Origin of the sequence: Microbacterium sp. Leaf161, from assembly GCF_001423645.1 — a bacterium.
In the GTDB taxonomy this organism is placed as follows: Bacteria; Actinomycetota; Actinomycetes; order Actinomycetales; family Microbacteriaceae; genus Microbacterium; species Microbacterium forte.
The window spans coordinates 225,818-281,379 of record NZ_LMOW01000003.1 but is presented as its reverse complement, the minus strand read 5'-3'; the positions used below and the strand labels follow the sequence as shown (position 1 = coordinate 281,379).

At 67.3% G+C, this 55,562-nt stretch carries 60 protein-coding genes and 1 tRNA gene (2 of these 61 running past the window's edge); 29 read left to right on the top strand and 32 right to left on the bottom strand.

The annotated features are described in order from the left end of the window. A protein-coding gene (gene yczR / locus ASF87_RS16610; RefSeq protein ID WP_056377445.1) for a MocR-like transcription factor YczR crosses the window boundary here: on the top strand, positions 1 to 1,028 show its 3' portion. The gene continues 376 nt to the left of window position 1, outside the view; only the last 1,028 of its 1,404 coding nucleotides appear in the window; its start codon lies off the left edge, out of view; the stop codon is at positions 1,026 to 1,028. A gap of 136 nt (positions 1,029 to 1,164) precedes the next feature. Here the strand turns inward: yczR and ASF87_RS16605 are convergent, their stop codons facing one another. Together ASF87_RS16605 and ASF87_RS16600 are read right to left on the bottom strand one after the other, a co-directional pair. After that, a complete protein-coding gene (locus ASF87_RS16605) occupies positions 1,165 to 1,668 on the bottom strand; it encodes a DUF3145 domain-containing protein (RefSeq protein ID WP_042537526.1) in 504 nt (167 codons plus the stop codon). Between the two features lie 190 nt (positions 1,669 to 1,858). After that, positions 1,859 to 2,632, bottom strand: a complete 774-nt coding sequence (locus ASF87_RS16600) for a hypothetical protein (RefSeq protein WP_042537528.1) — start codon at positions 2,630 to 2,632, stop codon at positions 1,859 to 1,861. A 176-nt stretch (positions 2,633 to 2,808) separates the two neighbouring features. Between ASF87_RS16600 and ASF87_RS16595 the strand changes: the two genes are divergently transcribed. From ASF87_RS16595 to ASF87_RS16585, 3 genes are all read left to right on the top strand, one after another. Continuing rightward, positions 2,809 to 4,812 (top strand): DUF262 domain-containing protein, encoded by a 2,004-nt coding sequence (locus ASF87_RS16595; protein WP_056377443.1) that lies wholly within the window; start codon positions 2,809 to 2,811, stop codon positions 4,810 to 4,812. Between the two features lies 1 nt (position 4,813). Next, positions 4,814 to 6,061, top strand: a complete 1,248-nt coding sequence (locus ASF87_RS16590) for an alpha/beta fold hydrolase (RefSeq protein WP_056377441.1) — start codon at positions 4,814 to 4,816, stop codon at positions 6,059 to 6,061. A gap of 65 nt (positions 6,062 to 6,126) precedes the next feature. After that, positions 6,127 to 6,408: a hypothetical protein gene (locus ASF87_RS16585; protein WP_056377439.1), complete on the top strand. Its 282-nt coding sequence runs from the start codon at positions 6,127 to 6,129 to the stop codon at positions 6,406 to 6,408. A gap of 75 nt (positions 6,409 to 6,483) precedes the next feature. Here ASF87_RS16585 and ASF87_RS16580 read toward each other — a convergent pair whose 3' ends face one another. The 3 genes from ASF87_RS16580 to glgA form a co-directional block, all read right to left on the bottom strand. After that, complete coding sequence (locus ASF87_RS16580) at positions 6,484 to 6,741, bottom strand: type B 50S ribosomal protein L31 (protein WP_042537536.1); 258 nt, start codon at positions 6,739 to 6,741, stop codon at positions 6,484 to 6,486. 91 nt (positions 6,742 to 6,832) lie between these two features. After that, positions 6,833 to 7,618, bottom strand: a complete 786-nt coding sequence (locus ASF87_RS16575; RefSeq protein ID WP_042537538.1) for an ABC transporter ATP-binding protein — start codon at positions 7,616 to 7,618, stop codon at positions 6,833 to 6,835. A gap of 17 nt (positions 7,619 to 7,635) precedes the next feature. Then, on the bottom strand, positions 7,636 to 8,820 hold the full coding sequence (gene glgA / locus ASF87_RS16570) for a glycogen synthase (protein WP_042537541.1): 1,185 nt from the start codon (positions 8,818 to 8,820) through the stop codon (positions 7,636 to 7,638). 69 nt (positions 8,821 to 8,889) lie between these two features. On the opposite strand from glgA, the gene glgC reads away from it, so the two are divergent. The 3 genes from glgC to ASF87_RS16555 all read left to right on the top strand — a co-directional run bounded on the left by glgC (position 8,890) and on the right by ASF87_RS16555 (position 11,560). Then, positions 8,890 to 10,131, top strand: a complete 1,242-nt coding sequence (glgC, locus tag ASF87_RS16565) for a glucose-1-phosphate adenylyltransferase (RefSeq protein WP_056377438.1) — start codon at positions 8,890 to 8,892, stop codon at positions 10,129 to 10,131. A 61-nt stretch (positions 10,132 to 10,192) separates the two neighbouring features. Further along, positions 10,193 to 10,828, top strand: coding sequence for a phosphoserine phosphatase SerB (serB, locus tag ASF87_RS16560; protein WP_056377436.1), 636 nt, complete (start codon positions 10,193 to 10,195; stop codon positions 10,826 to 10,828). 33 nt (positions 10,829 to 10,861) lie between these two features. Beyond that, entirely contained in the window at positions 10,862 to 11,560 is a 699-nt protein-coding gene (locus ASF87_RS16555; RefSeq protein ID WP_042537547.1) for an alpha/beta fold hydrolase, read from the top strand. A gap of 21 nt (positions 11,561 to 11,581) precedes the next feature. Here ASF87_RS16555 and ASF87_RS16550 read toward each other — a convergent pair whose 3' ends face one another. Continuing rightward, positions 11,582 to 12,289 (bottom strand): beta-ketoacyl-ACP reductase, encoded by a 708-nt coding sequence (locus ASF87_RS16550; protein ID WP_056377434.1) that lies wholly within the window; start codon positions 12,287 to 12,289, stop codon positions 11,582 to 11,584. Positions 12,290 to 12,392: 103 nt separating this feature from the next. Between ASF87_RS16550 and ASF87_RS16545 the strand changes: the two genes are divergently transcribed. Genes ASF87_RS16545 through ASF87_RS16530 form a run of 4 tightly spaced genes read left to right on the top strand, consistent with a single transcriptional unit; the run spans position 12,393 to position 14,450 of the window. Beyond that, entirely contained in the window at positions 12,393 to 13,043 is a 651-nt protein-coding gene (locus tag ASF87_RS16545; RefSeq protein WP_056377432.1) for a DUF4190 domain-containing protein, read from the top strand. A 50-nt stretch (positions 13,044 to 13,093) separates the two neighbouring features. Next, positions 13,094 to 13,450, top strand: coding sequence for a DUF3099 domain-containing protein (locus ASF87_RS16540; RefSeq protein WP_079112931.1), 357 nt, complete (start codon positions 13,094 to 13,096; stop codon positions 13,448 to 13,450). Beyond that, positions 13,447 to 13,641 (top strand): hypothetical protein, encoded by a 195-nt coding sequence (locus ASF87_RS16535; RefSeq protein ID WP_042537550.1) that lies wholly within the window; start codon positions 13,447 to 13,449, stop codon positions 13,639 to 13,641. Before ASF87_RS16540 ends, ASF87_RS16535 begins: the two co-directional genes overlap by 4 nt. Before the next feature lie 8 nt (positions 13,642 to 13,649). Beyond that, positions 13,650 to 14,450, top strand: coding sequence for an SURF1 family cytochrome oxidase biogenesis protein (locus tag ASF87_RS16530; protein WP_056377429.1), 801 nt, complete (start codon positions 13,650 to 13,652; stop codon positions 14,448 to 14,450). A gap of 5 nt (positions 14,451 to 14,455) precedes the next feature. On the opposite strand, the gene ASF87_RS16525 is transcribed toward ASF87_RS16530, so the two are convergent. The 5 genes from ASF87_RS16525 to ASF87_RS16505 form a co-directional block, all read right to left on the bottom strand. Continuing rightward, entirely contained in the window at positions 14,456 to 15,223 is a 768-nt protein-coding gene (locus ASF87_RS16525) for a hypothetical protein (RefSeq protein ID WP_235558980.1), read from the bottom strand. A gap of 3 nt (positions 15,224 to 15,226) precedes the next feature. Next, a complete protein-coding gene (locus ASF87_RS16520; RefSeq protein ID WP_056377427.1) occupies positions 15,227 to 15,661 on the bottom strand; it encodes a cupin domain-containing protein in 435 nt (144 codons plus the stop codon). Beyond that, complete coding sequence (locus ASF87_RS16515; protein ID WP_056377425.1) at positions 15,658 to 16,275, bottom strand: pyridoxamine 5'-phosphate oxidase family protein; 618 nt, start codon at positions 16,273 to 16,275, stop codon at positions 15,658 to 15,660. Before ASF87_RS16515 ends, ASF87_RS16520 begins: the two co-directional genes overlap by 4 nt. A 30-nt stretch (positions 16,276 to 16,305) precedes the next feature. Then, positions 16,306 to 17,904, bottom strand: a complete 1,599-nt coding sequence (locus ASF87_RS16510; RefSeq protein WP_042537558.1) for an ABC-F family ATP-binding cassette domain-containing protein — start codon at positions 17,902 to 17,904, stop codon at positions 16,306 to 16,308. Between the two features lie 75 nt (positions 17,905 to 17,979). Next, complete coding sequence (locus ASF87_RS16505; protein ID WP_235558979.1) at positions 17,980 to 18,366, bottom strand: CHY zinc finger protein; 387 nt, start codon at positions 18,364 to 18,366, stop codon at positions 17,980 to 17,982. Between the two features lie 27 nt (positions 18,367 to 18,393). Here ASF87_RS16505 and ASF87_RS16500 point away from each other — a divergent pair, with 27 nt between their 5' ends. The 4 genes from ASF87_RS16500 to ASF87_RS16485 all read left to right on the top strand — a co-directional run bounded on the left by ASF87_RS16500 (position 18,394) and on the right by ASF87_RS16485 (position 22,372). Beyond that, entirely contained in the window at positions 18,394 to 19,014 is a 621-nt protein-coding gene (locus tag ASF87_RS16500) for a DedA family protein (protein ID WP_056377423.1), read from the top strand. 5 nt (positions 19,015 to 19,019) lie between these two features. Next, complete coding sequence (locus tag ASF87_RS16495; RefSeq protein WP_056377421.1) at positions 19,020 to 20,276, top strand: sensor histidine kinase; 1,257 nt, start codon at positions 19,020 to 19,022, stop codon at positions 20,274 to 20,276. Further along, entirely contained in the window at positions 20,273 to 20,944 is a 672-nt protein-coding gene (locus tag ASF87_RS16490; protein WP_056377418.1) for a response regulator, read from the top strand. Before ASF87_RS16495 ends, ASF87_RS16490 begins: the two co-directional genes overlap by 4 nt. A gap of 111 nt (positions 20,945 to 21,055) precedes the next feature. Further along, positions 21,056 to 22,372 (top strand): acyltransferase family protein, encoded by a 1,317-nt coding sequence (locus ASF87_RS16485; protein WP_056377416.1) that lies wholly within the window; start codon positions 21,056 to 21,058, stop codon positions 22,370 to 22,372. Here ASF87_RS16485 and ASF87_RS16480 read toward each other — a convergent pair. The 3 genes from ASF87_RS16480 to ASF87_RS16470 are packed head-to-tail and all read right to left on the bottom strand — an operon-like array spanning position 22,319 to position 24,178. Next, positions 22,319 to 22,912: an energy-coupling factor transporter transmembrane component T family protein gene (locus ASF87_RS16480; protein ID WP_056377414.1), complete on the bottom strand. Its 594-nt coding sequence runs from the start codon at positions 22,910 to 22,912 to the stop codon at positions 22,319 to 22,321. The two genes, ASF87_RS16485 and ASF87_RS16480, sit on opposite strands and share 54 nt — an antisense overlap. Beyond that, positions 22,909 to 23,601 carry an energy-coupling factor ABC transporter ATP-binding protein gene (locus ASF87_RS16475; protein ID WP_082508964.1) on the bottom strand — a complete coding sequence of 231 codons (693 nt, stop codon included), beginning with the start codon at positions 23,599 to 23,601 and terminating at the stop codon, positions 22,909 to 22,911. Before ASF87_RS16475 ends, ASF87_RS16480 begins: the two co-directional genes overlap by 4 nt. Next, entirely contained in the window at positions 23,591 to 24,178 is a 588-nt protein-coding gene (locus ASF87_RS16470) for a biotin transporter BioY (protein WP_056377412.1), read from the bottom strand. The genes ASF87_RS16475 and ASF87_RS16470 overlap by 11 nt, the downstream gene beginning before the upstream one ends. A 56-nt stretch (positions 24,179 to 24,234) precedes the next feature. On the opposite strand from ASF87_RS16470, the gene ASF87_RS16465 reads away from it, so the two are divergent. Continuing rightward, a complete protein-coding gene (locus ASF87_RS16465; RefSeq protein ID WP_042537574.1) occupies positions 24,235 to 24,834 on the top strand; it encodes a TetR family transcriptional regulator in 600 nt (199 codons plus the stop codon). Here ASF87_RS16465 and ASF87_RS16460 read toward each other — a convergent pair. Genes ASF87_RS16460 through sufB form a run of 7 tightly spaced genes read right to left on the bottom strand, consistent with a single transcriptional unit; the run spans position 24,797 to position 31,382 of the window. Next, positions 24,797 to 26,170 (bottom strand): MFS transporter, encoded by a 1,374-nt coding sequence (locus ASF87_RS16460; protein WP_056377409.1) that lies wholly within the window; start codon positions 26,168 to 26,170, stop codon positions 24,797 to 24,799. The two genes, ASF87_RS16465 and ASF87_RS16460, sit on opposite strands and share 38 nt — an antisense overlap. After that, positions 26,167 to 27,321 (bottom strand): MalY/PatB family protein, encoded by a 1,155-nt coding sequence (locus ASF87_RS16455; protein WP_056377407.1) that lies wholly within the window; start codon positions 27,319 to 27,321, stop codon positions 26,167 to 26,169. The genes ASF87_RS16460 and ASF87_RS16455 overlap by 4 nt, the downstream gene beginning before the upstream one ends. Before the next feature lie 2 nt (positions 27,322 to 27,323). After that, the gene (locus ASF87_RS16450) at positions 27,324 to 27,653 is read right to left on the bottom strand and encodes a metal-sulfur cluster assembly factor (RefSeq protein ID WP_042537580.1); all 330 of its coding nucleotides are present in this window, start codon (positions 27,651 to 27,653) and stop codon (positions 27,324 to 27,326) included. A 10-nt stretch (positions 27,654 to 27,663) separates the two neighbouring features. Then, entirely contained in the window at positions 27,664 to 28,434 is a 771-nt protein-coding gene (gene sufC, locus ASF87_RS16445) for a Fe-S cluster assembly ATPase SufC (protein ID WP_042537582.1), read from the bottom strand. Then, positions 28,435 to 28,761 (bottom strand): non-heme iron oxygenase ferredoxin subunit, encoded by a 327-nt coding sequence (locus tag ASF87_RS16440; protein WP_042537584.1) that lies wholly within the window; start codon positions 28,759 to 28,761, stop codon positions 28,435 to 28,437. Beyond that, positions 28,758 to 29,963, bottom strand: a complete 1,206-nt coding sequence (gene sufD, locus ASF87_RS16435) for a Fe-S cluster assembly protein SufD (protein ID WP_056377406.1) — start codon at positions 29,961 to 29,963, stop codon at positions 28,758 to 28,760. Before sufD ends, ASF87_RS16440 begins: the two co-directional genes overlap by 4 nt. Then, complete coding sequence (gene sufB, locus ASF87_RS16430; RefSeq protein ID WP_042537589.1) at positions 29,964 to 31,382, bottom strand: Fe-S cluster assembly protein SufB; 1,419 nt, start codon at positions 31,380 to 31,382, stop codon at positions 29,964 to 29,966. A 232-nt stretch (positions 31,383 to 31,614) separates the two neighbouring features. Here sufB and ASF87_RS16425 point away from each other — a divergent pair, with 232 nt between their 5' ends. Then, a complete protein-coding gene (locus tag ASF87_RS16425; RefSeq protein WP_056377403.1) occupies positions 31,615 to 32,718 on the top strand; it encodes a COX15/CtaA family protein in 1,104 nt (367 codons plus the stop codon). Between the two features lie 97 nt (positions 32,719 to 32,815). Continuing rightward, positions 32,816 to 33,259, top strand: a complete 444-nt coding sequence (locus ASF87_RS16420; RefSeq protein WP_200933781.1) for a hypothetical protein — start codon at positions 32,816 to 32,818, stop codon at positions 33,257 to 33,259. Here the strand turns inward: ASF87_RS16420 and ASF87_RS16415 are convergent. Next, positions 33,205 to 34,119, bottom strand: a complete 915-nt coding sequence (locus tag ASF87_RS16415; RefSeq protein ID WP_442922808.1) for a heme o synthase — start codon at positions 34,117 to 34,119, stop codon at positions 33,205 to 33,207. The two genes, ASF87_RS16420 and ASF87_RS16415, sit on opposite strands and share 55 nt — an antisense overlap. A gap of 360 nt (positions 34,120 to 34,479) precedes the next feature. On the opposite strand from ASF87_RS16415, the gene tkt reads away from it, so the two are divergent. The 6 genes from tkt to pgl are packed head-to-tail and all read left to right on the top strand — an operon-like array spanning position 34,480 to position 42,579. Beyond that, positions 34,480 to 36,576 (top strand): transketolase, encoded by a 2,097-nt coding sequence (tkt, locus tag ASF87_RS16410; protein WP_056377703.1) that lies wholly within the window; start codon positions 34,480 to 34,482, stop codon positions 36,574 to 36,576. Continuing rightward, a complete protein-coding gene (gene tal / locus ASF87_RS16405; RefSeq protein ID WP_056377402.1) occupies positions 36,573 to 37,685 on the top strand; it encodes a transaldolase in 1,113 nt (370 codons plus the stop codon). Before tkt ends, tal begins: the two co-directional genes overlap by 4 nt. Next, positions 37,682 to 39,289 carry a glucose-6-phosphate isomerase gene (locus tag ASF87_RS16400; RefSeq protein ID WP_056377400.1) on the top strand — a complete coding sequence of 536 codons (1,608 nt, stop codon included), beginning with the start codon at positions 37,682 to 37,684 and terminating at the stop codon, positions 39,287 to 39,289. The genes tal and ASF87_RS16400 overlap by 4 nt, the downstream gene beginning before the upstream one ends. Before the next feature lie 22 nt (positions 39,290 to 39,311). Beyond that, complete coding sequence (gene zwf, locus ASF87_RS16395) at positions 39,312 to 40,862, top strand: glucose-6-phosphate dehydrogenase (protein WP_056377398.1); 1,551 nt, start codon at positions 39,312 to 39,314, stop codon at positions 40,860 to 40,862. Further along, positions 40,859 to 41,794 (top strand): glucose-6-phosphate dehydrogenase assembly protein OpcA, encoded by a 936-nt coding sequence (locus tag ASF87_RS16390; protein ID WP_056377396.1) that lies wholly within the window; start codon positions 40,859 to 40,861, stop codon positions 41,792 to 41,794. The genes zwf and ASF87_RS16390 overlap by 4 nt, the downstream gene beginning before the upstream one ends. Next, complete coding sequence (pgl, locus tag ASF87_RS16385; RefSeq protein WP_164481692.1) at positions 41,794 to 42,579, top strand: 6-phosphogluconolactonase; 786 nt, start codon at positions 41,794 to 41,796, stop codon at positions 42,577 to 42,579. The genes ASF87_RS16390 and pgl overlap by 1 nt, the downstream gene beginning before the upstream one ends. 23 nt (positions 42,580 to 42,602) lie before the next feature. On the opposite strand, the gene ASF87_RS16380 is transcribed toward pgl, so the two are convergent. Beyond that, complete coding sequence (locus tag ASF87_RS16380) at positions 42,603 to 43,604, bottom strand: DMT family transporter (protein ID WP_153302303.1); 1,002 nt, start codon at positions 43,602 to 43,604, stop codon at positions 42,603 to 42,605. A 49-nt stretch (positions 43,605 to 43,653) separates the two neighbouring features. On the opposite strand from ASF87_RS16380, the gene def reads away from it, so the two are divergent. Continuing rightward, positions 43,654 to 44,220 carry a peptide deformylase gene (gene def, locus ASF87_RS16375; RefSeq protein WP_082508963.1) on the top strand — a complete coding sequence of 189 codons (567 nt, stop codon included), beginning with the start codon at positions 43,654 to 43,656 and terminating at the stop codon, positions 44,218 to 44,220. Between the two features lie 121 nt (positions 44,221 to 44,341). Then, positions 44,342 to 44,854 (top strand): septum formation family protein, encoded by a 513-nt coding sequence (locus ASF87_RS16370; RefSeq protein ID WP_235558978.1) that lies wholly within the window; start codon positions 44,342 to 44,344, stop codon positions 44,852 to 44,854. 146 nt (positions 44,855 to 45,000) lie between these two features. Here ASF87_RS16370 and ASF87_RS16365 read toward each other — a convergent pair. From ASF87_RS16365 to dusB, 5 genes are all read right to left on the bottom strand, one after another. Further along, a tRNA-Asn gene (locus ASF87_RS16365) sits at positions 45,001 to 45,076 on the bottom strand. Positions 45,077 to 45,172: 96 nt separating this feature from the next. Further along, complete coding sequence (locus tag ASF87_RS16360; RefSeq protein WP_056377388.1) at positions 45,173 to 45,946, bottom strand: ATP-binding cassette domain-containing protein; 774 nt, start codon at positions 45,944 to 45,946, stop codon at positions 45,173 to 45,175. Positions 45,947 to 45,982: 36 nt separating this feature from the next. Further along, entirely contained in the window at positions 45,983 to 47,848 is a 1,866-nt protein-coding gene (dnaG, locus tag ASF87_RS16355; protein ID WP_042537609.1) for a DNA primase, read from the bottom strand. Next, positions 47,848 to 49,242, bottom strand: a complete 1,395-nt coding sequence (locus tag ASF87_RS16350; RefSeq protein WP_042537611.1) for a deoxyguanosinetriphosphate triphosphohydrolase — start codon at positions 49,240 to 49,242, stop codon at positions 47,848 to 47,850. Before ASF87_RS16350 ends, dnaG begins: the two co-directional genes overlap by 1 nt. After that, the gene (gene dusB / locus ASF87_RS16345) at positions 49,232 to 50,386 is read right to left on the bottom strand and encodes a tRNA dihydrouridine synthase DusB (RefSeq protein ID WP_042537612.1); all 1,155 of its coding nucleotides are present in this window, start codon (positions 50,384 to 50,386) and stop codon (positions 49,232 to 49,234) included. Before dusB ends, ASF87_RS16350 begins: the two co-directional genes overlap by 11 nt. Before the next feature lie 59 nt (positions 50,387 to 50,445). Here dusB and ASF87_RS16340 point away from each other — a divergent pair, with 59 nt between their 5' ends. After that, positions 50,446 to 50,940, top strand: coding sequence for a glutathione peroxidase (locus ASF87_RS16340; protein ID WP_042537613.1), 495 nt, complete (start codon positions 50,446 to 50,448; stop codon positions 50,938 to 50,940). Here the strand turns inward: ASF87_RS16340 and ASF87_RS16335 are convergent. After that, on the bottom strand, positions 50,937 to 51,629 hold the full coding sequence (locus ASF87_RS16335; protein ID WP_056377386.1) for a DsbA family oxidoreductase: 693 nt from the start codon (positions 51,627 to 51,629) through the stop codon (positions 50,937 to 50,939). The genes ASF87_RS16340 and ASF87_RS16335 overlap by 4 nt on opposite strands. A gap of 53 nt (positions 51,630 to 51,682) precedes the next feature. Here ASF87_RS16335 and ASF87_RS16330 point away from each other — a divergent pair, with 53 nt between their 5' ends. Next, the gene (locus ASF87_RS16330) at positions 51,683 to 52,297 is read left to right on the top strand and encodes an AAA family ATPase (RefSeq protein WP_056377384.1); all 615 of its coding nucleotides are present in this window, start codon (positions 51,683 to 51,685) and stop codon (positions 52,295 to 52,297) included. On the opposite strand, the gene ASF87_RS16325 is transcribed toward ASF87_RS16330, so the two are convergent. Both ASF87_RS16325 and recO read right to left on the bottom strand, forming a co-directional pair. Continuing rightward, positions 52,237 to 53,040, bottom strand: coding sequence for an isoprenyl transferase (locus tag ASF87_RS16325; RefSeq protein ID WP_042537618.1), 804 nt, complete (start codon positions 53,038 to 53,040; stop codon positions 52,237 to 52,239). The genes ASF87_RS16330 and ASF87_RS16325 overlap by 61 nt on opposite strands. Continuing rightward, a complete protein-coding gene (recO, locus tag ASF87_RS16320) occupies positions 53,037 to 53,783 on the bottom strand; it encodes a DNA repair protein RecO (protein ID WP_042537620.1) in 747 nt (248 codons plus the stop codon). Before recO ends, ASF87_RS16325 begins: the two co-directional genes overlap by 4 nt. 34 nt (positions 53,784 to 53,817) lie before the next feature. Between recO and ASF87_RS16315 the strand changes: the two genes are divergently transcribed. Then, positions 53,818 to 54,513: a trimeric intracellular cation channel family protein gene (locus ASF87_RS16315; protein ID WP_042537622.1), complete on the top strand. Its 696-nt coding sequence runs from the start codon at positions 53,818 to 53,820 to the stop codon at positions 54,511 to 54,513. A gap of 147 nt (positions 54,514 to 54,660) precedes the next feature. On the opposite strand, the gene leuA is transcribed toward ASF87_RS16315, so the two are convergent. After that, on the bottom strand, positions 54,661 to 55,562 hold the 3' portion of the coding sequence (gene leuA, locus ASF87_RS16310; RefSeq protein WP_042537624.1) for a 2-isopropylmalate synthase. Its footprint extends 853 nt past the window's final position; the window shows 902 of its 1,755 coding nt (coding positions 854-1,755); its start codon lies beyond the right edge, outside the window; its stop codon occupies positions 54,661 to 54,663.

Genomic DNA, 55,562 nt, shown 5'->3' with positions numbered 1-55,562 from the left:
TGCGCGGCACCAGCGGCTATTCACTGCAAGGGCTCCCCGAGCTGCGGGAGGCTGTCGCGCAGCGCTTCATCGAGCGGGGAGTGCCGACCGATGCGGACGAGATCATGATCACGTCCGGCGCGCTCAACGCGTTCAATTTGGTGCTCGCCTCGATCGGCCGGCGGGGCGAGCGTGCGCTCGTCGAGCAGCCCACCTTCCCGCATGCGCTCGAGGCGCTCCACCGCCACGGGTACCGGCTGCTGCCGACGCCGGTCGATGTGACGGGATGGGACGAGGGCCATCTCACCGACACCCTGCTGCGCGGACGCCCCCACCTCGCGTACCTGATCCCCGACTTCCACAATCCCACGGGGGCCACGCTCTCCGACGCCGAGCGGACACGCATCGCGGCCACGGCTCGGAGCGTCGGCACACACCTGATCGTCGATGAGACGACCGCCGAGCTCGACATCGATCGCAACTGGACCCCGCTTCCCTTCTCCGCCTTCAGCCCGCATGTGATCACCGTCGGCTCGATGTCGAAGATCGCCTGGGGAGGCATGCGCATCGGCTGGATCCGGGCGGACCGCTCGGTCATGGCCCGTCTGCTCGCCACCCGTCCCTCGTTCGAGCTCGGCACCGCGCTGCTCGAACAGTGCATCGCCGTCGAGCTGCTGCAGGAGATGCCGGCGCTCACCGCGCATGTCGCGACACGCCTGTATGCCGGCCGCGAAGCCGTGGCGGCAGGACTCGGCTCCTTCGAGACCATCTCCATGCCGCCCACGAGAGGCGGACTCTCCGCATGGCTCGACCTCGGCGCCCCCGTGTCGACCGCCCTGTCGCTGGCCGCGCGTGCTCACGGACTGATCCTTCCGCCGGGGCCGCGGTTCTCGACGGGCGGCGTGCTCGAGAGGCGCCTGCGGCTTCCGATCACCCTGCCGCCTGAGCGCACTGCCGAGGCGATGGGGCGACTGAGACTCGCGTGGGAGGACGTCATGACGGGGGGCCGCGCGGCGGGGGCCGAGATGCCCCGCTCGGCCGTGATCTGACAGACGAAGACCCCGTCCCGGATGTTCGGGACGGGGTCTTCGTCATCTGTGGAACGGGGATTCGCCTTCTCAGCGTCCGGGATCGCGCACCGGCATCCGATACTCGCGCCTTCCCGTTCCAGGTCTGTGGGTCCGCCTAGCCGACCTTGTGCAGCCACACCACGCGGGCGTCGTCGCTCGCGTGACGGAACGGCTCCAGCTCCTCGTCCCAGGCGGAGCCCAGCGCGATGTCGAGCTCACGCTGCAGCTCGGTCGCGCTGCCTGCGGCGATCTCCATCGCGTAGCGGATGCGGTCCTCGCCCACGACGATGTTTCCCGCGGCATCCGTCTGCGCATAGTGGATGCCGAGGTCGGGCGTGTGCAGCCAGCGTCCGCCGTCGCTGCGAGGTGTGGGATCCTCGGTGACCTCGAAGCGGAGATGCTCCCACCCGCGGATCGCGGTTGCAAGAGCGGCACCCGTGCCGACCGGTCCGTCCCAGTAGAACTCGGCGCGTCGAGCGCCGTCGAGCACCGGCTGGTCGCTCCAGTCGAAGTTCACTGCGCGACCGATAGCGCGACCGACCGCCCATTCCAGGTGCGGGCAGAGCGCGCGAGGTGCAGAGTGGATGAACACCACTCCGCGTGCGTAAGCCGTCGCCATGATCTCTCCGTTTCATCAGGTGCGTCTTCCCCAACGACCTGAAACAACGAGAACTGGCGTGAATATGCGGTTGTGGGCCTATTCTCGCCCAGACCAGGCGAAATCACAAGCATGTGATTCACACGACGAAGGCCCCGGTCACGCGGGACCGGGGCCTTCAGACCGCGAACAGCGGTTGATCAGACGAGGATCACGCCTCGCTCATGGCCTGCTTGACCTGCTGTCCCTTTGCGGCGTAGTACGCGGCGCGGGCGGCGTCACGGCGGGCCTGCTCGGCGTATCCGGCCTCGAGAACCTCCTGCGGGACCTCGACGTTCGGCACGTCCTGCGTGCCGTGGTACTTCTCGATGTAGGCGTCGAGCTCGGGGCCGGACGTCCACGACGTGATGAGGCAGTAGCGCGGCTCCGTGCCCACGTGGGTCGCGGCGTGCCACAGACGCTGCGTGTCGACGATGAGCTGAGCGCCCGCCGGCAGAGCGATGCGGTACTCGATGCTCGGGTCGGTGCGGTTCTCGCGCAGGACGAAGAAGCTGTCCTTGTCGTCGCTGAGGTTGAAGAACCCGCGGACGACCCAGCCGGTGCCGTCGGGGTTCAGACGGTTGTTGTCGTCCTGGTGGAGGTTGTAGAGGCACTCGCCGTACGGGGTCGGCTGCAGCTCGATGACGCGGCAGCGACCGACGTTGGCACCGGGCTCCTGCGCGCGACGCGTGAGGTTGGGGGCCTTGGCGGTCTGCGAGTCGATCCAGACGCCGTCCTTGTCGGTGCGCGGCGGCTTGTGGTTCCAAAAGCCGTTGCACTCGATCTCGCCCTTGGCGCTGGCGAGAGGGGCGAAGCGGGTGTCACCCGACGACTTCCAGTCGTTGTACTCGATGTCGAGCCACTCCTTGGGGTCGAGCTCCTGGTTGTAGCTGTCGAGAACGACGAAGCCCTTGTCTTCGAGGGCAGCGGACTTGATGTATCCCATGATCTGAACCAGATCCTTTCATCGGGGGCCAGCACGTTTTAACAGGCCCTGATAAGGCAAGCCTAACAGGGCACTTCTGGAGCGCCGCCGAGGGCCGCCGTGAATAAGCGAATAGACTGAATCGGGCGCCTGGCGACTCCTCGGCGCACGGCGTTACGGGAGGACGAGACACCAGCATGAGCACTGCGACCAACGTCGAGGCGACAGCTGTCAACACGATCGAGTGGCTCGCAGAGGACTCCACGACCATCGTCGTGCCGGTGTACCAGCGTCAGTACAGGTGGGACATCGGCGGCTGCGAGCAGCTGCTCTCCGACGTCCGGGCCGTCGCCCGTGAAGACTCGTCGCACCGTCACTTCATCGGGTCGATCCTCTCGGCCGCCGACGACAGCGAGGCCGACACCGACCTCGTGCTGATCGACGGCCAGCAGCGCATCACGACGCTGATGCTGCTGGTCGCAGCGCTCCGGCATGCGGTTCAGGACTCCGATCCCCTGCTCACCGCCGATCTCGACCGGGTGCTCGTGCGCCCGGACGACCCCGATCGCACCAAGCTGCGCCCTCACGACGCGTGGGCCGAGCTGTACGAATCCGTGGTGCTGGAGCGCGATGTTCAGGCAGAGCGCGAATCGCGGTTCGATGACAATTACGCGTTCTTCCGCAGCCAGGTGCACGCCGACGAGGCGCCGCAGATCTGGGCGGGTCTGAAGAAGCTCGAGCACGTCTCGATCACCCTCGGCGCCGACGCGAACGCGCAGCAGATCTTCGAGAGCCTGAACTCCACCGGCGAGCCGCTGCGCGATCACGAGCTCATCCACAACTACATGCTGATGGGGTTGACCCACGCCGAGCAGCTCGACGTCGAGGCGCGGTTCTGGCTCCCGATCGAGCAGCACACCGGTGAGACCATCGGCGCGTTCTGGCGGCACTACCTCGTGATGACGACGGGGCGCGAGGTGGCGGCCAACGGCGAGCACGGTGTCTACAGCGCGTTCCGACAGTCCTTCCCCCGCGTCGACCTCGATCACCTGCAGGCGGATGCCGAGGTCTGGCGCCACTACGCCGAGATCTACGGCATACTGCTCGACCCGTCTCTCGAGCGCGACCCCGAGATCGCTCGGCAGCTGCGATACGTGAACACCTTCGGCCGCGCAGCCTATCCGCTGGTCCTCAGCGTCTACAGCGATCACTCCCGCGGGCTCATCGGCCGCGACGAGCTCGTCGAGACGCTCGAGTGGATCCAGACGATGTATCTGCGGCGCACGCTCGTCAACCTGCCCAACGAGCGACTCGTGGCCCGCCTCTGCCGAGCGCGCGCGAACGGAAGAGAGGCCCTGGCTCGAGCGTTCGCCCGGATCACGCCGTCGGACGAGCGCGTCAGCGCCGTGCTGAAGTACAGCGAGCTGCCGCATCCGGCCTATGTCCTCGGGCGGCTCGAGGGGGTCGACGACTCTGACGAGTTCGATGTGGAGCACATCGTGCCCACCGTGCCCAGCGACAGCTGGTCGGGCGACGGCCTGCGCCCGTGGATCGACTACTCGGACGACGAGCGCAATGCGCATCGCGCGCTCGCCCCGACACTCGGCAACCTCACTCTGCTCGAGCAGTCCCTCGCAGAGCGGGTCTTCGGAGAGTCGTACTCCGTGAAACGCGACGCGGCGTATGCTCGCAGCTCCGTCCCCGAGACCCGTGCACTCGCTGCCACGGAGACGTGGGGAACGGCGGCTATCTCTCAGCGCACGATCCGACTCACCTCCGATCTGCTGAGGATCTGGGCCCGCCCCGCGCTGCCAGAGATCGACGACGACGGGCTCACGCCCATCCTCGACGCCGTCCGCCGACGCGGGTGGCCGGCCGGGTGGGAGCGCGAGTTCGAGTACGTCGAGTACCGCGGAGAGCGCTGGGAGGTCTTCGACGTCAAATACCTCTTCAACCGTGTCTTCCGTCGCGCGTGGACGGACACCCGCGATGCGGCCGTGTCGTACTGCGCCACCCACGGCGGCCCGATCTACGAGTCGATGGCCTGGAAGGGTCAGTGGGATCAGCTCGACGACACCCATCACCTCTACATGGGCTGGGATTCGAACTACATGATGAACGCAGTACAGGGCGTGCTTCACGAGGCGGACATCGCCTCGGAGGTCTTCGTCAAGTACTCCTACATCGGGAATGTGATGTGACATGACGACAACCATCCGCCGCCTCCTCGACCTGACAGTCGAAGAGCACACGCTGACCGTCCCTCTCGTGTGGGGAGATCCGGCAGACACCCGCACGATCGACATCTTCGCGCGAGTCGTCACACGCGAAGGAGGCGAACGCCTCCCCTATCTGGTCTTCCTGCAGGGCGGGCCGGGCCACGAGGCCCCCCGGCCGTTCCACTCGTCGACGTCCCCCGCCTGGCTCGACGAGGCTCTCGCGCACTATCGGGTCGTGATGCTCGACCAGCGAGGCACGGGACTCTCCACGCCGGTCGGCGATGCCGATCTCGACCGCGGCTCCGCTGCGGTCGCCGAGTACCTCACGCATCTGCGCGCGGACTCGATCGTCCGCGACTGCGAGGCGATGCGCGAGCACCTCAGCGCGGAGACGTGGAGTGTGCTCGGTCAGTCCTTCGGAGGATTCACGACCCTGGCCTACCTGTCGTCCGATGCGGACTCGCTCGCCGATGTCTTCATCACGGGCGGACTCAGCACCGTCGACCGGCACCCCGACGATGTCTACGCGCTCTGCTACGACAAGATGCGCGCCGCCTCCGAGCGTTATTACCGCCGGTTCCCCGAGCACCGCGACGTCATGCGCCGCCTGGTCGATCAGGCGGCGGCAGGCGAGATCGTGCTTCCCGACGGCGAAGTGGTCTCGCCGTCACGGCTGCGCTCGGTGGGTTCGGCGCTCGGCACGAACGACGGGTGGCAGACCGTGTGGTCGCTGCTCGAGCGCGATCCCGCGTCGAACGCGTTCCGCCATGATCTGATGCACGCCATGCCGTACGGCGGCCGCAACCCGCTCTACTTCGCGTTCCACGAGTCGAGCTACGCGAGCGGGCACGCGACGCGCTGGTCGGCGGAACGCACAGAGCCGCAGGATTTCCGCGATGACGTCACACTGTTCACGGGCGAGCACATCCGTCGCGAATGGACCGAGACGGTGCCCGCCTTCCAGCCGTGGCGCGACGTCACGCTCGCGCTGGCGGACTTCGAGTGGCCGCGGATCTACAACGAGGTCGCCATCTCCGCCTCCGGTGCGACGGGCGCTGCCGCCGTCTATGTGAACGACGTCTACGTCCCGATGGAGTTCTCACTCGAGACCGCGCGCCTGCTGCCCGGCGTCGAGCTCTGGGTGACCAGCGAGCACGAACACAACGGCGTGCGCTCAGGCCCCGTGCTGACGCACCTCATCGACCTCGCGCACGGACGTCGCATCCGCTGAGCATCTCCGCCGGAATCCTCCTGCAGAGGGATGCCGAGGCGGCGAGAGCCGCATAGCCTGGTCTCATGGCCGACGCACTCGGGATGCTGCTCACGATCGCGATCCTCCTCGTCGTGGTGATCGCGATCGTCGTGGTGATCGTCGCCGTCTACGCGAAGGCGCCGCTCGAGAAGAAGTACGAGAGCGCAGGCGGTGGACTCGGCGGTTCGTTCGACGCGATCTGGATGCCGTCGGCGCACGAGGCCGGGATGGAGCGCGACCGGCAGACCAAGCGCACCGCGCCGGCGCCCGCTCCCGGCGACCCGCCCAGCAGGATCGACGGGGAACGCATCATCATCGACATCTGACCCCGCGATCCACCGGGATGAGACGACGAAGGCCCCGTGTTCCGAGGAACACGGGGCCTTCGAATGCGGTGATCGTTACTTGCTCGATCCGCCGAAGCCCTTGAAGCGCTGGTTGAACTTCTCGACGCGGCCGGCCGAGTCCATGATGCGCTGCTTGCCCGTGTAGAACGGGTGCGATGCCGACGAGATCTCGACGTCGATGACGGGGTACTCGACGCCGTCGAGCTCGATCGTCTTGTCGCTGGAGACAGTCGAACGGGTGAGGAACGTCTCGCCCGAGCCGAGGTCGCGGAACACGACTGCCTTGTACACGGGGTGAATGTCAGTCTTCATGGGATTCCTTAGTTGCTGCCCTGGATTGTGCCAGGGACGAGGGAAGTCTGCGGTGCAGAGAGCACCAAGGGTCGATTCTATCAGATCCGCGTCAGGATGCCGCGCGGGCCGCGTAGCGGCCCTCGTCGCTGCTCAGAACGATCGGCATTCCGAACGTCTCGGTCAGCGTATCGGCGGTCAGGGTCTCGGCGATGGGTCCGGCTGCCACGATGCGCCCCTCGCGCATGAGCAGCACGTGCGTGAACCCGACCGGGATCTCCTCGACGTGATGCGTGACCATCAGCATCGCGGGTGTCGTCGGCGACGAGGCATAGCCGCTCAGGAGCGCGAGCAGCTCCTCGCGCGAGCCGAGGTCGAGGGATGCCGTCGGCTCGTCGAGCAGCAGCAGCTCGGGGTCGGTCATCACGGCGCGGGCGATCTGGACGCGCTTCTGCTCGCCGTCGCTCAGGGTCCCGAAGGTACGATCAGCCAGGTGGTCGAGACGCCAGTCGCCGAGCACCCGCAGCGCACGGCGCTCGTCGATGTCCTCGTAGTTCTCGTTCCAGCGTCCCAGAACGGAGTACGCCGCGGTGAGCACCGTGTTCAGGACGGTCTCGTCGCGCGGCACGCGCTTCGCCATCGCGGACGAGGCGAAGCCGATGCGGGGCCGCAGTTCGAACACGTCGGTTCGCCCGAGGGTCTCCCCCAGCACGGTGACGGCTCCGGAGGTCGGGTGCATCAGCGTGTCCGCCAACTGGAGCAGTGTCGTCTTGCCGGCGCCGTTGGGTCCGAGGATCACCCACCGCTGATCATCGTCGACCTGCCAGGTCACGTGATCGATGATGTCGCGCCCCTCGCGGCGCACGACGACGTCGGTGAATTCCAAGGCGATCGACATGCCTCCAGCCTATCGGCTCAGGCGGTCAGCTCCGCGTACAGCGCGCGCGTGGTGTCGGCGATCGCATCCCAGCTGAACTCGTCGCGCGCGCGCTCCCGACCGGCCGCGCCGTAGGCGCGAGCCTGCTCCGGATCGGACGTCACCTCGGTGAGCACGCTCGCGAGGTCGGCGACATAGCGCTCGGGGTCGACCGGTGTCCCTGTGCCGTCCTGCAGCTGCTCGATCGGCACGAGACGCCCTGTCACACCGTCGTCGACGACCTCGGGGATGCCCCCGGTGGCCGTGCCGACGACAGCGGCACCGCACGCCATGGCCTCGAGGTTCACGATGCCCAGCGGTTCATACACCGACGGGCATACGAACGTCGTGGCCGCCGTGAGGATCGCCGAGAGCTCGTCGCGCGGCAGCATCCGATCGATCCAGATGACCCCCTCACGGGTCTGCTGGAGAAGCCGCACGCCCTCTTGCACCTCCGCCATGATCTCGGGAGTGTCAGGTGCGCCGGCGCAGAGAATCAGCTGAACCTCCGGCGGCAGCAGACGAGCGGCCTGCAGGAGGTACGGCAGACCCTTCTGACGGGTGATCCGACCGACGAAGACGACAGACGGTCGAGTCGGGTCCATGCCGACCGACTCGAGGAACGCGGGGTTCTGCACCGGACGCCACCGCTCGACGTCGATGCCGTTGTGGATCACACGCACCCGGGCGGGGTCGACGGAGGGGTAGCTGCGGAGGATGTCCTCGCGCATGCCGGCGCTGACCGCGATCACCGCCGCCGCGTTCTCGTAGGCGAGCTTCTCGATGCCGCTCGACACCGCGTACCCGCCGCCCAGCTGCTCGGCCTTCCAGGGGCGCAGGGGCTCGAGGCTGTGCGCGGTGAGCACGTGCGGGATGCCGTGCAGCTGCGAAGCGAGGTGTCCGGCGAAGTTCGCGTACCAGGTGTGGCTGTGCACGAGGTCGGCGTCGGAGATCGCCGCCACGATCTCGAGATCAGTGCCCAGCGTCTGCAGAGCGGCGTTGGCCGAGGCGAGTTCTGAAGGCGCCTGGTAAGAGAATGTACCTGCCTCATCCCGCGGGGAACCGAAGGCCCTCACCTGTACATCGATATTCTGCCGCAGGGCTGTGACGAGCTCTGCGACGTGCACACCCGCACCTCCGTAGATCTCCGGCGGGTATTCCTTCGTGATCATCTCGACGCGCATGTCTAGACGGTAGTGACTCACTTGTCCAGATGCTAGTTAGCCGAGCCGAATCACATCTATGGTGGGTGCATGTCCGCACCAAAGAAGATCTTCGGCATCATCCTCGCCGGCGGCGAGGGAAAGCGTCTCATGCCCCTCACGGCCGACCGAGCAAAACCTGCAGTGCCTTTCGGCGGACAGTATCGCTTGATCGATTTCGCGATCTCGAACCTCATCAACTCGGGTCTGCGCCAGATCGTCGTCCTCACGCAGTACAAGTCGCACAGCCTCGACCGCCACATCTCGCAGACGTGGCGCATGTCGGCGCTGCTCGACTCGTACGTCACCTCCGTGCCCGCGCAGCAGCGTCTCGGAAAGCGCTGGTTCTCCGGCTCGGCCGACGCGATCCTGCAGAGCCTCAACCTCATCAACGACGAGAAGCCCGACATCGTCGTCGTGATCGGTGCCGATCACGTCTATCGCATGGACTTCCGGCAGATGCTCGACGCGCACATCGAGTCGGGCGCGAAGGCCACTGTCGCCGGCATCCGCCAGCCGCTCGCGATGGCGTCTCAGTTCGGTGTGATCGACGCCGACACCGAGTCGGGCCGCATCAAGCAGTTCCTCGAGAAGCCGACCGACATCGCGGGCCTCGAGGACTCCCCTCACGAGGTGCTCGCCTCCATGGGCAACTACATCTTCGATGCCGACGCGCTGATCGCCGCGGTGGAGGCAGACGGCGAGTCCCCCACCTCGGGTCATGACATGGGCGGCGACATCGTGCCGTACTTCGTCGATCGAGGCGAGGCCGGCTACTACGACATGAAGCGCAACGACGTCCCGGGGTCCTCCCCACGCGACCGCTCCTACTGGCGTGACGTGGGCACCATCGACTCCTTCTTCGACGCGCACATGGATCTGATCTCCACGCTGCCCATCTTCAACCTCTACAACATGGAGTGGCCCATTCACTCGCAGGCCGTGAACTCGCCGCCCGCGAAGTTCGTGCGAGACTCCGTCGGGCGCATCGGCAACGCGATCGACTCGATCGTGTCCCTCGGATCCGTGCTCTCGGGCACCCATCTCGAGCGCAGCGTCGTCGGCCCGTGGACTCTCGCCGGCGGCGGCTCGACCATCACCGATTCGGTCGTCTTCGACGGAGTGAGAGTCGGCGCCGGTTCCCGGGTGCATCGAGCCATCCTCGACAAGAACGTCGTGCTCGCCGACGGCGCGACTGTCGGCGTCGACCGCGAACGCGATCTCGCGCGAGGCTTCACCGTGACCGAATCCGGCATCACTGTGGTGGGCAAGGGGCTCTTCATCGATCGCTGAGGATGTCGGCCGAAGACCGCCGTGCACCGACCGGCGGCGTGCGGTCGATAGGCTCAGAGGCGTGACCGCCGCTCGATTCCTCGTCGTCCTCGATGCCGATTCCACCCTCATCCGCAATGAGGTGATCGAACTGATCGCCGACGAGGTGGGGCGCGGCGCCGCGGTGCAGGCAGCCACCGAGGCCGCGATGCGCGGCGAGATCGACTTCGCCACGAGCCTGCGCTCACGCGTCGCAGCTCTCGAAGGCGTTCCCGTCTCGGGTTTCGCTCGAGTGCTCGCCCGGATCGAGCCGACTCCGGGCGTGCGTGAGCTCACTGCAGCCGTGCATCAGCGCGGGGGTGTCGTCGGGGTCGTGTCGGGCGGATTCCACGAGATCCTCGACGATGTCGCACCGGGGCTCGGTGTCGACCGTTGGCGCGCCAATCGACTCGAGGTGGTCGACGGTGCTCTGGCTGGCCGGGTCGACGGCGAGATCGTCGATGCCGCCGTGAAGGCCGCCTCGCTGCTGGAGTGGGCGGACGAGCTCCGAGTTCCCCGCCACGCCACGATCGCCATCGGCGACGGAGCCAATGACCTGCAGATGATGGCGGTCGCGGGACTCGGACTGGCGTTCAACGCGAAGCCCGCCGTGCGCGAGGCTGCGAGCCTCGTCATCGGACCGCAGGACCTCTCCGAGGTCATCTCGCTGCTGCCCTAGCGGATGTCCGATGCCCCGTCTAACCTCGGGCGCATGGACATCATCCTCATCCCCGGTCTCTGGCTCGATGCGTCCAGCTGGAGCGAAGTGACCACCGATCTCGAACGCGCAGGGCACACCGTGCATCCGCTGACCATGCCGGGCGTGGGCCTCCCGGCCGCCGAGTCCGCTGACATCGGCATCGCCGACTGGGTCGACGCCGCTGTCGCCGCGGTGGACGCCGTCGCCGCGCCCGTGGTCGTCGTCGGTCACAGCGGCGGCGGCAACGTCGCCTGGGGCGTGGCCGATGCGCGGCCCGACCGCGTCTCGCGGGTGATATTCGTCGACACCGTGCCGCCGCCGTCCGGATTCGGCATCAGCGAGTTCGAGATCGTCGACGGCGTCGTCCCGTTCCCCGGATGGGAGTTCTTCCCGGCGGAAGACGTCGACGACCTCGACGAGGCGACCCGTGCGCGCACCGCACCGCTCACGCACAGCGTGCCAGCGCGCGTGCCCACCGATGAGATCGAGCTCGGCCCCGGTGCGCGGCACCGGGTGCCGGTGACGCTGCTCATGGGAGGTCTCGACCAGGAGACTCTCGAGTCCGAGCTCGAGCAGTGGGGGCCGTATGCCGAAGAGTTCCGTGCGATCGACGATGCCGAGGTCGTGCGCATCGGCTCAGGTCACTGGCCTCAGTTCTCGGTACCGAACAGACTCGCCGCGCTGCTCGATGCGGCGATCACCCGCCGATGACGGTACGTCGACGGTGGAGTCTCAGTGCCCCATGCCGAGGCCGCCGTCGACGGGGATGACAGCACCCGAGATGTACCCGGCGTCATCGCCTGCAAGCCACGTGACGACGCCTGCCACCTCATCGGGCGTCGCGAATCGTCCGGCCGGGATGTTCGCCTTGTACTGCTTCTGAGTCTCTTCGGGAAGCTCAGCGGTCATGTCGGTCTCGATGAATCCGGGGGCGACGACGTTCGCGGTGATACCGCGTCCGCCGAGCTCCCGCGTGAGAGAACGTGCGAAGCCGACGAGCGCGCTCTTCGAGGCAGAATAGTTCACCTGCCCGGCCGAGCCATAGAGGCCCACGACGCTGGAGATGAGGATGACTCGGCCGAATCGAGCCCGCAGCATGCCTTTCGATGCCCGCTTCACGACGCGGAAGGTGCCGCCGAGGTTCGTCGCGACCACGCTGTCGAAGTCGTCCTCGCTCATCCGCAGCAGCAGGGTGTCCTTCGTGATGCCGGCATTCGCCACGACGACTTCGACGGGTCCGAGCTGCTGCTCGACCTCGGTGAAGGCCGCGTCGAGCGCAGCGGCATCCGTGACGTCTGCACGCACCGTGAGAGTGCCCTCGGGGCCTTCGCCGCTGCGAGCCGTGACGGCGACGCGGTAGCCGTCACTGACGAATCGTTCGGCGATCGCGCGGCCGATGCCGCGGTTTCCGCCGGTGACGAGGACGACGCGAGAACTCATTTCCACTCCTGATCTGGCCGGTGCGGGTACGGCGGCCGGGTCGTCATCGATCCTACCGATGATGCTGTGACTCGTTCGGGTCGACGTTTGACAGAACAGCCGCGTGGCTGGAACGCTGAACCCGACGAAAGGCATCACCGTGAGCGACAACAGCATCCCGACCTCGGCGGACGGACAGCAGCCGACTCCCCCGGCGGCGCCTCTCGCACCGGCTCCGCCGGCTCCCGCGGCGCCCTCGGCGCAGCCGTACCAGGCGTATCCCGGTGCGGCGCCGTCGGTCGCTCCTTCGCAGGGGTACGCGACCCCGTCGCCACAACCGCCGCAGTATGCCCCGCAGCAGCCCTACGGCTCTGCGGGGGCTCAGCCGTACGCCGCCGCCCAGCCGCCGTACTACGGGGCGGCGTCCGCACCGGGTCAGCCCGGCGCCGGATATCCGAACTACGGCGCGGTGCCCTACGCCGCTCCTCGCCCCGCCAGCGGACTCGCGATCACGTCGCTGATCTGCGGAATCGCGGGCGTCGTCCTCTTCTGGGCGGTGGTGCCGCTGCTCGCGTCGATCGTGGCCGTGATCACCGGCCACATGGCGCTGCGACAGACGAAGGAGAACCCGGCGATCGGCGGCCGCGGCATGGCCTTCGCTGGCCTCATCATGGGGTACATCATGGTCGCGGTCCTGGTCGTCGGCATCGTCATGACGGTGATCGGCTTCCTCTTCTTCGGCGCCTTCACGCTGCCGTTCCTCTTCTCCGCCTAGCGGCAGACGGGCGAGCCGCGGAGCCCGCGGCGGCGTAGGCTGGACTCATCGTGAAGAGCAAGCCCCTGGTCCCTGCTGTCACCTCGCTTCCGCAGTCGCCGAAAGACGAGGCTGACCACCGCGTGCGCCGATACGCGCTCACGATGACCATCCGCATCGTCTGCTTCGCCCTGATGATGTTCGTGCAGCCCTATGGCTGGTACACCTGGGTGTTCGCGCTGGCCGCCGCGGTGCTCCCCTACATCGCCGTCGTCTTCGCGAACGCGGGCAGCGACAGCACTGAGACCACGGCAGAGTCCCCTGTGCAGCAATTGGAGGCTCCGGCCGCGACTCCGACGCTCCCGGTCGATGAGACCCCAGCTCCTGGCATCATCACCATCCACGAGAGCCGCCAGGATCGCGAGTGAGTGGATTGGAGTGCTCGCGCGCCGGATGCCGGAACGCGGCGACCATGCAGGTGGTGTGGCGCAATCCGCGTATCCACGCGGCCGACCGTGAGAAGATCTGGCTCGCGTGCGATGAGCACGTCGGCTTCCTCCGTGACTACCTGGCGGCCAGGGACTTCCCCGTGACAGTGAGAGATGGTGTGCCCTCGTGAGTGCCCGGATGGGTAGATGGACCGTATACGTGCTGATCGCGATCGGATTCGCGATCGCCTGCGCGTTCCTGTCGAACTGGCAGTTCGAGCGCAATGAGACGCGATCCGAGCAGATCGAGCTCGTGGAGAAGAACTACGACGCCGATCCCGTCCCTCTCGCCGATCTCATCGGCGACGACGGAGTGCTCGATCCCGGTGACGTGTGGCATCCCGTGACGCTGAAGGGCGAATACATCGCCGATGACCAGCTGCTGGTGCGCAACCGCCCGCACGGTGGCACGAGCGCGTTCGAGGTCCTGGTGCCGTTCCGCGACGTCGACGGCCGTGTGTTCATCGTCGATCGCGGATGGGTGCCGCCGGGCGACGGCGACTCCCCGGATTCCGTTCCGGCTCCTCCGACCGGAGAGGTCGAGGTCATCGTGCGCCTGCGCCCGGGTGAGCAGCTCCCGGCCTCGGGGCGAGGTGCTCCCGACGGGCAGGTGCCGACGATCAACCTCCCCTCGATCGCCGAGCTGGTCGACGGAGACGTCATCACGAGCGCGTACGGGCAGATCGTCAGCGAGAACCCCTCCGGAGAAGGAACCCTCGGCGGGTTCGACTCACCCACCGACGACCCGGGACCGCACCTGTCCTACGCGATCCAGTGGATCCTGTTCGCGCTGATGGGCTTCGTCTTCATCGGGTACATCATCCGGACCGAGATCGTGAAGCACCGTGAAGAGGTCGAAGGAATGCCCGCACCGGTGAAGACGACTCGGCGGCGCGACAAGGACGCCGACGTCGAGGACGAACTCCTCGACGCGCGCTGACCCGGTCAGTCCCAGGCTGTCACCTCGCCGATGACTGCGGTCTTGGGATACTCACCCATCGGCCCGCCGATCTCGAAGAGATCGATCATCAGGACCATGGGATAGTCCGGTGCCTGGCCGAGGCGGCGCACCACCCGCCCCTCGCACCCGATGATCGTCTCGTCGTCGCCCCAGATCACGGTCCAGGTGTGCGGCACCCGGGCATCGAACGGCAGGGTCACCTCGGTCATGTCGGTCGTCAACCTCATGTCGTGGTGCGACTTGACACCCGTGCGCGCCTGTGTCGTGCTCCCGATCGCTGAGGCGTCGATCTCGAAGATGCAGATCTCGCCGGCGTCCGTCTCGGAGAGGTGTTCGGTGCCGACCAGCCAGGCCGCGAGCATGCATCCTTCGTCGGCACTCGCGGCGACCGTGAGGTCGATCCGCCCGCGACGCGGCGTGAAGAGCAGTCGCTCCGGCGTATGCGTCTCGACCACGAGTCCGTCGTCGCGGTGGCGATGCGTGCCGGCGGTCGATCCGACCGGACCGGAGTAGGTCGCCGTCTGCAGATTCGAGACCCGCAGCGGCGCGTCGTCCGGGCGCCAGTCGAGCTGATCGTGCTCGATCCGGAGTTGCAGTCCGCCCTCGACGAAAGCGAACCGCGCTGCGGACCGCTCGGGCACCGTCCAGTGCGGCAGATAGTGCGGAACCCACTTCTCCGCGTCGAGCCCCCGCGTGAAGTCATCCGTGAGCGTCGGAGGCGATGACGGACGCGGAGGCAGGAGGTCGGCCACGATTCAGTCCCGCCAGGGCATCGGCTTCTCGGGGAGGCGAGAGCTGTCGTCGGGGAGATGCGGAAGTTGTTCTCCTCCGGCTCGAATGCAGAGCCAGCGCAGCTCTCCCGGGCTGTCGGACCGAGCGCGCCAGGTACGCGCGACGCTCTGTCCCACGCGGATCACCGTTCCCGGGCCCACCTCCACGACCTCGTCGTCGAGTCCCATCTGCCCGCGCCCGTCGAGAAACACGTAGAGCTCCTCGACCTGCGAATGGACGTGCCAGTAGCCAGCTTCCTCCCCCGGTTCGAGGGCGTTCGCGGTGAGGCCGATGTACTGCATCGTCAGCTCATGATCGACGACTCGACGGCCGTCGCGCGAGCGCGCCTGGTCGAACCCGCCATGATGTGTGCGCCACTCGTCGAGAGCACCGATCTCGATCACCTGGTATCCGCTCATGCCCTTCGCCCTTCCGACCTCTGATCTGCCGGGCCGCCCATGATCGAGCGGCTCCATCCGTCGTCGACGGCGTCGAAGATCACCCGCGTGTGACGGCGGTCTCTCGACCCCTGCCAGAACTCGATCCGCGTGGGGATGATGCGCCACAGCACCCAGTCGCCGTCCTCGACCTCCGCCCGCGCGGCCGGTGAGCGCGCCGCGAGATCGGCGGCGCTCTCCTCGGCAGTCGCCTCCTCCACACGTCCGCGCACCCGCACCGCGCGCACCTGCGGCTGCCACCAGAAGTTCAGGGCCGCGGCCGGCGAGGCGGCCAGCTGCGCACCCTTGCGAGACGACCTCGTGCTGGCGAATGCCCACCCTCGATCGTCGATCCGCTTCAGGATGAGCGTGCGTGCATCAGGCAGTCCGTCGGCATCCACCGTCGCGAGGGTCACCGTGTGCGGCTCAGCCACTCCGGCCTCAGCCGCTGCGCGCAGCCACGTGGCGAACAGCGCGGTCGGGCCGTCAGGAAGCGCGCTGAGATCCCAGTCGGGGGCTCGCCCGGTGAGAGCGTGCCGACCCTTCAGCCACTCGTTGAGCTGGGCGGTGTCGAAGTCATGTTCGTCGTGCGTCACGCTCTCGACTATGCCACGAGGGGCGAAGGATCAGGCGAGCTCGATGAGGTCCTGGTACTCCTGGCTCCAGAGGTCTTCGACCCCGTCGGGAAGGATCAGAACGCGCTCGGGGTTGAGCGACTGCACCGCACCCGGGTCGTGCGAGACGAGCACGACTGCTCCCTCGTAGTGCGCGAGCGCGCCGAGGATCTCCTCGCGCGATGCGGGGTCGAGGTTGTTGGTGGGCTCGTCGAGCAGCAGCAGGTTCGCGGACGAGACCACGAGCGTCGCCAGCGAGAGACGCGTCTTCTCGCCGCCGGAGAGCACCCCGGCGGGCTTGAGCACATCATCTCCGGTGAACAGGAACGAGCCGAGCACTCTGCGCGCTTCCATCTCGGTGATGTGCGGAGCAGCCGACACCATGTTCTCGAGCACCGAACGATTCACATCGAGGTTCTCGTGCTCCTGCGCGTAGTACCCGACCTTGAGACCGTGTCCGGGCTCGAGCTGACCGGTGTCGGGCTGGTCGACGCCCGCGAGCATGCGCAGCAGCGTCGTCTTTCCTGCACCGTTGAGTCCGAGCACGACGACCTTGGATCCGCGGTCGATCGCGAGGTCGACGTCGGTGAAGATCTCGAGTGAGCCATAGGACTTCGAGAGTCCGGTCGCCATCATCGGGGTCTTGCCGCACGGTGCGGGCTTCGGGAAGCGCAGCTTGGCGACGCGTTCTTCCTGGCGGACGTCATCGAGTCCGGCGAGCAGCTTGTCGGCACGCGCGATCATCTGATGAGCGGCGGCGGCCTTCGACGCCTTCGCCCCGAAGCGGGCCGCCTGCAGCTGCAGGGTCGTGGCCTTCTTCTCGGCGTTCGCGCGCTCCTTCTTGCGTCGCTCCTCGTCGGCCACCCGCTGACGCAGGTAGTTCTTCCAGTTCATGTTGTAGGTGTCGATGATCTGGCGGTTCGCGTCGAGGTAGAACACCCGGTTGACGGTCTCGCCGACGAGCTCGACGTCGTGACTGATCACGATCAGCCCGCCCTTGTAGTTCTTGAGGAACTCGCGCAGCCACACGACGCTGTCGGCGTCGAGGTGGTTGGTCGGCTCATCGAGGATCATCGTCTCCGCGTCCGAGAAGAGGATGCGGGCCAGCTCGATACGACGGCGCTGACCACCGGACAGCGTCGAGAGCGGCTGGTCGAGGATGCGGTCAGGCAGCGACAGGTTGTTCGCGATGGAGGCTGCCTCAGCCTCGGCCGCGTACCCGCCTTGACCTTCGAACTCCTCGGTGAGACGCGCGTAGCGCTTCATCGCCTTGTCGGCGACCGCGGGGTCGTCCGACCCCATCGCGAGTGCGGCTTCGCTCATCCCGAGGTTGAGCTGGCCGAGTCCGCGGGCGTCGAGGATGCGCGTGCGGGCGAGGTCTTCGGGGTTGCCCGATCGCGGATCCTGCGGCAGATAGCCGAGCTGGCCCGAGCGGGTCACGCTTCCGCCCGACGGCAGAACGTCACCGGCCAGCACCTTGGTGAGCGTGGTCTTGCCTGCACCGTTGCGGCCGACGAGACCGATCTTGTCTCCGTCGCTCACGCGGAACGACACGTTCTCCATCAGGAGGCGTGCGCCCACGCGGATCTCGAGTTCGTGCACGGCAAGCACAGCGGGATGTCCGTTCGTTCAAGGGGATTCAGGCCGAGGGGCCAAACTCCCAGTATAGATCGCCCGGCTGTGTGTTCAGTCGAAGTACAGATCGCGATGCAGCCGGCAGCCCGGGTTGAAGACCGCCGAGCACGTCGGACACTCCGATGTCTCGAGGTAGGCGTCGATGCTCAGCAGCGAACCGCAGACGCCGCAGAGCACCGCCTGCGTCGAACGCTCGTCCGTCGACCACCGGCGCACATCGTGCCGGGCGAGCTCCGCGTGACACAAGTGGCACGGGTACCAGTCGCGGCAGCACGCGAACTTGAGGGCGATGACGTCGAGCGGCCCCTGATAGTGCTCGCACCGGGTCTGGTCGTCGACCAGCAGGCCGTGCACGGTGGTCGCCCCGACCTCGGTCGGGCGGTCGTCGGATCTACCTCTCCAGAGGGACGCGGTCGATACCTCAGGGTGATGCCCCACCAACCACCTGCTTCCTAGCCTTCTGAGGTGGATGTTATCAACGAGCTGATCCTGCAGACCGTCGCCTCTCCCTGGCTATACGCCGTGCTGCTCGCGGTGACGATCATCGACGGCTTCTTCCCGCCGGTGCCGAGCGAGACAGTCCTCGTGGCAGCCGCCGCGGTGCTCGCGTCGACCGGTGAGTTCTGGACGCTGCTGCCCCTCGGCCTCATCGCCGCTGTGGGGGCGACGATCGGCGACAACATCGCGTTCGCCCTCGGCCGCAGGCTGGGCACGACCAGGTGGGCATGGATGCGCCGTCCGCGAATCGCCTCCGCCTTCGCTCATGCAGAGAGAACACTCGCGCTCCGCAGTGCGGCGCTCATTCTGGGCGCCCGGTACATCCCGGTCGGCCGCGTAGCCGTCAACATGTCAGCCGGTGCTCTGCGCTTTCCCTGGCGGAGGTTCCTCCCGTTGAGCATCGTGGGAGGCATCAGCTGGAGCGCTCTGAGCCTCGCCATCGGACTCCTCGCGGGCTCGTGGATCAAGGACCAGCCGCTCGTGAGCGCCGGCATCGGCATCGCCGTGGCTCTCGTCATCGGGCTGGTGATCGACCGCGTCACGGCATCCCGTCGGCGACGCACCCGTGTTCTGCAACTGGCAGGATGACAGACATGGCACGTCGTCGGCCGCGCACCGAGCGCGCTCCCCGCATCAGCCGTCGCACCGCCGCGCTCACGGCGCTCGGCGCTGCGAGCCTCGTGCTGTTCTCGGTGCTCGTGCCGGTGCAGACCGTGCTGTACGGCACCTCGCTGCCGCTCTCGTTCATCCTCGGTGCCGCTCTGTGCGCCGCACCACTGATGTCGCTGCGTCACCCGCGATGGGCGATCGCGCTGTTCTGCGCTGCGGCGTTCACTCTTCCGCTTCTCGTCGTCCCGGCTCTCGCGACGGACGCCCCCTGGCCGTGGTCTGTGCCCGCGCTGCTGACGTTCGTGATCCTGGTCGGCGTCGTGACCTTCGTGCACGGGGCCAGAGCGGGCGTCTTCCCCCTGGCCATCGGCGCGTTGCTCTCCCTCACCGCGCCTCTGCTGCGCCCCGAAGTGGTCGCCACTCCAGAGACGGCCGGCAGCGTCACCGCCGACCTCATCGTCACGACCTCCCTGGCTGCGGCGATGTTCCTCGTGGCCGTCCTCGTCGCCGGGCGGGTCCGCGTGTCTGCCGAGCTCACACGAGAGCGCGAGCACTCCGCTCTCGAAGAATCACGACGAGCTCTCGTCGAGGAGCGCACCCGCATCGCTCGCGAGCTGCACGACGTGATCGCGCACAGCATGTCCGTGATCCAGGTGCAGGCGTCGACCGCACGCTACCGGTTGCCCGAGATCGGGGATGCCGCGTCCGTGGAGTTCGACAGCATCGCGGCCACCGCGCGCACCTCGCTGACCGAGATGCGACGGATGCTCGGGGTTCTGCGCACCGAAGACCAGACGGCCGAGCTCGCACCGCAGCAGGGCATCGACGACATCCCCGCCCTCGTCGACACCATCCGTCGAGCCGGAGTGACCATCGGCCTGGAGATCACGGGTTCCGTGACGGATGCGCCGCAGGCCGTGCAGATCGCGGCGTTCCGCATCGCTCAGGAGGCGTTGAGCAACGCGGTGCGACACGCATCGGGCGCCGCCGTCACGGTGCGCGTGCAGGCCGACGCCGACGCCGTCGGAATCCGCGTCCGCAACGGCCGTGCCCCGGGCTCACCCGTGTCTCCCGGCGGCGGATACGGGCTGCGCGGCATGCGCGAGCGCGTCGAGCTGTTGGGCGGCACGTTCGACGCGGGCACCACGACGGGCGGCGGCTGGGAAGTCATCGCCTCGCTGCCGCTCAGAGACGCATCCCCGCGGGACAACACCCCAGAGCAACCCGAGGAGAACCCGTGACGATCAGCGTCCTCATCGCCGACGACCAGGCCATGGTGCGGGCCGGATTCGCCGCGCTCCTCGACGCTCACGACGGCATCCGTGTCGCCGGGCAGGCGGCCAACGGCGCCGAGGCCGTCGCTCTCGCCGCGCGGCTCGATCCGGACGTCATCCTGATGGACGTGCGGATGCCGGAGGTCGACGGCATCGAAGCGACCCGTCGCATCCTCGGTCCCGGCTACCCCGCAGCCCATGTGCCGCGGATCCTGATGCTCACCACCTTCGACATAGACGACTACGTCTACGACGCGCTCGAGGCCGGCGCGAGCGGGTTCCTGCTGAAAGATGCTCTTCCGGAAGAACTCGTCCACGCCGTGCGAGTGGTCGCCGGCGGCGACGCGCTGCTCGCTCCCAGCGTGACCAGGCGCATGATCGAGCAGTTCGCCGGTCGACGGCCGCGCACCTCGCGAGCCGCGACCTCGCTGGTCGAGCTCACCGACCGCGAGCGTGAGGTGTTGGTGCTCATCGGGCGAGGCAGGTCGAACAGCGAGATCGCGGCCGACCTGTTCATCGCCGAGCAGACCGTGAAGACCCACGTCGGCAAGGTGCTGGCGAAGCTCCGGCTTCGTGACCGCGTGCACGCCGTGATCCTCGCGTACGACGCCGGCCTGGTCGAACCCGCATCCTGAGCCTCGCCAGGATCACACCCCGGTAGGGGTGCGAACCAGCCCTGGGGGTGATCCCCCGCACGGCACCGCGTTCATACGCTCCTCGGACACCCCATCCGAGGAGGACACCCCATGGCCATCGTCGAGGCACCGCCCCTGACCGCTCTCCGAGATCCGTTGCCGTCCGGTCGCGACACCGCGATCGACTTCCTGCGTGCGGTCTGCGTCGCGGGAGTCGTGCTCCTCCACGCCATCATGGTCGGAGTCACCGTCGTCGACGGCAGCCCGGTATTCGCGAACGCCAGCGATGGATCGTGGTGGATCGTGCCCGTCAGCTGGGTGCTCCAGGTGATGCCGCTCTTCTTCATCATCGGCGGGTTCGCCGGCTTCATCTCCTTCCGGCGCACGCAGGCGCGCGGCGGCGCCGCGGCCTCCTTCATCGCCGCCCGGGTGCACCGGCTGCTGCGGCCGGCCCTGTTCGCGATCGGGATCGTGGGCGCGGCGCTCGCGGCGCTGAGCATCGCCGGCGTCCCGGCCGACATCATCGCCGTCGCCGGCTTCCGCTACAGCCAGCCGCTGTGGTTCCTCGCCGTCTTCCTGGGGTGCCAGGCGCTTCTTCCTGCACTCGCGAAGGCTCACGCCCGGAAGCCGCTGATCACGGTGGCCTCACTGGTCGCGGCAGCGCTCGCCGTCGACGCGCTCCGGGCGATCACCGGATTCGAGTGGGTGGGCTTCCTGAATCTCGCATTCGTCTGGCTCGCGCTGCAGCAGATCGGCTTCTTCCTCGCCGATGGCACGATCGACGGACTGAGCCGACGAGCACGCGCGATCGCGGGAGCTTCCGCGTCGATCACACTCATCGGCGCCTTCACCACCGGCGTCTACTCCCCTGACCTCATCGCCAACATCAACCCGCCCACAGGTGCCCTGCTTCTCGTCGGAGTCGTGCACCTGAGCGCCGTCTCGCTTCTCCGCGATCGCATCGATGCGTTCAGCCGCCGCCCAGCCCCGGCCGCACTCGCCGCGTTCGTCAACAGACGCACCATGACGATCTACCTGTGGCACATGCCGACGCTGCTCGCCATGGCCGGGATCTGCGCCATGGCCTCGCTCAGCAGCGGCATCGCGCTGCCGGAGCCGAGCACCCTTGCGTGGTGGGTGTCTCGCCCGCTCTGGCTCGCTGCCGCGCTGACTCTCACCGCGGCGATCGCGGTGGCGTTCACGCGCGTCGAGACGCAGCCGTCACCACCAGCCACTGACTCGACTCGCCGGATCGCGATCGCAGCCGCACTCGGCGTCGCCTCGGTCGTGCTGCTTCTCGTCGCAGGAACGACGGTTCTGACGGCCGCACTCGCCGTCGGCGGAATGCTGCTCTCCCAACGCCTCGCACGCCGATCACACAAGACCGCGGGCGGCGAGAGCGTCGCCGACCTCGTCCGCGTGGCGTAGCGTCCTGACCATCAGCGGCACGGTGGTTCGAAGGCCCGGACGAACGCCGCGAGCACGCTGCGCCTCCCGCACAGCATGGGCGAATCCGGCGACCACCGGAATCATCGTGAGCGTCAGCGAGATCGTCATCGCGACCGCATCGGCATCGACACCCAGCCGACGCAGCGGCCGCAGCATCCGATGCAGAACGGCGAGCAGATCACCCATCCGGGTGGTGATCGTGAGAAGCGCAGCCAGCAGGAGCAGCGACGCGACCCTGCTCGTGCTGATCCACGCGGTCAGCGGCGACACGAAGATCCACAGCGCGGTCGCGAGAACCAGCACGAGCCAGCGCAGCCGCCACATCTCGACGATCAGGACCCTCACCGGAAGCCCGGCGACGAGATAGAGCGTGCACACGACGACGAGCGAGACGGTGACGCTCCATCCGTCATGCGGGTACGCGGACGACACGAGCGCGAGCGCCGCGAAGAGCGCGAGTTTGGGCCCCGCCGACATCCGGTGGACGATGCTGGCCCCTGGCCGGTACGACTGGATCATCCGCACCGCCCGCGGTACTCGGCGATCACCTCGTCCGGGGTGCCCGATGCGATGAGCGAACCCGCGTCGAAGAGCACCGCATGGTCGCATCTCGCCGCGAGGGCGAGGTCGTGGGTGACGATGACGACCTGCGACGGCAGTGCCAGCAGCAGGTCGGAGACCCTTCGGGAGTTGCGCAGATCCAGCAGCGTGGTCGGCTCATCGGCCACGATCACGCGCGGCTCGGTGATCAGAACCGACGCGAGAGCCAGCAGCTGCTTCTGACCGCCGGACAGGTCGGACGCGGGCACGTCCGCCCTGTCGGTCAACCCGTGCTCGGCGAGTGCCCCGGCCACCCGGCTGGCGATCTCCGTGCGGGGCGAACCGCGCAGCGAGAGCGCGAGATCCTCAGCGGGCGTCGGCATCAGGATCTGCGACTGAGGGTCGGTGAAGACGAAACCGACCCTACGTCGAAGAGCCTTCGTGTCCCGCCGCGAGTCGAGATCGTGAACCGTGACTCGCCCTGCATCCGGCAGCACGAGGCCATTCAGGAGACGCGCGAAGGTGGACTTGCCCGACCCGTTCGCGCCGATCACCGCGATCCTCTGCGCCGTGAGATCGACACTCACGTCGCGCAGGATCGCCCGCCCTTCCCGCTCGACGGTGACACCGTCGAGCGAGATCGATCCGACCGCGGTCTCAGATCGCACGGACGGATGCGGGCGCTGCGATGGAACCCGCGGCGAACGCCCGGGGGTACGCGCGTCGCAGCGCGAGAATGAGCGCCGTCGCCGCGGCCGCTTTGAGCAGATCGCCGGGGAGGAACACCAGACTCGCGAGCGCGGTCGGACCGAGTTCGAGCCCGAGAACGAGCGCTGTCACGGGGATCCCACAGAGATACACCACCAGGATGCCTCCGACGACGACGCCGAGGGCGATTCGCCACCAGATGAGCCGACCGCGGCCCACGATGAGACCGATCACGATGACACCTGCCACCCACCCGAGCAGATATCCGGCGGTCGGGCCGACGAAGACGCCGAGGCCGCCGCGCCCACCGGCGAGGACGGGCAATCCGATCGCCGCGAGAGCGAGCACCAGAAGAATCGCCAGCGGAGCCAGTCGGGGTCCGAGCACGGCACCGGCGAGCATGACCCCCAACGTCTGCGCGGTGATCGGCACACCGCCGGGAATCGGAATCGTCACCATGCCGAGAACGATGATGAGCGCGGCGAAGATCGCCACTCTTGCTAGTTCGCGACCGAGGTCATCGCGTTGCTGGGTCATGATCCGACACCTTCCTGAACACTGTTCACCTGAACGGTGTTCACTATAGTGATGACATGAGCCCAGAGCACAACTCCGCCCGTCACGACCGCGACGGCGTCGCACGCGTGGCGCTGGCCCTCCTCGACGAGGTCGGCCTCGCCGACCTGTCGATGCGCCGGATCGCGGGCAGGCTCGATGTTCAGCCGAGCGCTCTCTACTGGCACTTCTCGAGCAAGCAGGAACTGCTGGCAGAGCTCGCCGACCGGATCACCGCGGGGATCCCCCGCGACGATGCCGACGTGCTGACCACCGCGCGCGGCATCCGCGACGCCCTGTTCACCTACCGCGACGGTGCGGAGCTCGTGCTCAGCACCTACGCCCTGCGGCTCGGCTCGTCGTATGCCCAGACCGCGCTCGAGGCCGCGCTCGCGCGCCACGGGCACGCAGAAGCCGCCGATCGCGCAGCGGCGATGCTGCACTTCGTGCTCGGGCACGCGACACTCGTTCAGCAGCGCATGCACGCCGACAGCCACGGGGCCGCTCTCACCGACGGCACGGACGATGTCACCGCCGGCCTCGACCGTGTCTTCGACCTGGGCGTCACCGCGCTCGCAGGGGACTCGCTCGGTGCAGTGGTCAGCCCTCGGACGACTCCGCGGCATGGCCCAGTCTGAGCCCCGGCACCGATGCCAGCAGCACCAGACCGAGGCAGAACGCGAACACCACCCCGAACGAGGCGGCCTCGCCGCCCAGCGTCGCGACGAGCAATCCGGCCAGCGCGATCGCCACAGCTGAGCCCGCGGCGTCGGAGATCGACAGCGCCGACGAGTTGAAGCCCTGATTGCCCTCGTTCGAATAGGCGAGGGTGAGCACTGTGAGGCGCGGATACAGCAGCCCCATGCCACCGCCGGCGAAGCCCCACCCCACGACGACGAATACCGGCGACACTCCCCACTGCGCCGCAGCGAGCACGAGCACGAGCGCCACGAGGAGGAGCGACAGGCTGATCACGGTGATGCGGGTGTTTCCCAGTCGTTCTCCGAAGGCCCCCTGCAGGTGCGAAGCTCCGGCCCATGCGAAGGCGGCGAGCATGAGCGCGATACCCGCCCAGGTCGCCGTAAAGTCGAAGCGCTCCATCAGCAGATAGGGGACGTACGCCTCGGCCGCGAAGAACGCGCCTGCGGCGATGCCGCGCATGAGGACGACGCTCGGCAGACCGCGCCCGGCACGGAGGGTGCGCCGGGGAACCAGCGGCAGCAGTGCGACACCGATCACGATGACGGATCCGATCGCCACCGGCCATGCGAGGCGCACGGTCATCTCCGCTGTGAAGCCGATCAGCACGGCGAAGACAGCGACGACCACCGCGAGAACAAGGCGGATGACGAGCGCCCGGCGATTCTGCGGCTCGCCGCGTCCGAGGTCGACGCCTCGCAGCCGCGCCACGACGATCACGAAGGCGACGCCCGTCAGCACGGCGACGCCGAGGAAGGCCCAGCGCCAATCGAGGTACTCGGCGACCGCCCCGGCGAGGAAGGGACCGATCATCGACGGCACCACCCATGCGGCGGCGAACGCCGCGAACACTCTGCCGTGAAGTTGCGGTGGATACAGCCGAGCGACCACGACGTACAGCGCCACGGTCTGTCCTCCCGCGCCGAGCCCCTGCACCAGGCGCCCGATGAGGAACTGGTCCATCGTCACAGCGAAGCCCGACAGCAGCAGACCGGCGATGAACAGCGACACCGCGGCGTACAGGGCACCACGGGGTCCTCGAGCATCCGACCAGGCACCCGCGGCGACCATGCCGATCACACTCGTCGCGAGCGTGCCGGCGAAGGCTACGGCGTACAGATCGCGTCCGTCGAGCGCCTCACTGACGATCGGCATGACGGTCGTGACAGCCAGCGCCTCGATCGCGGCGAGGAAGATCAGCGCGACCGCGCCGGCAGTGACCCAGAGGCGTTCTCGGTCCCAGATCGAGGCGGTCGGCCGCTGCTCGGTCGTCATCGGCCCACGAGCGTCGCGATGCGCTCGATGGCCTCGGTGATGATCTCCGGGCTCGTGCCGAAGTTCAGTCGGACGAAACCCCTGCCCGGCTCGCCGAAGGCGGGGCCGAAGTGCAGGGCGACTCCGGCCTCCTTCAGGATCCGTCGCGCGGGGTTGTCTCCCCATTCCAGTCCCGAGAGATCGATCCAGGCCAGGTATCCGGCATCGGGGATCCGATAGCGCGCGGCAGGGATCTTCGACGAAAGCAGATCCTCGAGCAGCACGCGATTCTCGTCGAGCGTCGTGAGCAGCCCATCGAGCCACTCGTCGCTCTCCTCGGAGAATGCGGCCACAGCCGCGAGGAGGCCGAACTGCCCGGTGCGCCACTCGACCTCGATAGGAAGCCCGCGCACGATGGCGCTGGTGCGATCGGATGCGGTCACCATGAGCGCGCACTTGAGACCCGCGAGATTGAAGGCCTTGCTCGCACTCACGACGGCGAAGCCCACGCGCTCCGCGGCGTCGCCCGTGTCGAGGAAGGGCGTGAACCCGGTGCCCGGCTGGGCGAGCGGTGCATGGATCTCATCCGAGATCACCGCTGCGCCGAACTCTTCGGCGATCTGGGCGAGAGCGGTCAGCGAGTCGCGGCTGTGCACCGTGCCGGTCGGGTTGTGCGGGTTGCAGAGCAGCATCGCGGTCGCACCGGCTGCGAAAGCCGCGCGGATGCCGTCGAGATCGAGCTCCCACGCCGTGCCCGTATCGAGCAGCGGCACCCGCGCGACCTCGGCCCCGGCCTCGGAGACCAGGTCGAAGAACGGTGGGTACACCGGTGTGGTGACGATCACGCGCTCGCCCGGATGCGTAATGCGGCGCAGGATCTCGACGATCCCCATGCTCACATCGGCGGTCGTGCGCATCCGCGACGGATCCGCATGCCAGCCGTAGCGACGCATCGCGAAAGCGGCATAGGTCTCGGGGAGAGGCGTCCGCGATGCGATGTATCCGGTGTCGCCGTTGTCGACGGCGCGTCGAAGAGCCGAGGAGATCGCCGGCGCCAACGGGAAGTCGGTCTCCGCGACGAAGAGCGGCAGGACATCGGCGGGATACTCCCGCCACTTCTCGCTGCTGCGCTCGCGAAGCTCTGCCAGAGGCAGGGCCTTGACCTCGAGCATCCTCAGATGGCGAAGCCGAGAGCGCGCATCATGTCGCGCCCGTCGTCCGTGATCTTCTCGGGGCCCCACGGCGGCATCCACACCCAGTTGATGCGGAAGCGATCGACGACGCTGTCCAGAGCCTGAGCGGTCTGATCCTCGAGCACGTCGGTCAACGGGCAGCCTGCGCTGGTGAGCGTCATGTGGATGACGAGAGCATCGTTCTCGTCATCCCACGCAAGATCGTAGATGAGGCCGAGGTCGACGACGTTGATCCCGAGTTCCGGGTCCATGACGTCCTTGAGAGCCTCGGTGACCTCGTCGTACTTCTCGTCGGTGAGGGTGGCTGTCATGCGAATCAGCCTACGCCTCGATCGGGGCTGCGGGGTCGAGGAAACGGTCGTATCCCTCGTCCTCGAGCCGGTCGGCGAGCTCCGGGCCGCCCTCTTCGACGATCTTGCCTGCAACGATCACGTGCACGAAGTCGGGGCGGATGTAGCGGAGGATGCGGGTGTAGTGCGTGATCAGCAGCACGCCGAGACCCGTGGCCTCCTTGGCGCGGTTTACGCCCTCGGAGACGATCTTCAGCGCGTCGACGTCGAGGCCGGAGTCGGTCTCGTCGAGGACGGCGAACTTGGGCTTGAGCACCTCGAGCTGAAGGATCTCGTGACGCTTCTTCTCGCCGCCGGAGAAGCCCTCGTTGACGTTGCGCTGGGCGAACTTCGGGTCCATACGGAGGTTGGACATGGCCGTCTTGACGTCCTTCGTCCACCCGCGAATCGCCGGCGCCTCGCCGTCGATCGCGGTCTTGGCAGTGCGGAGGAAGTTCGTCACCGTCACGCCGGGGATCTCGACCGGGTACTGCATCGCGAGGAACAGGCCCGCACGAGCTCGCTCGTCGACGCTCATCGCGAGGACGTCCTGGCCGTCGAACGTGATCGAGCCCGACGCCACCGTGTACTTCGGGTGACCGGCGATCGTGTAGGCGAGCGTCGACTTGCCGGAGCCGTTGGGGCCCATGATCGCGTGCGTCTCACCCGTGTTCATCGTGAGGGTGATTCCGTTGAGGATCGGGGTGATTCCCGCCTCGGTCTCGACCGTCACGTAGAGGTCGCGGATTTCGAGAACAGACATTCAGACTTCCTTCGTCACAGTCGGGTCGATGAGCACGTCGTCGCCGTCGATCTCGACGACGTAGACCGGAACGGGCTCATAAGCAGGGAGATTCTGGGGCTTGCCGGTGAGCAGCGAGAATGCGGAGCCGTGGGCCCAGCATTCCACTGTCTCTCCTTCGACGAAGCCCTCGGAGAGTGAGATGTCACCGTGGGTGCAGGTGTCTCCGATGGCGTGGATGACGCCTTCGGAGTCCTTGATGACGGTGATCGGCACGCCGTTCGGCTCGACACGCAGCGGCATGTCCTGCTCGAGCTCGGCGACGCCGCAGACGCGCTCTGCGGTCATGCGTTCACCTCGGCGAGCTCCGTCTCGATCGCGGCGAGAAGCTCGGCCTCCAGCGCGGGGATCCCCAGACGCTGGACGATGTCGGTGAGGAAGCCGAGCACGACGAGGCGACGCGCTTCCTCTTCGCTGATCCCTCGCGCCTGCAGGTAGAACAGCTGCTCGTCGTCGAAACGACCGGTGGCGCTGGCGTGGCCCGCGCCGAGGATGTCTCCGGTCTCGATCTCCAGGTTCGGGATCGAGTCGGCGCGAGCGCCCTCGGTGAGCACCAGGTTGCGGTTCGCCTCGTACGAGTCGGTGCCGTTCGCGTCGGCGCCGATCAGCACGTCGCCGATCCAGACGCTGTGCGCGCCCTGGCCCTGGAGCGCACCCTTGTAGAGGACGTCGCCCTTGGTGTGCGGCCCCTTGTGGTGCAGGAAGACCTGGCTCTCGAGGTGCTGGCCCGCGTCGGCGTAGGAGAGGCCGTAGAGGTATCCCTCCGAGCCCGCCCCCGCGAGCTCGACGCTCGGGTTCACACGGACGACGCCGCCGCCGAAGCTGATGACGAAGTGCTTGAGCGTGGCATCCGCGTCGACGCGAGCCTGGTGAGCGGACGTGTGCACGGCCTCGTCCTGCCACTGCTGCAGGCTGATGACGGTGAGCTTCGCTCCGTCACGCACGATGATCTCGACGTTCTGCGAGTACTGCGCCGCGCCCGTGTGCTGGAGCACGACGGTCGCGGAGCTGTGCTCGAGCGCCTCGATCACGATGTGGGCGTCGGCCCGTCGGTCTGCACCGAGTCCGTCGATCGCGAGGAAGACCGGCTCAGCGACCTCTTCTTCACGCGGGATGCGAATGTGGAGCGCTTCGGTTGCGCCCTGCCACGCGATCGCGGCGGTGATGTCCTCCGCGAGGAAGACCTCCCCGCGCGGTGCGTCGCCGGCGGCCAGCGGCGCCGACACGTACTGCTCTCCCGAGCCGAAGGAGTAGCTCACGCCTTCGCCCGAGCCCGCCACCTCGAAGAGAGGCGAGAGCTTGGCGACCGGGGTGTGCTTCCAGTTGACCTCGCGACCGGTGGGAGCACCGAAGTCATCGGGGTCGAAGGAGTGGGGGCGCTCCGAGCGGGTCTGCACCGGGACGAATCCGGCGGAGGAGACCTGTGCTGCGGGGTCGATGTGCGCGTTCGTGTGCTGCGCCTCGCTGGGCGCTGTCGTCGAGGCCGCCATTTAGCCGACCGATCCTTCCATGCCCATTTCGATGAGCTTGTTCAGTTCCATCGCGTACTCCATGGGCAGTTCCCGTGCGATCGGCTCGATGAAGCCGCGCACGATCATCGCCATCGCCTCGTCCTCGGGCATGCCGCGAGACTGCAGGTAGAAGAGCTGCTCTTCACTGACCTTCGAGACTGTCGCCTCGTGGCCGAGCTGCACGTCGTCCACACGGATGTCGATCGCGGGATATGTGTCGGAGCGCGATTTGGTGTCGACCAGCAGGGCGTCGCAGCGCACGGTGTTCGCGGAGTGGTGCGCGTTGGCGTCCACTCGGACCTCGCCGCGGTATCCCGCACGACCGCCACCTCGGGCGATCGACTTCGACACGATCGACGACTGGGTGTACGGCGCCATGTGGATCATCTTCGCGCCGGCGTCCTGGTGCTGCCCCGGGCCTGCGAAGGCGACCGAGAGCGTCTCGCCCTTGGCGTGCTCGCCCATCAGGTAGATCGACGGGTACTTCATCGTCACCTTGGAGCCGATGTTGCCGTCGACCCATTCCATCGTCGCACCTTCGTGCGCGACCGCACGCTTGGTGACGAGGTTGTAGACGTTGTTCGACCAGTTCTGGATCGTCGTGTACCGAACGCGGGCGTTCTTCTTCACGATGATCTCGACCACGGCCGAGTGCAGCGAGTCCGACTTGTAGATCGGAGCCGTGCAGCCCTCGATGTAGTGGACGTAGCTGTCTTCGTCGGCGATGATCAGCGTCCGCTCGAACTGACCCATGTTCTCGGTGTTGATGCGGAAGTAGGCCTGGAGCGGGATCTCGACGTGCACGCCCTTGGGGACGTAGACGAACGAGCCTCCGGACCACACGGCGGTGTTCAGGGCGGCGAACTTGTTGTCACCGGCCGGGATCACCGAGCCGAAGTACTCCTCGAAGAACTCGGGGTGCTCGCGCAGAGCGGTGTCGGTGTCCATGAAGATGACACCCTGCTCCTCCAGGTCCTCGCGGATCTGGTGGTAGACGACCTCGGACTCGTACTGAGCGGCGACGCCCGCGACGAGGCGCTGGCGCTCGGCCTCGGGGATGCCGAGGCGCTCGTAGGTCTCGCGGATCTCCGCGGGGAGGTCCTCCCAGGACTGCGCCTGCTTCTCCGTGGAGCGCACGAAGTACTTGATGTTGTCGAAGTCGATCTCGCTGAGGTCTGCACCCCACGTCGGCATCGGCTTGCGTCCGAAGAGCTGATAACCCTTGAGACGGGTCTTCAGCATCCATTCGGGCTCGTGCTTGAGCGCCGAGATCCCGCGAACCACCTCTTCGGAGATTCCACGCTTGGCGATGGCTCCGGCGGCATCTTCGTCATGCCATCCGAATTCGTACACCCCCAGGCCGTCAAGCTCCGGGCGGTCGATCAGCACATCCGACATCACACACTCTCCTCACAGGTCCCAAACGGTGTCATCCGCCCCGACACACCTGATCCCCGTCGAGTCTGCGGGAGCGGGTGCCGTTGGTGGGCCCTCATCACCGGCGCATCCATCGCGCCTAAACTGTTAGTGATGCTTCAGCGCGGTAAGCGCTCATCACAACAATCCGATTCTACAGGTTCCGCCTGAAGACAGGGCCGCCCGCCGTGTCCGGGCGGTTCGGAGAAGACTTATGCCCCAGCCCTCGATCTCCTCCCCCGTGAACGCACCGGCCTCGGCTCATGCGATCCTCTGGGGACGAGCTCTCCGCGTGTTCGCCTGGCTGTCCTTCCTGGCTCAGACGATCATCATCGGCACCGGCGGCGCAGTGCGCCTCACGGGCTCCGGCCTCGGGTGCTCGGAATGGCCGCTCTGCACCCCCGAGTCGCTCGTGCCGATCTATGCCGATCAGGGCATCCACGGCATCATCGAGTTCGGCAACCGCGTCATGACGGGCGTCGTCGGAATCATCGCCCTCGCCGTCCTGCTGCTCGTGCTCGCACGTGTCGGCGGCCGGCTGCTGGTCTTCTCCGCCCTGCGTTTCGCGGGCGCCGGCATTCTCGCGGCCGTCATCACCTTCGTGATCGTGTCGCTGTTCTCGCTTCCCGCGACTCCGTTCGCCATGGGCGCTCTGCTGATCGCCGTGATCGCGGCGATGGTGCGATCCTTCCGTCTGACGACCGACCGTCGTGATCTCGTCGTCCTCGCCTGGATCGTCCTGCTCGGAGTCGTCGCACAGGCGCTCGTCGGCGGCATCACCGTGCTCACCGGCCTGAACCCCTTCATCGTCGGGTTCCACTACGTCTCCTCCCTGCTGCTGGTGTGCGTCACCGCGGCGTTCCTGGTGCGCCTGTACGGGCAGCCGGGTCCGAGGGAGCGCGCGGTCCCGAAGTGGTTCGCGATCCTGAGCCACGTCACGGGCCTGGCTCTCGCCGTCACGATCGTCTTCGGTGTGCTCACCACCGGTTCGGGCCCGCATTCTGGTGATGCCGACGTGCTCCGTCACGGGTTCGACGCCACCGTGCTGGCGCACGTCCACGCGTGGCCCGGGTACATCCTCGCCGCGCTCGTCGCCACGCTCACGATCTCCGCGTGGGCGCTGCGGCTCGAACCCCGCAAGTGGTTGCTCGTGCTCGTGCTCGCGATCCTCGTGCAGGTCGGTGTCGGCATCTGGCAGGCGCGTGCGGGCCTCCCTCCCCTGCTCGTCGGCATCCACATGGTGCTCGCGTCGCTCTCGGCCGCGACGTACACGGTCGTGGTGCTGCATCTGAAGAAGCCCGTCGCGCCCCGGGAGTGACGAACCCCGCCGAGAAGTCGGCGCGCTCCGGACCGGCACAGTGGATACATAGCTGAGGCATCAGAGGCTCATCAGTCGGTCGTGCATCGTGGCCGACATGAACAAGTCACTGACACGCAGCATCGGCTTCTGGCTCCTCCTCGTGCTCTCGCTCGCCTCGGCTGGTGTGGGCGGATGGCTCATCGCCGGTCAGATCGGGACCATGACGAGCACTCTGCTCGACGGCACGGCCACAGGCATCGAGGTCTATGTCGGGCAGTCGCTCGTCGTCGTCGGCGCCGCACTTCTGGGCGCGGGCGTCATCGGAATCCTCGTCGCGGTGGCGCTGAGCGCCGTGCAGGCGCTTCTGCCCTCCCCCGCTCCCGCCGTCGTCGAGCCGATCGACTGGAACTCCGAATCAGACACCGCCGACGACAACGAGACCACGATGGTCGAGAACAACCCGACCCACACGGATGGCGAGCAGATCGCCGAGGACGACGAGGATCAGAACGGCAGCAGCGGGTCGACAGCGACGGCGACGAAGATCAGCGTCAAGTAGGTGATCGAGGCGTGGAAGACGCGCATCGGCCGCGCCTCGTTCCCCCGCACCGCCTGGTTGTACAGGCGGTGCGACTCGTAGATGAACCACCCGCCGAACACGAGGGCGGAGACGGTGTAGACGAGGCCCATGTTCGCGATCGGGATCAGCAGCAGCGAGCAGGCGATGGTCGCCCAGGCGTACAGGATGACCTGGAGACCGACCTGCGACGCGTTGCGGGTCACTCCGAGCATGGGCACGTCGACGTCTTCGTAGTCGTCCTTGTACTTCATCGAGAGCGGCCAGTAGTGCGGCGGGGTCCAGAGGAAGATGAGCGCGAAGAGGATGAGCGCCGGCCAGTCGAGCGAACCGGTGACAGCCGCCCAGCCGATGAGAACCGGGAAGCACCCGGCGATGCCGCCCCAGATGATGTTCTGTTCGGTGCGGCGCTTGAGGATCATCGTGTAGATCACGACGTAGAAGAAGATCGCGGATGCAGACAGCGTGGCCGCCAGCCAGTTCGTCGTGAACCAGAGCCATACGGTCGAGACCACGGCCAGGGTCCACGAGAAGATCAGCGCGCCCCGAGGCGTGATCTCACCCGTCACGAGCGGACGGTTCTCGGTGCGGTGCATGTGGGCGTCGATGTCGCGATCGAGGTACATGTTGAACGCCGCGGCAGACCCCGCGCTCAACGATCCGCCGATGACGGTGGCGAGGACCAGCCACATATCGGGCAGACCACCCTGGGCGAGGAACATCACCGGGACGGTCGACACCAGCAGCAGTTCGAGGACGCGCGGCTTGGTGAGGGCGACGTACGCCTTCACGGTGCGACCGATGGACTTCTTCACAACGGTCTGATCAGACATCGTCGAGATCTCGATCGCCTCCTCCACACGCGTCACGACAGCGTTTCCCAGTCTAGAGCACGCGAGACGATGGGCTCGCCCGCCCTCCGGCCGTGAGCCCCGGTTCTCCGTCTCCGTCCGCCTCGCCCGGACGTCACGGAATCGCGTTCCAGAAACGATGATCCGCAGTCCCACCGTGCTGCAGAAGCCGCGACAGATCCATGGAATTACTGGAAGGGCGGAGCGTTGTAAAGGGGGGTAATGGGTCAGACCTCGGCGCTATGCTGAAATGACTCGCGCGCCCAGCGCACATCACAAACCCTTCCTTAGCGTTGCGGACTGCGATCGTGCAATCCGGGCGCTCTCGAACAGTTGCAGAAGGGCTTCACAGTGTCGGAATTGCAGTGGGATGAGATCGACCGACGCGCGGTGGACACCGCGCGTCTTCTGGCTGCGGATGCCGTGGAGAAGGTCGGCAACGGCCACCCCGGCACCGCGATGAGCCTGGCTCCGGCCGCGTATCTCCTCTACCAGCGGGTGCTGCGTCACGACCCGACCGACACCGACTGGCTCGGCCGCGACCGCTTCATCCTCTCGGTCGGACACTCCTCCCTCACCCAGTACGTGCAGCTCTACCTGGGCGGCTTCGGCCTCGAGCTCGACGACCTCAAGGCGCTGCGCACCTGGGGCTCGCTCACCCCCGGGCACCCCGAGTACGGCCACACCAAGGGCGTCGAGATCACCACCGGCCCACTCGGCCAGGGTCTCGCCTCCGCGGTGGGCTTCGCCTACGCCGCTCGCTACGAGCGCGGTCTCTTCGACCCCGAGGCCGCTGCGGGCACCAGCCCGTTCGACCACTTCGTCTACGTGATCGCCGGCGACGGCGACCTCCAGGAGGGCGTCACCAGCGAGGCCTCCTCGCTCGCCGGCCACCAGGAGCTCGGCAACCTCATCGCGATCTACGACTCCAACCAGATCTCGATCGAGGACGACACGAACGTCGCCTTCACCGAAGACGTCGCGAAGCGCTACGAGGCCTACGGCTGGCAGGTCCAGACGGTCGACTGGAAGAAGACGGGCGAGTACGTCGAAGACGTCGCCGAGCTGCACGCAGCGATCGAGGCCGCGAAGGGCGAGACCTCGAAGCCCTCGCTCATCATCCTGAAGACGATCATCGGCTGGCCTTCGCCCGGCAAGCAGAACTCCGGCAAGATCCACGGCTCCGCCCTCGGCGGCGACGAGCTGGCGGCCACGAAGAAGGTCCTCGGCTTCGATGCCGACGAGCACTTCGCGATCGCCGACGACGTGCTCGCCCACACCCGCGGTCTCGCCGATCGCGCCGCCGAGACGCGTGCGGCGTGGCAGAAGTCGTTCGATGCCTGGGCCGCCGCCAACCCCGAGCGCAAGGCGCTCCTCGACCGGCTCGAGGCCAAGGAGCTGCCGGCGGACATCACCTCCGCCCTCCCCGTCTTCGAGAGCGGCAAGGACGTCTCGACCCGTGCGGCCTCGGGCCAGGTCATCAACGCTCTCGCAGCCGAACTCCCCGAGCTCTGGGGCGGGTCGGCCGACCTCGCAGAATCGAACCTCACCACGATCAAGGACTCCAAGTCCTTCATCCCCGCCGAGTGGTCGACGCACGAGTGGTCGGGTGACCCCTACGGCCGCGTGCTGCACTTCGGCATCCGCGAGCACGCCATGGGCGCCATCGTCAACGGCATCGTGCTGCACGGCCCGACTCGCGCCTTCGGCGGAACGTTCCTCATCTTCAGCGACTACATGCGCCCGCCGGTGCGTCTGGCCGCACTGATGAACGTGCCCAGCATCTTCGTCTGGACACACGACTCCGTCGCTCTCGGCGAAGACGGACCCACGCACCAGCCGGTCGAGCAGATCGCGACGCTGCGTGCCATTCCGAACTTCACCCTGGTGCGCCCCGCCGACGCCAACGAGACCTCGGCCGCGTGGCTCGAGATCCTCCGTCGGCACGAGGGCCCGGCCGGCATCGCCCTGACACGACAGAACATCCCGGTGTTCGAGCGTGGACAGGGCTCGGCCGAGGGCGATGTCTTCGCATCGACCGACGGTGTCGCGAAGGGCGCCTACGTGCTCGCCGAGGCTCCGAACGGCACGCCCGACGTGATCATCATCGCGACCGGTTCCGAGGTGCAGCTCGCGGTCGACGCTCGAGCGGCACTCGCCGAAGAAGGCGTCAACGTACGCGTCGTCTCCGCTCCGTCGCTCGAGTGGTTCGACGAGCAGGACGAGGCCTACCGAGAGTCGGTCCTCCCCAAGTCCGTCACCGCCCGCGTCTCGGTCGAGGCCGGTTCCGTGCTCAGCTGGCGCGGCATCGTGGGCGACCGCGGCCGCTCGGTCGGCATCGACCACTTCGGCGCATCCGCCGACTACAAGACCCTGTTCCAGAAGTTCGGCATCACCACCGAGGCCGTCATCGCGGCCGCACGCGAGACCATCAAGGAGAACGCATGAGCACCCCCACCGCAGACCTCGCAGCAGCCGGTGTCAGCATCTGGCTCGACGACCTTTCGCGCACCCGCATCTCCTCCGGCAACCTCGCCGAGCTGATCGAGACCCGCAACGTCGTCGGCGTCACGACCAACCCGACGATCTTCGCCAACGCGATCACCGACAAGAACAACACGTCGTACGACGCTCAGGTCACCGAGCTCGCCGCATCGGGTGCCACGGCCGAAGAGGCCGTCTTCGCCGCGACCACACAGGACGTCGCCGCCGCTCTCGACATCTTCCGCCCCGTGTGGGAGAAGTCGGGTCACGTCGACGGCCGCGTGTCGATCGAGGTCTCCCCCGACCTCGCGCACGACACGGAGGGCACCGTCGAACAGGCCAAGAAGCTGTGGGCCAAGGTCGACCGCCCGAACCTTCTCGTCAAGATCCCCGCGACGAAGGCGGGCCTGCCCGCGATCACCGAGGCGATCGCGTCGGGCATCAGCGTCAACGTCACCCTGATCTTCAGCCTCGAGCGCTACGCCGAGGTCATCGACGCGTACCTGACCGGACTCGAGCGGGCACACAGCGCCGACTTCGATCTGTCGAGCATCCACTCGGTGGCCTCGTTCTTCGTCTCGCGCGTCGACACCGAGACCGACAAGCGTCTCTCGGCGATCGGAACAGACGAGGCCGAGGCGCTCAAGAGCAAGGCCGGACTCGCGAACGCGCGTCTCGCCTACGAGCTCTTCGAGCAGAAGTTCGCCGAGAAGCGTGCTCAGGACCTCATCAAGCTGGGCGCGAACGCACAGCGCCCGCTGTGGGCTTCGACCGGTGTCAAGGACCCGGCGCTGCCCGACACTCTGTACGTCACCGAGCTCGTCGCGAAGGACGTCGTCAACACGATGCCCGAGAAGACCCTCGAGGCGACCTTCGACCACGGCGTCGTCACCGGCGACACCATCACCGGTGGCTACGAGGACGCGCGAGCGGTGTTCGCCGGGCTCGAGGCTCTGGGAATCGACTTCACCGATGTCACCCAGGTGCTCGAGGACGAGGGCGTCGCCAAGTTCATCGACTCGTGGCACGATCTGCTGACGCAGGTGGCTGAGGGCCTCGAGGCGCAGCGATGACCTTTGCGATCCACGCCTCCGGCGCGGCTCGGGTCGCGATCGACGAGACGGTCCCCGCTCTCGTCCACGACCTCATCGCCTCGCGTGTGACCGGCGGCGATGCAGCCCTGTGGGGGCCGGCAGCCGAATCGGAGGCGTCGATCCGCCTGGGTTGGGTCGAGGCGGTGTCCGTCTCGCGACCCCTGGTCGCCGAGATCGCCGCTCTGCGGGCCGATCTGCAGGCGAAGGGCGTGACGCGCGTCGTGCTCGCGGGGATGGGCGGCTCATCGCTCGCTCCCGAGGTGATCGCCCAGACCGCTGGTGTCCCGCTGACGATCCTCGACTCGACCGCCCCCGGCCAGGTGCTCGCCGCGCTCGACGAGGGCCTGCAGAACACCGCACTCGTTGTGTCGTCGAAGTCGGGCTCGACCGTCGAGACCGACTCGCAGCGTCGCACGTTCGAAGCGGCGTTCCGCGACGTAGGCATCGATCCGCTCGAGCGCATCATCGTGGTCACCGATCCGGGCTCGCCGCTCGATGTCTCGGCTCGCGAGGCGGGGTACCGCGTCTTCAACGCCGACCCGAACGTCGGAGGACGCTATTCGGCGCTCACGGCCTTCGGCCTCGTCCCGTCCGGGCTCGCCGGAGCCGACATCGACGAGCTTCTGAACGAGGCCGACGCCTCGCTTCTCGAGGTCGCGATCGACTCCGCCGACAACCCGGCGCTGCGGCTCGCTGCCGCGATCTCCGCCACGTCGCCTCGCCGCGACAAGCTGGGTCTGATCACCGACGGTACGCACATCAACGGCCTGCCCGACTGGATCGAGCAGCTCATCGCCGAGTCGACGGGCAAGGACAGCACCGGCATCCTGCCCGTCGTCCTCCTGCCTGTGTCGCCCGAGCTCGACGCGAAGCCGTCGGACCTGCAGATCGTGCGTCTGGTCGACGACGCGAACGAGTTCCACCTCCGCGAACGGCACGAGGGCGAGATCCTGGTCAGCGGATCGCTGGGCGCTCAGCTCGTCGTGTGGGAGTACGCGACGGCGATCGCGGGCTATCTGCTCGGCATCAACCCCTTCGACCAGCCCGACGTCGAGTCCGCCAAGGTGGCGGCTCGCGGCCTGCTCGACGCCCGTCCCGCGCCGACCGCTCCCGCATTCGTCGAGAACGGCGTCGAGGTTCGCGTATCCGACCCCGCTCTCGCGGCGTCCGGAACCGTCGAGGGCGTGCTCGACGCGCTGTGGGCGGCACTGCCGGAAGACGGATACGTGTCGATCCAGGCATACGTCAACCGGCTCGACGTCCCGCAGCTGCAGGGGCTCCGCGAGCTCGTCGCCGCAGACTCCGGTCGGCCGACCACGTTCGGCTGGGGACCTCGGTTCCTGCACTCCACCGGCCAGTATCACAAGGGCGGACCGGCGCAGGGCGTGTTCCTGCAGATCCTGGAGCGCACCGACGTCGATCTCGAGATCCCCGAGCGACCGTTCACGTTCGGCCAGCTCATCGAGGCACAGGCGGCCGGCGATGCCGGCGTCCTGGCCGAGCACGGCCGCCCGGTCGTCTCCCTGACGATCACCGATTCGTCGGCCGACGTCCTCACCCTCTTCGAAGCCGCACAGAAGTAACAGCCAGGAGAATCCCCCACTGATGTCTGTTCCCATCTCGCGCGGGCACAACCCGCTGCGTGACCCCGATGATCGCCGTCTCAACCGGATCGCGGGGCCCAGTGCTCTCGTGATCTTCGGTGTGACCGGAGATCTGTCACGCAAGAAGCTCATGCCCGCCGTCTACGACCTCGCCAACCGCGGGCTCCTGCCACCCGGGTTCGCTCTCGTCGGCTTCGCCCGACGCGACTGGGAGGACCAGGACTTCGCCCAGGTCGTCTACGACGCCGTGAAGCAGCACGCTCGCACGCCGTTCCGCGAGGAGACGTGGGCGCAGCTGCTCCAGGGCATCCGGTTCGTCTCGGGGGAGTTCGACAACCCCGAGTCCTTCCGCAAGCTCCGCGAGACCGTCGACCAGCTCGACGTCGAACGCGGCACGATGGGCAACCACGCGTTCTACCTGTCGATCCCGCCGAAGGACTTCCCTCTCGTCGCGAAGCAGCTCAAGGACTCGGGCCTCGTCGGGGCGAACGACGATGACGACGAGCGCTGGCGCCGTGTGGTGATCGAGAAGCCGTTCGGCCACGACCTCGAGTCGGCGCGCGAGCTCAACGCCGCCCTCGAAGTGGCGTTCTCGGCCGACTCGATCTTCCGCATCGACCACTACCTCGGCAAGGAGACGGTCCAGAACATCCTGGCGCTGCGCTTCGCGAACGAGCTCTACGAGCCGATCTGGAACCGCAACTACGTCGACCACGTGCAGATCACGATGGCCGAGGACATCGGTGTCGGCGGCCGTGCGGGCTACTACGACGGAGTCGGCGCGGCGCGCGACGTCATCCAGAACCACCTGCTGCAGCTGCTGGCGCTCACCGCGATGGAAGAGCCGATCAGTCTGTCCGCCGAGCACTTGCGTGCCGAGAAGGAGAAGGTGCTCGCGGCGGTGCACGTTCCCGAGGACCTCGCACTCGCCACGGCCCGCGGTCAGTACGCGGGCGGCTGGCAGGGTGGCGAGCAGGTCACCGGCTTCCTCGACGAGGACGGGATGAACCCGGAATCCGCCACCGAGACATATGCCGCGATCAAGCTCGAGATCGACACCCGTCGCTGGTCCGGTGTCCCGTTCTACCTCCGCACGGGCAAGCGTCTCGGTCGACGTGTCACCGAGGTCGCCGTCGTGTTCAAGAAGGCTCCGGAGCATCTGTTCGGCCGCTCGAACACGTCGGAGCTCGGGCAGAACGCGCTCGTGATCCGCGTGCAGCCCGATGAGGGCGTCACGATCCGCTTCGGCTCGAAGGTGCCGGGCAACGGAACCAACGTCCGTGACGTCACGATGGACTTCGGTTACGGCCACGCGTTCACCGAGGCGAGCCCCGAGGCATACGAACGACTGATCCTCGACGTCCTCCTGGGCGATCCGCCGCTGTTCCCGCGTCACGAAGAGGTCGAGCTCTCCTGGAAGATCCTCGACCCCGTGGAGAAGTACTGGGCAGCCGAGGGCGGCCCGGTCGACCAGTACGCACCCGGTTCATGGGGTCCGGCATCCGCCGACGACCTCCTTGCCCGTGACGGACGAGTCTGGAGACGCCCATGATCATCGACCTTCCCGACACGACCGTCAGCCAGGTCGCCAAGCAGCTCGTCAAGGTGCGCGAAGAAGGCGGCGCGGTTGCGCTCGGCCGTGTGCTCACGCTGATCATCTCGGCCCGCAACGGCGTGGCTGAAGCCGCGATCGACGCGGCCAACGACGCCTCGCGCGAGCACCCCATGCGCGTCATCGTGCTCACCACGGGCGACGGCGAATCGCGACTCGACGCGCAGATCCGCGTCGGCGGCGACGCCGGCGCCTCTGAGGTGGTCGTCCTCCGCGCCTACGGAGACGCCGCGAGCAACGAGGAGAGCCTGGTCACGGGTCTGCTTCTGCCCGATGCCCCTGTCGTCGCCTGGTGGCCCGAAGAGGCGCCGAAGTCGCCGGCCGCATCGCCGCTCGGCAAGATCGCGCAGCGACGCATCACAGATGCCGCGACGGCATCCGACGTGCGCGAGCGCCTCGCGCAGCTCGGTGAGACGCACGCTCCCGGAGACACCGACCTCGCCTGGACGCGTCTGACGCACTGGCGCGAGCAGCTCGCAGCCGTGCTCGATCAGCCACCGTTCCAAGAGGTGACCGCAGTCGAGGTGCGTGGCGGATCCGCCTCGCCGTCGACCGCGCTGCTGGCAGCATGGCTGCAGATGGCCCTCGACGTGCCGGTCAAGTGGTCGTACGAGGACCCGGAGCACTGGCAGGAGGGCATCAAGTCGGTGCGGCTGCACCGCTCGTCCGGAGACATCCTGCTCGAGCGCCCGACGCCCGGCGTGGCAGTGCTGACGCAGCCTGATCAGCCCGACCACGATCTGCACCTCCCCCGCCGCACGCTGCGCGAGTGCCTCGCCGAGGAGCTGCGTCGCCTCGACCCTGACGTCCTGTACGGTCGAGTGATCACCGAGGGCTGGGAGAAGCTGGGTCCGCCCGAGACAGGAGAATGATGTCGACGCAGACAGCTTCCGCTGAGAAGCGGGTCGTGGTCGAGCCGACGCCGGCGGCACTCGCCGCGAGCGTGGCCGACCGGTTCCTGACCCGTCTTCGTGCCCGCACTCGCAACGGCCGCATCGCTCATATCGCCCTCACGGGCGGTTCCATGGGCGGGGCGGTCCTGCGCGCGACGCGCGACGACGCTCGGTCGGCTCAGATCGACTGGTCGCTGGTGCACTTCTGGTGGGGCGACGAGCGCTTCGTCGCTCGCGACGACGCCGACCGCAACTCCGTGCAGTCGCGGGAGGCTCTTCTCGACCACATCCCGGTTCCTGCCGAGAACGTGCACGAGGTCGCAGCCGCGGGCGAGGGTCTGACCCTCGACGAGGCTGCCGCCGCCTATGCCGCGGAGCTCGCACGCTACGGCACCGAGGACCACCCGTGGCCATCGTTCGCCGTCTGCTTCCTCGGCGTGGGGCCTGACGGCCACATCGCCTCGCTCTTCCCCGATCGCACAGAGGTCACGGTGACCGATGCCGCCGCTCTGCCGGTGCGCGACTCCCCCAAGCCGCCGCCTGAGCGAGTCACGCTGACGCGCCCGGTGCTGAACGCCTCGAAGCGTGTCTGGCTTGTTCTCACAGGCGCAGACAAGGCGTCGGCGCTCGGCCTCGCCCTCGCCGGTGCGAGCTACACGAACGTCCCGGCAGCCGGCGCCAAGGGTCGCAAGCGCACGGTGTTCTTCGTCGACGAGGCGGCAGCCTCAGAGGTCTCACCCGACCTCATCGATCCCGCCTACTGAGCCTGACCGGCCAGCGATCGATCTCAGGCGTCTTTCGACCCACTGCCCGTGCTGTCGTCGCTTCCGCGAGTGATACCGAGGTCCTGGCTGTCGCTGAGCACCTGAGGGTGATAGCGAGCCAGTCCGACGACGCCCCACACGGCGATGGCTCCCGCGATCGCGAAGATCACGAGAACCCACGGCGGCGCGGCGGCCGCCTCGCCGAGGACGACCATGCCGATGAGCACGGCGATCAGAGGGTCGACGACAGTGAGGCCGGCGATGACGAGATCCGGCGGGCCCGAGCTGTAGGCGGTCTGCACGAAGTAGGCTCCGACAGCCGCAGCGGCGATCAGAGCGATCACGCACACGATGGTGATCCAGTCGAAGTTGCCCGCCTGGACGCGCTTGATGACGACCTTCGCGAGCGTAGCCACGAATCCGTAGAGGATGCCCGCACCGACGATGTAGAAGAGCGCGCGCATGCGGTGACGAAGGACGAGCCAGCATGCGCCCAGGATGATGATCACGACCAGCAGGATCGCCAGGATCGTGAACAGCTCGGTGTCGGTGACTTCCTTCTCTGTGGCGAAGATCGCCGCGAAGAAGACGAAGAGGAAGATTCCACCTACGCAGCAGACGATCGCGGTGATCGACTGCTTGGTCGGTGAGTGCCCCGAGATGCGGGCGTTGAGCAGCGTCGTCATGACGAGAGCGATCGCACCGAGCGGCTGAACGACGATCAGGGGCGCCACAGTGAGAGCTGCGAGTTGGCACACGATGGCCAAGCCGAGCATCAGCGTCCCTACGAGCCACGACGGCCGCGTCAGCAACCCGCGGACCTGGGCCATCGAAAGGCCGGATGCGCCGTCCGCGCCGCTCAGTCGCTCCATCTTCTCCACGCCGCGATGCTGATACTGCGCACCGAGCGACATGAAGACCGCACCCGCGAGTGCGAGGGGGATGCCGAGGAGCAGTCCCGGGTTCTGGAACGCGCCTACCAACTGGTCGGTGACGTCTTCCGCCCCAGTCGTCCATACGGAGATGCTCACGCTTCGACCCTACCCGGCGATGCGCGCCGAGTAGGGTTATGGCGTGGCTGTTCTTCCTATTCGCATCATGGGCGATCCCGTCCTGCACTCCCCCGCATCCCTCGTCGAGGACATCACCGACGACATCCGAACGCTCGTCGCCGACATGTTCGAGACGATGGACACCGCTCCCGGCGTCGGTCTGGCCGCGCCCCAGGTCGGGGTGCCCCTGCGCATCTACACCTACGCGTACGTCGACGACGACGACCAGCCGTGGCGCGGAGTCATCATCAACCCCGAACTCTGGATGGTGCCGCTGGAGCCCGGCGAGCCTGATGACGAGCTCGAATCGGAAGGATGTCTCTCGTTCCCCGGCGAGCGATTCCCGCTGCGTCGCTCCGAACGGGTGCGCGTCATAGGAACCGATCTCGACGGCTCGCCTGTCGAGATCGCCGTCGATGGCTGGCGTGCGCGCATCATGCAGCACGAGTTCGACCACCTGGACGGCATCCTCTACATCGACCGCCTCTCGGACGGCGACTGGAAGACCGTGCAGAAGATCGCCAAGAAGCGCGGATGGGGCAAGCCCGGCGCGAGCTGGGTCCCCGGCATCGACGATCTCGAAGGCTGACCTAACCTTTCAGCCCAGTCAAAGCGTTCTCGGAGTTGCATCACAGACTCGGAGCCGGATAGCGTGCTTGAGGCGGGATATCGATATGCCCGCTCACGAAGGCTCTGGAGGGGACGAAATGATGAAGATGCGCACGCGACGCGCACTGGCGCTGGCAGGTTCTGCCGTAGCGCTGTCGGTCGCACTGACCGGCTGTAGCGCGCTCAACGGAATTCTGGGCGGAGGCTCCGGCGACGCAGACCGCGACGAGGAATCCGGCCAGGTCACCGAGAGCGCGAACATCGACATCTTCTCGCTGAAGCTCGGCGACTGCAAGATGGCCAGCGACACCGGCCTGATCGAGGACGCCGACGTCGTGCCGTGCGACCAGCCGCACGACGAAGAGGTCTACCACGAGATCACGATGGACGACGGCGAATTCTCGGAGGAGAACATCGACGCCGCTTCGCAGGAGTGCATCGGCGACGCCTACACGAGCTTCGTCGGCATCGCGTTCAACGACTCCGTGCTCGAGGTCTACCCGATCACGCCGACCCAGCAGACCTGGGACGAGCTGAACGACCGCGTCGTGCAGTGTGTCATCTCCGACCCCGCTGGCCAGACCACCGGCTCGCTCAAGGGCGCTGCACGTTGATCTGACTCGGATTCGCACAACGAGGCCCCGTCACTCGACGGGGCCTCGTTCGCGTTCATCGAGGCGGCATTTCGCCCCGCTCGATCCGGACGACCGAGGACATGCTGGCACAAAGGGAAAAGCCCCTCCGAAGAGGGGCTTTTCGTTGGCTCCCCGGCTTGGACTCGAACCAAGAACCTGCCGGTTAACAGCCGGCTGCTCTGCCAATTGAGCTACCGAGGAATGTGCTCCGCTGCGCGGGCAACTCGTCAATCCTAGCAAACTCCGGACCCTGCTCGTGACACCGGCCGCAGGTCGGGCGTGTCGCTGGCGACCCCGTCAGTGCCCGGAATCCGCCTCGGCATTGGGGGCCCACAGCAGGTCCTTGCCGACGCCGCGGGCAACCACATGACCACCGCGCAGCATCAGGGTCTCGGCGTTGAGCTCGCGGATGAAATCGGCGTCGTTCGTGACCAGCAGCGCACCCATCCCCTGCTCTTTGCGGCGGCGGGTGATCGCGTCGAAGACCACGGGTCGCACCTCGAGGTCGAGGTTGGCGAGGATCTCGTCGGCGATGAGCACCCGGGGCTCGAGAACGAATGACCTGGCGATCGCGACGCGCTGGCGCATTCCGGCGCTGAGCTCATACGGGAACTTCGAGGCTGTTCCGAGAGGCAGGTGCAGCTCGTCGAGAAGCGTCGCGACTCGGATGGACAGGGCTTTGGTATTCACCCGCTTCTCACGGATCAGGATCGGCTCGGCGATGACCTCGTTGACCGTGAGCTGCGGAGGGAGGTCGGCACCGGCCCCCTGTGGCACGAACCCCGTGCGATAGGTGAGCAGGCGATGCCTGCGCCCCGGCCGCCGGATGTCGACTCCACAGACCTGCGCACTGCCGCCCACGACGCGGACGGACGGATCGGTCGAACCCGCCAGAGCCGCGACCAAGGTGGACTTGCCCGAGCCGGTCGGACCGGCGACGCAGATGAGCTCACCCGGCGCGAGCGAGAAGCTGACCCCGTCGATGGCGCGGGTCGGGCCGCTGTGCCCGATGCGGTCGATCACCAGATCTGAGCTGTCGATCGCATTGGTCGATTCGGGCCGAGAGAACATTCCTCCATCCTGCCCTGCCGCGCCTGACTGCCGCCGTTACGACTCGGCGAACCGCTGACGCTCGACGTCGATGTCACGAAGGCGCATCCGCAGAGCACGCCCGCCGTCGGAATCCGCCGGAACCCGCTGCACCGCTCCGAGGAGCTCCTGCTTCTCGTGTTCCAGAATGCGCATGATGAGTCGCTTGGCGAGGTCGGTCGTCGAGGCGACGGCGCCCTCTTCGTTGCGCGCCGGGAAGGGGGTCATCAGCAGTTCGCCCGCGAGCGATCGGTAGGGCTCTCGCACCGAGTTCACGGTGTCCGTCACCCATCCGGCTCGAGTCCGATCAGGCGCGGATGCGACGGCCTCGCGCACGGCGTCCAGCCCCGGTGTGCGGAACGGCGCACTGAGGGCCCGGGTGAGCAGCGCCTGATCGATCTGATGTCCGTACTGAAGCGCGCCCATCAGAGCGTCGCGCTCCACGGCGGCATCGGCAGTGCGCGGCAGGCTCGCGAGGGTGACCGGAGTCACCCCTGGCACACCGGACGCGGAGTCACTCGCGCTCTCGCGCCTGGTCGGCTCGTGTCTCGACGACTGCGACCCCCCTCGGGCGGCACGCTCGACCTCGTTGCGCACCTCGGTGGGGTCCATACCCAGGCGCCGAGCCAGCACGCGCTCATAACCCGGTCGCAGCAGCCGATCGCGGATCTCGGCGACGATCGGCGCTGCCGCGCGAAGAGCGCCGACACGACCTTCGACCGTCGAGAGGTCGAAGCCGCTGAGCTTCCTGTCGATCGCGAACTCGAACATCGGCTGCTTCGTCTCCATCAGCGAGCGCACGGCGGCATCGCCGCGCTGCAGCCTGAGGTCGCACGGGTCGAGCCCGTCGGGCGCCACCGCGACGAACGTCTGGGCGTTGAAGCGGTCGTCCTCGGTGAAGGCCCGAAGAGCCGCCTTCTGGCCTGCCTCATCGCCGTCGAACGTGAAGACGACCTCGCCCGAGGCGTTGTCGTCGCCCATGACGCGACGCAGCACCTTGATGTGATCGGTTCCGAACGCAGTGCCGCAGGTCGCGATCGCGGTCGTGAGGCCCGCGAGGTGGCAGGCCATGACGTCGGTGTACCCCTCGACCACCACCACCCGACGAGGGTCACCCCGCGAGATGTCGCGCTTGGCGAGGTCGAGCCCGTACAGCACCTGCGCCTTCTTGTAGATCGGGGTCTCGGGCGTGTTCAGGTACTTCGGGCCCTGATCGTCGTCGAACAGCTTGCGCGCGCCGAACCCGATGGTCTGGCCGGACACGTCGCGGATCGGCCAGACGAGACGACCGCGGAAGCGGTCGTAGACGCCGCGCTGCCCCGTCGACACCAGACCGGCGGCACTCAGCTCGTCGCGGGTGAACCCCTGCGCGGTGAGAGCCTTCAGCATCTTGTCCCACCCGCGCGGCGCGAAGCCGACACCGAAATGCGCGGCGGCACCCGCGTCGAATCCTCGCTCGCCGAGAAAACGTCGTCCTGCCTCGGCGTCGGCGGTGAGCAGCTGCGCACGGAAGTACTCCGCGGCAGCGGTGTTGGCGGCGTACAGACGGCTGCGGCCACTCGTCTCCGGAGCCGACCCGCCGTCTTCGTAGTGCAGTGAGTATCCGATGCGGCCTGCGAGACGCTCGACGGCCTCGGTGAAGCTGACGTGGTCCATCTCGCGGAGGAACGAGTAGACGTCGCCGGACTCTCCGCATCCGAAACAGTGGTAGTAGCCGACCTGCGGTCGAACGTGGAAGCTCGGGCTTTTCTCGTCGTGGAAAGGACACAGCCCCTTGAGCGAGCCCACGCCTGCGGACTTGAGCGCGACGCGCTCCCCGACGATGTCTGCGATGTTGATACGGGCCTTGACCTCGTCGACATCGGCCTGGCGGATGCGGGGCATCAGCCGGCCCCTTCAACGACCGCCTGCCGCGGCGTGTGCTCCCGCGCACCCGGTCGCGCGTGACGTGGCGTCCAGATGCCGACCTCTGCGGGGTCGATCTCGCCGACCAGCCTGTTGTGCCAGTCGATCGCGCTCTGATCCGTCAGACTCGCGATCTGATCGACGATCACGCGTGCGCGTTCGGCATCCGTCGTCGCGGCGACGAAGTCGGCGGAGAAAGCGGGCTCGAGCACATCCGCGCCTGCCGACCAGAGCGTGTCTGTCGACCAGAGCGCGTCGGCGAGTCTCTTGAGCACACGGCGCTGTTCCTTGTAGACACCCTTGCGGGCCTCGATCGTGACGATCGCCTGCCCCATGATGCCCTTGAGAACGGCGATCTCGGCCTCGATGACGCGCGGCACCACGACGTGCGCGTTGTAGCGCACGAGGGCAGGGCCGGCATACGCCTCGCGCGTGGCCGAGACGGCTGCGCGCGCGAAGCGACCGATGAAGTCGCTCGTGAGGTTCTTGAGCCGAGCGAGATCTCGCCGCGACCGGTCGAAGGACTGCAGCCACATGGGCTGCGATGCCAGCCGATAGAGCGCGTCGGCGAGCTCATCGCGCGTGAAGTCGTAGCCCACCCACTGCTGGATGCGATCGATCAGCGCATCGTGCGCCTGCGGATCGGCGAGCTGGGAGACGTCGACGTAGCCGTTGAGGATCGCATCCTCGAAGTCGTGGACGGAGTAGCCGATGTCGTCGGACAGATCCATGATCTCGGCCTCGATGCAGCGCCGACGTCCCGGAACGCCGTCGCGCATCCAGCGGAACACGGCTTCATCCTCGGGATACACACCGAACTTGAGACGCCCGCCCGGGTCAGGCACCGGACTGTCGACGGTCCACGGGTATTTGCAGGTCGCGTCGAGGCTCGCCCTGGTCAGGTTGAGGCCGACCGACTGCCCGTTGTCGTCGATCGCCTTGGCCTCGAGCCGGGTCAGAATGCGAAGCGACTGCGCGTTGCCTTCGAAACCGCCGATCGGCTCTGCCCATTCGTTGAGCGCACGCTCGCCGTTGTGACCGAACGGAGGGTGTCCGAGGTCGTGGCTGAGGCAGGCTGTGTCGACGACATCGGCCGAGACTCCCAGCGCGGTCGCGAGTTCGCGTCCGACCTGAGCGACCTCGAGCGAGTGCGTCAGACGGTTGCGGGCGAAATCCGCTGTGCTCGCGGGGCTGAGCACCTGTGTCTTGGCCGCCAGGCGTCGAAGCGCCGCGGAGTGCAGCACGCGCGCGCGATCGCGGGCGAAGTCGTCGCGTTCGGATCGATGGGTCTCGGCGAAGAATCGCTCGGCATCGCGCGGGTCGTATCCGTCCGAGCGACCGCGCGCCGGGTGTGCCTGAGGATCAGCCGCCACTGTTCTCGATCTCCGCCCCTCGCATCATCTCGGATGCCGATGCCGCGAGCTCGCGCGACTCCAGCCACTTGTCCGGCAGCGCCGGTCGCTTCGGGCGTCCGGACCGACCGCGCTGGCCCTCGGCATCCGCACCGGGATACGGCGCCGTGTGATCGAGCTGACCGAGCAGCTCGTCGATCTCAGCCAGGCTGGATGCCGTCGCGAGCCCGGTGCGGATGTCGCCTCCCACCGGGTAGCCCTTGAAGTACCAGGCGACGTGCTTGCGGACGTCGCGGCATCCTCGATCCTCGTCCTCGAAGAACTCGACGAGGAGTTCTGCATGACGACGGAACGCATCGGCCACGAAGCCGAGGGTCGCATCGACGGGGTGCGACTCCGCACCGAAGGCCGCGGCGAGTTCGCCGAAGAGCCACGGACGGCCGAGGCATCCGCGACCGACGACGACTCCGTCGCAATCGGTCTGCTGCATCATGCGCACGGCATCATCGGCCGACCAGATGTCGCCGTTGCCGAGCACCGGAACGCTCGTGACGGCCTGCTTGAGCTCGCCGATCGCGTTCCAGTCGGCGAAGCCGGAGTAGAACTCGCTCGCCGTGCGTGCGTGCAGCGCGATCGCCGAGACACCCGCGTCTTCGGCGGCACGACCCGCATCGAGGAAAGTGAGGTGGTCGGGGTCGATGCCCTTGCGCATCTTGATGGTCAGCGGCACGTCGCCCGCTGCCTTGACCGCCTGCGTCACGATCTGCGAGAACAGGGAGCTCTTCCACGGCAGGGCTGCTCCCCCGCCCTTGCGCGTGACCTTGGGCACCGGGCATCCGAAGTTCAGGTCGATGTGGTCGGCGTGGTCTTCGGCGACGATGATCCGGACGGCCTCGGAGATGGTGTGCGGATCGACGCCGTAGAGCTGGATCGACCGCGGGGTCTCGGACTCGTGATGGCGGATCAGCCGCATCGTCGTCTCGTTGCGCTCGACGAGCGCCCGCGACGTGATCATCTCGCTCACATAGAGCCCCGCACCGTACTCGCGGCAGAGGCGACGGAACGCCGTGTTGGTGATGCCCGCCATGGGTGCGAGCACGACCGGCACGTCGAGAGCGATCGGGCCGATGTTGAGGGTGCGAGCGGATGCGGTGGCGACAGTCATATCCCCTCCATTCTCCCAGACCCGGAGCCGGTATCGGCGCACCGATCTAAGCTGTGAATATGACCGATCCCGCAGTGCGTTCCATCCCCTTCATCGACGCCGACGGCAACGAGAAGACGATCGACGATCTCGGCGCCGACGTGGTGCTCGTCGTGAATGTCGCCTCGAAGTGCGGCCTCACTCCGCAGTACGAGCAGCTCGAAGAACTGCAGCGTCTGTACGGCGACCGCGGGTTCAGCGTCGTCGGGTTCCCGTGCAATCAGTTCTTCGGTCAGGAGCCCGGTTCGGTCGATCAGATCCTCGAGTTCTGCTCCACCACCTACGGGGTGACGTTCCCCATCAACGACAAGGTGAAGGTCAACGGCAAGAACGCCACCGACCTCTACAAGACGTTGAAGGAGACTCCGGATGCCGGAGGCAAGGCCGGCCGCGTCGAGTGGAACTTCGAGAAGTTCCTCGTTCTGCCCGACGGCGAGGTCGTCCGGTTCCGCCCGAAGCAGAAGCCGAACGACCCCGAGATCGTCGGCGCGATCGAAGCCGCGCTGACCCGCTAGACGGCTGCGGCCTCGGGCTCGGCCTCGGCGTCGCCGCGCTTGGCCCAGAGGTCGCGCAGCACGTTCTCGAATGCGGCCGGCGGCTGCGCGCCGCTGATGCCGTACTGCCCGTCGATCACGAAGAACGGCACACCCTGGATGCCGTAGGCCTGAGCCTGCGCCTGGTCCTGGCGGACATCCGGGAGGTGACGGGCGGAGACGAGGGCCTCGCGTGTGTCATCGGGGTGGAGCCCCACCTCGACGGCGAGCTCGACCAGGTCGTCGATGCGGCCCACGTGCTTGCCCTCGGTGAAGTACGCGGACATGAGCCGCTCTTCCATCTCGTGCTGCAGTCCCTGCGCCTTCGCGAAGTGCAGCAGCTCGTGCGCCTTGACCGTGTTGGTGTGCTGCAGCAGGTCGAAGCGGTACGCGAGACCGGCGTTCTCGGCGACGCCGGTGACGTGCGAGAGCATCTGCTCGACCTGCTCGCGCGGCATCCCCTTGTGACCTGCGAGGAAGTCGATCTCATCGCCGTCGAAGTCGACAGGAGTGTCGGGCGACAGCTCGAACGAGTGGAAGGTGATGTTCACCTGCGGGGCGTCTTCGTCGCCGGCGACGGCTTCGAGTCCCTTCTCGAGGTTGCGCTTGCCGATGTAGCACCAAGGGCAGGCGATGTCGGACCAGATGTCAATCGAGATGGCTTCACTCACACTGACATCCAACCGTATGCACCTATGGGCTATTCCGTCGTTAGGATTCTCAGATGCTCTCCGCCGTCGATCCGCTGCCGTTCCGGCCTGCCCGCGTTCTGATCGCGGGCGTCACCGGGTCGGGCAAGACGACGCTCGCGCGGCGCGTTGCCGAGCTGTGGCAGCTTCGACACATCGAGATCGACGGCCTGTTCCACGGTGAGAACTGGACCCCGCGTCCCTCCTTCCTCGACGACGTCCGCGAGTTCGCCGCCACGGACCGCTGGGTCACCGAGTGGCAGTACACGAGCAAGGGCACCGACGCGATCATGACGCCTCGCGCGCAGCTGGCTGTCTGGCTCGACTATCCCTGGCCGGTCGTCCGCGGCCGGCTTGTCCGACGCACTCTCAGCCGCAGCATCCTGCGAACGGAGATGTACAACGGGAACGTCGAGAGACCCATCTGGCAGCTGTTGGCCACGCGGGATGCGGAGCGCAACATCCTCTCCTGGCAGTCGAAGACGCGGATGTTCTGGACGACTCAGATGCCTGAGAAGCAGGAACGATTCCCGCACCTCACGATCGTGCGGCTGCGGCATCCGCGCGAGACGGAGAGATGGCTGCGCGCTCAGGCAGAGGCGTCAGGCGCGTCGATCGCTCCACCGAAGCGACGGTCACGCGACAGATAGACCCCGATCGCGCGCCACAGCTCTTCTCGCGAGAAATCTGGCCAGAGAGTGTCGAGGAACACCATCTCGGCATACGCCGCCTGCCACAGCAGGAAGTTCGAGGTGCGCTGCTCACCCGAGCTGCGCAGGAACAGGTCGACGTCCGGCATGTCAGGCACGTAGAGGTTGCGACGGATCATCTTCTCGGAGATCGCGTTCGGCTTCACCCGACCGGCCGCGACGTCGGCGGCGATCGAGCGCATCGCGTCGACGAGCTCGATGCGGCCGCCGTAATTCACGCACATGGTGAGTGTGAGGACGTCGTTGTTCTTGGTCAGCTGCTCGGCGTACTGCAGCTCCTTGATGACGCTGCCCCACAAACGTGGCTTGCGTCCGGCCCATCGGACCCTCACGCCCCACTCGTTGAGCTGATCGCGTCTGCGATGCAGGACATCTCGGTTGTATCCCATGAGGAAGCGCACCTCGTCAGGAGAGCGCGCCCAGTTCTCCGTCGAGAACGCGTAGACGGAGAGGTGCTTCACGCCTGCCTGGATCGCACCGGCGACAACGTCGAGAAGCACCTCCTCCCCTGCCTTGTGCCCTTCGACGCGGCTGAGCCCCCGACGGTTGGCCCAGCGGCCGTTGCCGTCCATGACGATCGCGACGTGCTCAGGAACCGATCGGAAGCTCGGCGGATAGACACCGGTCCAGTCGAGCGGGCGATAGGCCACCGCATCCTTGTGTGTGTATGGCTTGGGACTCACCGTGCTCCTTCTCGGGGAATGTCGGCCACCAGGTGCTCGAGCGAGCGGATGCCGCGCTCCAGGTGCCATTGGGCGTAGGCGGCGACGAGGCCGGATGCCGCGGCATTGTCGGCGTGCGGAGCAGCGTCGATCGCTTCCCATTCGCCGGCCATGAGCGACCGCAGCAGCGACAGAGTCTTCTCCGCCACCTTCGGGCTGCCCGCCGGCGCGCAGTTCGGGCACACGGCCCCACCGAGCTGCCCGACGAAATGCGCGTGCGGCCCGGGGGTGGCGCATCGCGCGCAGTCGCCGAGCGACGGAGCCCACCCCGACAGCGCCATGACGCGCAGCAGATAGGAGTCGAGGATGCTGCGGGGCGAATGCTCGCCCCGAGACAGTGCACGCAGGCCACCGACCAGCAGGAGGTACTGATCGGGCGTCGCCTCGGAGTCGCTGAGGCGGTCGGCAGTCTCGACCATCGCGTTCGCAGAGGTGAATCGGTCGTAGTGGGCCGCGATGTCGGATCCGTACGAGCCGAGCGACTCGGCCTGCTGAACGATGTCGAGAGTGCGCCCCTGGTAGAGCTGCACATCGGCGACCATGAACGGCTCGAGACGCGACCCGAACTTCGACGACGTGCGTCGCACGCCCTTCGCGACTGCGCGGATCTTGCCGTGTCGCCGAGAGAGCATGGTGACGATGCGATCGGCCTCACCCAGCTTGTGGGTGCGCAGGATCACCGCTTCATCTCGGTAGGTGGGCACCGTTCGATTATCCTCCGTGCAGGAGAATAGAGGCGTGACCGAACCGCTCTTCATCATTCCGCTCTGGGCGGACCTGCTCGGCGTCGGCCTCGGCGGCGTCCAGGGCGCGATGTTCGCCTCGGGATTCCAGGGCCAGCGACGCCTCGACTGGCTCGGAGTCGCGATCATCGGGATCATGATCGGCATGGGCGGCGGCCTCATCCGCGACATCCTTCTCGGCCAGACCCCCGCGACGCTGCAGAGCAACTGGTATCTGCTCACGGCCACAGGCGCGTCGCTGTTGGGGATGCTGCTCGCGGGACTCTTCAATCGACTGAACACCGTGATCGTGGTGCTCGACGCCGTCGTGATCGGCATGTTCGGTGCGTTCGGCACGAGCAAGGCGATCGCGTTCGGCATCCCTCCCGTGCCCGCCGTCTTCATCGGCGTCTGTGCGGCCGTCGGAGGCGGTGTGCTGCGAGACATGCTCATGGGACTCCCGACGTCGATCATGCACGTCGGCTCGCTCTACGCCGTCGCCGCCGGTGCCGGATGCGTCTTCATCGCGACCGCGAACAGCCTGGGGATGTCGATCACCCTCGCCGCCGTGCTGGGCATCATCGTCACCGCTGTCATCCGCGTGCTCGCCGTGAGCTTCGACGTGTCCCTGCCCGAGCAGAGGCGGCTCTACCGTCGCAAGGTCGCCGCTGAGACCGGAGTCATCCAGGTCGTCAAGCCGAGCGCGGACTGACGCCCGTCGAGTGGGCGCCTCCGGTCGGAATCGAACCCGAATTCCGACCGCCGGTGTCGGGTCGAGGTGATCCCCTCACACAGACATGGCACCTGCTGCCGGTATCACGCACGCATACCGGCAGCAGGTGCCCACTCGAGCCGAGGATCAGACGGCTGCGAGCTCCTGCTGACGCGTGCGGATCGAGCGATTCACGCCAGAGACGATCGCCTTGAGCGACGCCGTCGAGATGTCACCGTCGATGCCGACACCCCACAGGCGCTGGTCGCCGACCTGCAGTTCGACGTAGGCAGCGGCCTGCGCATCGCCACCGGCGCTGAGAGCGTGCTCGACGTAGTCGTAGACCGTGATGTCGAAGCCCTGTCCGCGGAGCACCTCGACGAACGCGGCGACCGGACCGTTGCCGTTGCCGGCGACGGCCACCTGCTGGTCGTCGTCCCGGAGCACGACGTCGAGCACCACATCTCCTGACATGTCGCTGCGGGTCTGCGTGGCCAGCAGCTCGAAGCGACCCCACTTGGCTGCCTCATCGGCCGCCGGCAGGTACTCGTCGTTGAAGATCGACCAGATCTGCTCGCTCGTGACCTCGCCGCCCTCGGCATCGGTCTTGGTCTGGACGACACCCGAGAACTCGATCTGCAGCTTGCGGGGCAGGTCGATCGCGTGGTCGGCCTTGAGCAGGTAGGCGACACCGCCCTTGCCGGACTGTGAGTTGACGCGAATCACGGCCTCGTACGAACGGCCGAGATCCTTCGGGTCGACGGGCAGGTACGGCACGGCCCACTCGATGTCGTCGACCGTGACGCCCTCGGCCTCGGCCCGGGCGGCCATCGCCTCGAAGCCCTTCTTGATCGCATCCTGGTGCGATCCGCTGAACGCCGTGAAGACCAGGTCGCCGGCCCATGGGCTGCGCTCCGGCACCGGCAGCTGGTTGCAGTACTCGACGGTGCGCTTGACCTGGTCGATGTCGCTGAAGTCGATCTGCGGGTCGATGCCCTGCGTGAACAGGTTGATGCCCAGCGCCACGATGTCGACGTTGCCGGTGCGCT

Bases quoted from the DNA above. Each gene is read 5' to 3' on its own strand.
- ASF87_RS16400 (WP_056377400.1), top strand. From the start codon at position 37,682: ATGACCTTTGCGATCCACGCCTCCGGCGCGGCTCGGGTCGCGATCGAC.
- dusB (WP_042537612.1), bottom strand. From the start codon at position 50,386: ATGACTGTCGCCACCGCATCCGCTCGCACCCTCAACATCGGCCCGATC.
- ASF87_RS16555 (WP_042537547.1), top strand. From the start codon at position 10,862: ATGGACATCATCCTCATCCCCGGTCTCTGGCTCGATGCGTCCAGCTGG.
- ASF87_RS16595 (WP_056377443.1), top strand. From the start codon at position 2,809: ATGAGCACTGCGACCAACGTCGAGGCGACAGCTGTCAACACGATCGAG.
- sufB (WP_042537589.1), bottom strand. From the start codon at position 31,382: ATGTCGGATGTGCTGATCGACCGCCCGGAGCTTGACGGCCTGGGGGTG.
- ASF87_RS16550 (WP_056377434.1), bottom strand. From the start codon at position 12,289: ATGAGTTCTCGCGTCGTCCTCGTCACCGGCGGAAACCGCGGCATCGGC.
- sufC (WP_042537582.1), bottom strand. From the start codon at position 28,434: ATGTCTGTTCTCGAAATCCGCGACCTCTACGTGACGGTCGAGACCGAG.
- pgl (WP_164481692.1), top strand. From the start codon at position 41,794: ATGTCGACGCAGACAGCTTCCGCTGAGAAGCGGGTCGTGGTCGAGCCG.
- ASF87_RS16450 (WP_042537580.1), bottom strand. From the start codon at position 27,653: ATGACAGCCACCCTCACCGACGAGAAGTACGACGAGGTCACCGAGGCT.
- ASF87_RS16420 (WP_200933781.1), top strand. From the start codon at position 32,816: ATGAACAAGTCACTGACACGCAGCATCGGCTTCTGGCTCCTCCTCGTG.
- ASF87_RS16425 (WP_056377403.1), top strand. From the start codon at position 31,615: ATGCCCCAGCCCTCGATCTCCTCCCCCGTGAACGCACCGGCCTCGGCT.
- dnaG (WP_042537609.1), bottom strand. From the start codon at position 47,848: ATGCCCCGCATCCGCCAGGCCGATGTCGACGAGGTCAAGGCCCGTATC.
- ASF87_RS16605 (WP_042537526.1), bottom strand. From the start codon at position 1,668: ATGGCGACGGCTTACGCACGCGGAGTGGTGTTCATCCACTCTGCACCT.
- ASF87_RS16530 (WP_056377429.1), top strand. From the start codon at position 13,650: ATGGGTAGATGGACCGTATACGTGCTGATCGCGATCGGATTCGCGATC.
- sufD (WP_056377406.1), bottom strand. From the start codon at position 29,963: ATGGCGGCCTCGACGACAGCGCCCAGCGAGGCGCAGCACACGAACGCG.
- ASF87_RS16600 (WP_042537528.1), bottom strand. From the start codon at position 2,632: ATGGGATACATCAAGTCCGCTGCCCTCGAAGACAAGGGCTTCGTCGTT.
- ASF87_RS16590 (WP_056377441.1), top strand. From the start codon at position 4,814: ATGACGACAACCATCCGCCGCCTCCTCGACCTGACAGTCGAAGAGCAC.
- ASF87_RS16360 (WP_056377388.1), bottom strand. From the start codon at position 45,946: ATGTTCTCTCGGCCCGAATCGACCAATGCGATCGACAGCTCAGATCTG.
- ASF87_RS16460 (WP_056377409.1), bottom strand. From the start codon at position 26,170: ATGACGACCGAGCAGCGGCCGACCGCCTCGATCTGGGACCGAGAACGC.
- tal (WP_056377402.1), top strand. From the start codon at position 36,573: ATGAGCACCCCCACCGCAGACCTCGCAGCAGCCGGTGTCAGCATCTGG.
- ASF87_RS16575 (WP_042537538.1), bottom strand. From the start codon at position 7,618: ATGTCGATCGCCTTGGAATTCACCGACGTCGTCGTGCGCCGCGAGGGG.
- ASF87_RS16580 (WP_042537536.1), bottom strand. From the start codon at position 6,741: ATGAAGACTGACATTCACCCCGTGTACAAGGCAGTCGTGTTCCGCGAC.
- ASF87_RS16470 (WP_056377412.1), bottom strand. From the start codon at position 24,178: ATGACCCAGCAACGCGATGACCTCGGTCGCGAACTAGCAAGAGTGGCG.
- ASF87_RS16585 (WP_056377439.1), top strand. From the start codon at position 6,127: ATGGCCGACGCACTCGGGATGCTGCTCACGATCGCGATCCTCCTCGTC.
- glgC (WP_056377438.1), top strand. From the start codon at position 8,890: ATGTCCGCACCAAAGAAGATCTTCGGCATCATCCTCGCCGGCGGCGAG.
- ASF87_RS16330 (WP_056377384.1), top strand. From the start codon at position 51,683: ATGCTCTCCGCCGTCGATCCGCTGCCGTTCCGGCCTGCCCGCGTTCTG.
- ASF87_RS16455 (WP_056377407.1), bottom strand. From the start codon at position 27,321: ATGCTCGAGGTCAAGGCCCTGCCTCTGGCAGAGCTTCGCGAGCGCAGC.
- ASF87_RS16340 (WP_042537613.1), top strand. From the start codon at position 50,446: ATGACCGATCCCGCAGTGCGTTCCATCCCCTTCATCGACGCCGACGGC.
- glgA (WP_042537541.1), bottom strand. From the start codon at position 8,820: ATGCGCGTCGAGATGATCACGAAGGAATACCCGCCGGAGATCTACGGA.
- ASF87_RS16370 (WP_235558978.1), top strand. From the start codon at position 44,342: ATGAAGATGCGCACGCGACGCGCACTGGCGCTGGCAGGTTCTGCCGTA.
- ASF87_RS16480 (WP_056377414.1), bottom strand. From the start codon at position 22,912: ATGATCCAGTCGTACCGGCCAGGGGCCAGCATCGTCCACCGGATGTCG.
- ASF87_RS16520 (WP_056377427.1), bottom strand. From the start codon at position 15,661: ATGAGCGGATACCAGGTGATCGAGATCGGTGCTCTCGACGAGTGGCGC.
- ASF87_RS16390 (WP_056377396.1), top strand. From the start codon at position 40,859: ATGATCATCGACCTTCCCGACACGACCGTCAGCCAGGTCGCCAAGCAG.
- ASF87_RS16440 (WP_042537584.1), bottom strand. From the start codon at position 28,761: ATGACCGCAGAGCGCGTCTGCGGCGTCGCCGAGCTCGAGCAGGACATG.
- ASF87_RS16485 (WP_056377416.1), top strand. From the start codon at position 21,056: ATGGCCATCGTCGAGGCACCGCCCCTGACCGCTCTCCGAGATCCGTTG.
- ASF87_RS16495 (WP_056377421.1), top strand. From the start codon at position 19,020: ATGGCACGTCGTCGGCCGCGCACCGAGCGCGCTCCCCGCATCAGCCGT.
- zwf (WP_056377398.1), top strand. From the start codon at position 39,312: ATGTCTGTTCCCATCTCGCGCGGGCACAACCCGCTGCGTGACCCCGAT.
- ASF87_RS16465 (WP_042537574.1), top strand. From the start codon at position 24,235: ATGAGCCCAGAGCACAACTCCGCCCGTCACGACCGCGACGGCGTCGCA.